The 55,767-nt window shown below is 73.4% G+C and carries 53 protein-coding genes; 30 read left to right on the plus strand and 23 right to left on the minus strand.

What is annotated here, in order from left to right; genetic code table 11:
• The first annotated feature begins 81 nt into the window (after positions 1–81).
• Entirely contained in the window at positions 82–1,044 is a 963-nt protein-coding gene (locus ABZU69_RS08675; protein ID WP_354963768.1) for a zinc-binding dehydrogenase, read from the plus strand.
• 50 nt (positions 1,045–1,094) lie between these two features.
• Here ABZU69_RS08675 and ABZU69_RS08680 read toward each other — a convergent pair whose 3' ends face one another.
• The 3 genes from ABZU69_RS08680 to ABZU69_RS08690 all read right to left on the minus strand — a co-directional run bounded on the left by ABZU69_RS08680 (position 1,095) and on the right by ABZU69_RS08690 (position 3,250).
• Complete coding sequence (locus tag ABZU69_RS08680) at positions 1,095–2,060, minus strand: chlorophyllase (protein ID WP_354963769.1); 966 nt, start codon at positions 2,058–2,060, stop codon at positions 1,095–1,097.
• Positions 2,061–2,135: 75 nt separating this feature from the next.
• Positions 2,136–2,315 carry a hypothetical protein gene (locus ABZU69_RS08685; RefSeq protein ID WP_354963770.1) on the minus strand — a complete coding sequence of 60 codons (180 nt, stop codon included), beginning with the start codon at positions 2,313–2,315 and terminating at the stop codon, positions 2,136–2,138.
• Positions 2,316–2,344: 29 nt separating this feature from the next.
• Entirely contained in the window at positions 2,345–3,250 is a 906-nt protein-coding gene (locus ABZU69_RS08690) for an alpha/beta hydrolase (protein WP_354963771.1), read from the minus strand.
• A gap of 158 nt (positions 3,251–3,408) precedes the next feature.
• Between ABZU69_RS08690 and ABZU69_RS08695 the strand changes: the two genes are divergently transcribed.
• Complete coding sequence (locus tag ABZU69_RS08695; protein WP_354963772.1) at positions 3,409–3,582, plus strand: hypothetical protein; 174 nt, start codon at positions 3,409–3,411, stop codon at positions 3,580–3,582.
• A gap of 65 nt (positions 3,583–3,647) precedes the next feature.
• On the opposite strand, the gene ABZU69_RS08700 is transcribed toward ABZU69_RS08695, so the two are convergent.
• The 4 genes from ABZU69_RS08700 to ABZU69_RS08715 all read right to left on the minus strand — a co-directional run bounded on the left by ABZU69_RS08700 (position 3,648) and on the right by ABZU69_RS08715 (position 10,958).
• Entirely contained in the window at positions 3,648–4,763 is a 1,116-nt protein-coding gene (locus tag ABZU69_RS08700) for an acetate kinase (RefSeq protein WP_354963773.1), read from the minus strand.
• A complete protein-coding gene (gene pta / locus ABZU69_RS08705; RefSeq protein WP_354963774.1) occupies positions 4,760–6,829 on the minus strand; it encodes a phosphate acetyltransferase in 2,070 nt (689 codons plus the stop codon). Before pta ends, ABZU69_RS08700 begins: the two co-directional genes overlap by 4 nt.
• 81 nt (positions 6,830–6,910) lie before the next feature.
• Positions 6,911–7,096 (minus strand): DUF6104 family protein, encoded by a 186-nt coding sequence (locus ABZU69_RS08710; RefSeq protein WP_088987811.1) that lies wholly within the window; start codon positions 7,094–7,096, stop codon positions 6,911–6,913.
• A gap of 106 nt (positions 7,097–7,202) precedes the next feature.
• Positions 7,203–10,958 carry a multifunctional oxoglutarate decarboxylase/oxoglutarate dehydrogenase thiamine pyrophosphate-binding subunit/dihydrolipoyllysine-residue succinyltransferase subunit gene (locus tag ABZU69_RS08715; RefSeq protein ID WP_354963775.1) on the minus strand — a complete coding sequence of 1,252 codons (3,756 nt, stop codon included), beginning with the start codon at positions 10,956–10,958 and terminating at the stop codon, positions 7,203–7,205.
• Positions 10,959–11,223: 265 nt separating this feature from the next.
• Here ABZU69_RS08715 and ABZU69_RS08720 point away from each other — a divergent pair, with 265 nt between their 5' ends.
• Together ABZU69_RS08720 and ABZU69_RS08725 are read left to right on the plus strand one after the other, a co-directional pair.
• Positions 11,224–11,571, plus strand: coding sequence for a hypothetical protein (locus tag ABZU69_RS08720; protein WP_354963776.1), 348 nt, complete (start codon positions 11,224–11,226; stop codon positions 11,569–11,571).
• The gene (locus tag ABZU69_RS08725) at positions 11,568–11,975 is read left to right on the plus strand and encodes a hypothetical protein (RefSeq protein ID WP_354963777.1); all 408 of its coding nucleotides are present in this window, start codon (positions 11,568–11,570) and stop codon (positions 11,973–11,975) included. The genes ABZU69_RS08720 and ABZU69_RS08725 overlap by 4 nt, the downstream gene beginning before the upstream one ends.
• 86 nt (positions 11,976–12,061) lie before the next feature.
• Here the strand turns inward: ABZU69_RS08725 and ABZU69_RS08730 are convergent, their stop codons facing one another.
• The 3 genes from ABZU69_RS08730 to ABZU69_RS08740 form a co-directional block, all read right to left on the minus strand.
• Positions 12,062–12,886 (minus strand): ABC transporter permease, encoded by an 825-nt coding sequence (locus ABZU69_RS08730; protein ID WP_354963778.1) that lies wholly within the window; start codon positions 12,884–12,886, stop codon positions 12,062–12,064.
• Complete coding sequence (locus ABZU69_RS08735; RefSeq protein WP_354963779.1) at positions 12,883–13,818, minus strand: ATP-binding cassette domain-containing protein; 936 nt, start codon at positions 13,816–13,818, stop codon at positions 12,883–12,885. The genes ABZU69_RS08730 and ABZU69_RS08735 overlap by 4 nt, the downstream gene beginning before the upstream one ends.
• Before the next feature lie 141 nt (positions 13,819–13,959).
• Positions 13,960–14,607, minus strand: a complete 648-nt coding sequence (locus ABZU69_RS08740; protein WP_354963780.1) for a hypothetical protein — start codon at positions 14,605–14,607, stop codon at positions 13,960–13,962.
• A 154-nt stretch (positions 14,608–14,761) separates the two neighbouring features.
• Here ABZU69_RS08740 and ABZU69_RS08745 point away from each other — a divergent pair, with 154 nt between their 5' ends.
• The 9 genes from ABZU69_RS08745 to ABZU69_RS08785 all read left to right on the plus strand — a co-directional run bounded on the left by ABZU69_RS08745 (position 14,762) and on the right by ABZU69_RS08785 (position 24,092).
• On the plus strand, positions 14,762–15,541 hold the full coding sequence (locus ABZU69_RS08745; protein WP_354963781.1) for a GNAT family N-acyltransferase: 780 nt from the start codon (positions 14,762–14,764) through the stop codon (positions 15,539–15,541).
• Positions 15,538–16,464 (plus strand): lysophospholipid acyltransferase family protein, encoded by a 927-nt coding sequence (locus tag ABZU69_RS08750; RefSeq protein WP_354963782.1) that lies wholly within the window; start codon positions 15,538–15,540, stop codon positions 16,462–16,464. The genes ABZU69_RS08745 and ABZU69_RS08750 overlap by 4 nt, the downstream gene beginning before the upstream one ends.
• 142 nt (positions 16,465–16,606) lie before the next feature.
• Entirely contained in the window at positions 16,607–17,431 is an 825-nt protein-coding gene (locus tag ABZU69_RS08755; RefSeq protein ID WP_354963783.1) for a DUF4097 family beta strand repeat-containing protein, read from the plus strand.
• The gene (locus ABZU69_RS08760; RefSeq protein ID WP_354963784.1) at positions 17,428–18,039 is read left to right on the plus strand and encodes a PadR family transcriptional regulator; all 612 of its coding nucleotides are present in this window, start codon (positions 17,428–17,430) and stop codon (positions 18,037–18,039) included. The genes ABZU69_RS08755 and ABZU69_RS08760 overlap by 4 nt, the downstream gene beginning before the upstream one ends.
• Positions 18,040–18,136: 97 nt before the next feature.
• Positions 18,137–18,838 (plus strand): response regulator transcription factor, encoded by a 702-nt coding sequence (locus tag ABZU69_RS08765; RefSeq protein WP_030336721.1) that lies wholly within the window; start codon positions 18,137–18,139, stop codon positions 18,836–18,838.
• On the plus strand, positions 18,835–20,394 hold the full coding sequence (locus tag ABZU69_RS08770; RefSeq protein WP_354963785.1) for a HAMP domain-containing sensor histidine kinase: 1,560 nt from the start codon (positions 18,835–18,837) through the stop codon (positions 20,392–20,394). The genes ABZU69_RS08765 and ABZU69_RS08770 overlap by 4 nt, the downstream gene beginning before the upstream one ends.
• 63 nt (positions 20,395–20,457) lie before the next feature.
• Positions 20,458–22,032 carry a trypsin-like peptidase domain-containing protein gene (locus tag ABZU69_RS08775; RefSeq protein WP_354963786.1) on the plus strand — a complete coding sequence of 525 codons (1,575 nt, stop codon included), beginning with the start codon at positions 20,458–20,460 and terminating at the stop codon, positions 22,030–22,032.
• A gap of 178 nt (positions 22,033–22,210) precedes the next feature.
• On the plus strand, positions 22,211–22,882 hold the full coding sequence (locus ABZU69_RS08780) for a BON domain-containing protein (protein WP_354963787.1): 672 nt from the start codon (positions 22,211–22,213) through the stop codon (positions 22,880–22,882).
• Between the two features lie 154 nt (positions 22,883–23,036).
• Positions 23,037–24,092, plus strand: a complete 1,056-nt coding sequence (locus tag ABZU69_RS08785) for a glycosyltransferase family 4 protein (RefSeq protein ID WP_354964007.1) — start codon at positions 23,037–23,039, stop codon at positions 24,090–24,092.
• 31 nt (positions 24,093–24,123) lie between these two features.
• On the opposite strand, the gene ABZU69_RS08790 is transcribed toward ABZU69_RS08785, so the two are convergent.
• Entirely contained in the window at positions 24,124–24,492 is a 369-nt protein-coding gene (locus ABZU69_RS08790) for a hypothetical protein (RefSeq protein ID WP_354963788.1), read from the minus strand.
• 62 nt (positions 24,493–24,554) lie between these two features.
• A complete protein-coding gene (locus tag ABZU69_RS08795; protein WP_354963789.1) occupies positions 24,555–25,457 on the minus strand; it encodes a serine/threonine-protein kinase in 903 nt (300 codons plus the stop codon).
• A 165-nt stretch (positions 25,458–25,622) separates the two neighbouring features.
• On the opposite strand from ABZU69_RS08795, the gene ABZU69_RS08800 reads away from it, so the two are divergent.
• The 6 genes from ABZU69_RS08800 (at position 25,623) to ABZU69_RS08825 (ending at position 33,817) form a co-directional block, all read left to right on the plus strand.
• Positions 25,623–26,456, plus strand: a complete 834-nt coding sequence (locus ABZU69_RS08800) for a patatin-like phospholipase family protein (protein WP_354963790.1) — start codon at positions 25,623–25,625, stop codon at positions 26,454–26,456.
• Entirely contained in the window at positions 26,456–27,472 is a 1,017-nt protein-coding gene (locus ABZU69_RS08805; RefSeq protein WP_354963791.1) for a 1-acyl-sn-glycerol-3-phosphate acyltransferase, read from the plus strand. The genes ABZU69_RS08800 and ABZU69_RS08805 overlap by 1 nt, the downstream gene beginning before the upstream one ends.
• 9 nt (positions 27,473–27,481) lie before the next feature.
• A complete protein-coding gene (gene cutA, locus ABZU69_RS08810) occupies positions 27,482–27,802 on the plus strand; it encodes a divalent-cation tolerance protein CutA (protein WP_354963792.1) in 321 nt (106 codons plus the stop codon).
• A gap of 48 nt (positions 27,803–27,850) precedes the next feature.
• On the plus strand, positions 27,851–31,297 hold the full coding sequence (locus ABZU69_RS08815) for a hypothetical protein (protein ID WP_354963793.1): 3,447 nt from the start codon (positions 27,851–27,853) through the stop codon (positions 31,295–31,297).
• 131 nt (positions 31,298–31,428) lie between these two features.
• On the plus strand, positions 31,429–32,481 hold the full coding sequence (locus ABZU69_RS08820; protein WP_354963794.1) for an acyl-CoA desaturase: 1,053 nt from the start codon (positions 31,429–31,431) through the stop codon (positions 32,479–32,481).
• Between the two features lie 184 nt (positions 32,482–32,665).
• A complete protein-coding gene (locus ABZU69_RS08825) occupies positions 32,666–33,817 on the plus strand; it encodes an FHA domain-containing protein (protein WP_354963795.1) in 1,152 nt (383 codons plus the stop codon).
• A gap of 50 nt (positions 33,818–33,867) precedes the next feature.
• Here the strand turns inward: ABZU69_RS08825 and rocD are convergent, their stop codons facing one another.
• From rocD to ABZU69_RS08840, 3 genes are all read right to left on the minus strand, one after another.
• Complete coding sequence (gene rocD / locus ABZU69_RS08830; RefSeq protein ID WP_354964008.1) at positions 33,868–35,082, minus strand: ornithine--oxo-acid transaminase; 1,215 nt, start codon at positions 35,080–35,082, stop codon at positions 33,868–33,870.
• Positions 35,082–35,897: a dimethylargininase gene (gene ddaH / locus ABZU69_RS08835; RefSeq protein ID WP_354964009.1), complete on the minus strand. Its 816-nt coding sequence runs from the start codon at positions 35,895–35,897 to the stop codon at positions 35,082–35,084. Before ddaH ends, rocD begins: the two co-directional genes overlap by 1 nt.
• A 549-nt stretch (positions 35,898–36,446) precedes the next feature.
• Positions 36,447–37,274 (minus strand): thrombospondin, encoded by an 828-nt coding sequence (locus tag ABZU69_RS08840; RefSeq protein WP_354963796.1) that lies wholly within the window; start codon positions 37,272–37,274, stop codon positions 36,447–36,449.
• A gap of 131 nt (positions 37,275–37,405) precedes the next feature.
• On the opposite strand from ABZU69_RS08840, the gene ABZU69_RS08845 reads away from it, so the two are divergent.
• A complete protein-coding gene (locus ABZU69_RS08845) occupies positions 37,406–38,215 on the plus strand; it encodes a DNA-formamidopyrimidine glycosylase family protein (protein WP_354963797.1) in 810 nt (269 codons plus the stop codon).
• 12 nt (positions 38,216–38,227) lie between these two features.
• On the opposite strand, the gene ABZU69_RS08850 is transcribed toward ABZU69_RS08845, so the two are convergent.
• Positions 38,228–39,094 carry an aminoglycoside phosphotransferase family protein gene (locus ABZU69_RS08850; RefSeq protein WP_354963798.1) on the minus strand — a complete coding sequence of 289 codons (867 nt, stop codon included), beginning with the start codon at positions 39,092–39,094 and terminating at the stop codon, positions 38,228–38,230.
• 81 nt (positions 39,095–39,175) lie between these two features.
• On the opposite strand from ABZU69_RS08850, the gene ABZU69_RS08855 reads away from it, so the two are divergent.
• From ABZU69_RS08855 to ABZU69_RS08870, 4 genes are all read left to right on the plus strand, one after another.
• A complete protein-coding gene (locus ABZU69_RS08855; RefSeq protein WP_354963799.1) occupies positions 39,176–40,027 on the plus strand; it encodes an LLM class flavin-dependent oxidoreductase in 852 nt (283 codons plus the stop codon).
• On the plus strand, positions 40,024–40,449 hold the full coding sequence (locus ABZU69_RS08860) for a nucleoside deaminase (protein ID WP_354963800.1): 426 nt from the start codon (positions 40,024–40,026) through the stop codon (positions 40,447–40,449). Before ABZU69_RS08855 ends, ABZU69_RS08860 begins: the two co-directional genes overlap by 4 nt.
• Before the next feature lie 253 nt (positions 40,450–40,702).
• Positions 40,703–41,968 (plus strand): AGE family epimerase/isomerase, encoded by a 1,266-nt coding sequence (locus tag ABZU69_RS08865; protein WP_354963801.1) that lies wholly within the window; start codon positions 40,703–40,705, stop codon positions 41,966–41,968.
• Positions 41,965–42,918 carry a carbohydrate kinase gene (locus tag ABZU69_RS08870; protein ID WP_354963802.1) on the plus strand — a complete coding sequence of 318 codons (954 nt, stop codon included), beginning with the start codon at positions 41,965–41,967 and terminating at the stop codon, positions 42,916–42,918. The genes ABZU69_RS08865 and ABZU69_RS08870 overlap by 4 nt, the downstream gene beginning before the upstream one ends.
• A gap of 52 nt (positions 42,919–42,970) precedes the next feature.
• On the opposite strand, the gene ABZU69_RS08875 is transcribed toward ABZU69_RS08870, so the two are convergent.
• The 3 genes from ABZU69_RS08875 to ABZU69_RS08885 all read right to left on the minus strand — a co-directional run bounded on the left by ABZU69_RS08875 (position 42,971) and on the right by ABZU69_RS08885 (position 46,563).
• Entirely contained in the window at positions 42,971–43,951 is a 981-nt protein-coding gene (locus tag ABZU69_RS08875; protein WP_354964010.1) for a LacI family DNA-binding transcriptional regulator, read from the minus strand.
• Between the two features lie 72 nt (positions 43,952–44,023).
• Positions 44,024–45,403, minus strand: a complete 1,380-nt coding sequence (locus ABZU69_RS08880; protein ID WP_354963803.1) for an FAD-dependent oxidoreductase — start codon at positions 45,401–45,403, stop codon at positions 44,024–44,026.
• Positions 45,404–45,426: 23 nt separating this feature from the next.
• On the minus strand, positions 45,427–46,563 hold the full coding sequence (locus ABZU69_RS08885; protein ID WP_354963804.1) for a glutamate--cysteine ligase: 1,137 nt from the start codon (positions 46,561–46,563) through the stop codon (positions 45,427–45,429).
• Between the two features lie 229 nt (positions 46,564–46,792).
• Here ABZU69_RS08885 and ABZU69_RS08890 point away from each other — a divergent pair, with 229 nt between their 5' ends.
• The 3 genes from ABZU69_RS08890 (at position 46,793) to ABZU69_RS08900 (ending at position 49,419) form a co-directional block, all read left to right on the plus strand.
• Positions 46,793–47,086: a DUF6412 domain-containing protein gene (locus ABZU69_RS08890; protein ID WP_354963805.1), complete on the plus strand. Its 294-nt coding sequence runs from the start codon at positions 46,793–46,795 to the stop codon at positions 47,084–47,086.
• Positions 47,087–47,185: 99 nt separating this feature from the next.
• A complete protein-coding gene (gene yidC, locus ABZU69_RS08895; protein ID WP_354963806.1) occupies positions 47,186–47,941 on the plus strand; it encodes a membrane protein insertase YidC in 756 nt (251 codons plus the stop codon).
• A 71-nt stretch (positions 47,942–48,012) separates the two neighbouring features.
• A complete protein-coding gene (locus tag ABZU69_RS08900) occupies positions 48,013–49,419 on the plus strand; it encodes a carbohydrate-binding protein (protein WP_354963807.1) in 1,407 nt (468 codons plus the stop codon).
• A gap of 30 nt (positions 49,420–49,449) precedes the next feature.
• Here ABZU69_RS08900 and ABZU69_RS08905 read toward each other — a convergent pair whose 3' ends face one another.
• On the minus strand, positions 49,450–50,121 hold the full coding sequence (locus ABZU69_RS08905; RefSeq protein WP_354963808.1) for a DedA family protein: 672 nt from the start codon (positions 50,119–50,121) through the stop codon (positions 49,450–49,452).
• Positions 50,122–50,221: 100 nt separating this feature from the next.
• Positions 50,222–50,836 carry a DUF1349 domain-containing protein gene (locus tag ABZU69_RS08910; protein WP_354963809.1) on the minus strand — a complete coding sequence of 205 codons (615 nt, stop codon included), beginning with the start codon at positions 50,834–50,836 and terminating at the stop codon, positions 50,222–50,224.
• A 93-nt stretch (positions 50,837–50,929) separates the two neighbouring features.
• Here ABZU69_RS08910 and ABZU69_RS08915 point away from each other — a divergent pair, with 93 nt between their 5' ends.
• Entirely contained in the window at positions 50,930–52,588 is a 1,659-nt protein-coding gene (locus ABZU69_RS08915) for an alpha-amylase family protein (protein ID WP_354963810.1), read from the plus strand.
• 36 nt (positions 52,589–52,624) lie between these two features.
• The gene (gene fabG / locus ABZU69_RS08920) at positions 52,625–53,383 is read left to right on the plus strand and encodes a 3-oxoacyl-ACP reductase FabG (protein ID WP_354963811.1); all 759 of its coding nucleotides are present in this window, start codon (positions 52,625–52,627) and stop codon (positions 53,381–53,383) included.
• 61 nt (positions 53,384–53,444) lie between these two features.
• On the opposite strand, the gene ABZU69_RS08925 is transcribed toward fabG, so the two are convergent.
• A complete protein-coding gene (locus ABZU69_RS08925; protein ID WP_121657381.1) occupies positions 53,445–53,861 on the minus strand; it encodes a hypothetical protein in 417 nt (138 codons plus the stop codon).
• The gene (locus ABZU69_RS08930) at positions 53,854–54,249 is read right to left on the minus strand and encodes a hypothetical protein (protein WP_354963812.1); all 396 of its coding nucleotides are present in this window, start codon (positions 54,247–54,249) and stop codon (positions 53,854–53,856) included. Before ABZU69_RS08930 ends, ABZU69_RS08925 begins: the two co-directional genes overlap by 8 nt.
• A gap of 242 nt (positions 54,250–54,491) precedes the next feature.
• Here ABZU69_RS08930 and ABZU69_RS08935 point away from each other — a divergent pair, with 242 nt between their 5' ends.
• Entirely contained in the window at positions 54,492–55,394 is a 903-nt protein-coding gene (locus ABZU69_RS08935; RefSeq protein WP_354963813.1) for a Gfo/Idh/MocA family oxidoreductase, read from the plus strand.
• Positions 55,395–55,767 lie beyond the last annotated feature (373 nt).

The following is a 55,767-nucleotide window of genomic DNA, read 5'->3' on the forward strand; positions in this document are numbered from 1 at the left end:
CGCCTGGTGCGTAGGAAGGGTCCCTTCCTAACGCCGGGTGTGTGGAAGGGCCCCTTCTTAACCGGCGCTCGGCTTGTTACCGTGCCGATCATGCGTGCTGCCTTCGCCTCCCGCTTCGACGACGCCGACCCGCTCGCCGCGCTCACTGTCGGTGAGCGGCCCGAGCCGACCCACCCGGCGGACGACTGGGTGACCGTGCAGCTGCGCGCCACCTCGCTCAACCACCACGACCTCTGGTCACTGCGGGGGGTGGGGCTCACCGAGGCCCAGCTGCCGATGATCCTCGGCTGCGACGCGGTCGGCGTGGACCCGGAGGGCAACCAGGTGGTCGTCTACCCGGTGGTGGTCACCCGGGGTGACCCGCGCGGGGTGTCCATCCTCTCCGAGTACTTTCCCGGCACCCTCGCCGAGCGGGTCGCCGTACCCCGGTCGAACCTGGTTCCGCTGCCCGACGGGATGGCGGCGACCGACGCGGCCTGCCTGCCCACGGCCTGGCTGACCGCGTGGCGGATGTTGACCACCAAGGGCCGCGTCGAGGACGCCGACAGCGTGCTGGTGCAGGGTGCGGGCGGCGGCGTGGCCACCGCGGCCGTCGCGCTCGCCGTCGCGATGGGCAAGCGGGTGTACGCGACCAGCCGCGACGCCATCAAGCGGGAGCGGATCACCGCGCTCGGCGCCACCGCCGTGGAACCGGGTGCCCGGCTGCCGGAACGGGTCGACGTGGTGATCGAGACGGTCGGCGCGGCCACCTTCGACCACTCGATGAAGTCGGCAGCGCCGATGGCCCGGATCGTGGTCTCCGGCGCCACCGCCGGTCACGAGCCGGCGGTCAACCTCCGCCGGGTCTTCGCCATGCAGCTGGAGATCCTGGGCACCTCGATGGGCACGCCCGGCGAGCTGTACGAGCTGCTGGCGTTCTGCGCGGACAGCGACGTGCGCCCGGTGGTGGACAGCGTCGTCCCGTTCAGCCGGGTCGAGGACGCCTTCGCCCGGCTGCACTCCGGTGACGCCTTCGGCAAGGTCGTCGTCGACCACACCGCCTGACGCGTCCGCGGCGTTGCTTTCATGATCCGCGCCTTCGCCCGGCCGGCTACCTACAGGTGGTCGTCGAAGGTGGCGATGTCGCCGCGCTTCGCGTCGGTGGAGATGCGCTTCTTGGCCGCCGGGTCGCCGTACAGCGTCCAGCGGAGGAACTCGACGGAGGTGTCCGAGACCACCCGCAGCGCCGCGCCGTCGCTGAGCAGCGCCCGCCCGTGGTCGCCCTTCGGCAGGCTCAGCATCGCCTTCGGCCAGGGCACCTTGTCGTACGCGGCCCGGCCCGCCGCGTAGTCGACCACCTCGTCCAGCTCGCCGTGCACGAACAGCTGGGGCGCGGCCGCGCCGGCGAACGCCGTACCCACGCCGAGCGCCGTGCCGGCGAACACCACGCCGGCGTCCAGCCGTTCGTCCCGGCTGGCGGTGAACAGGCCGATGGTGGTCACCCCGCCGGCCGAGTGCCCGGCCGCGGCCACCCGCTCGGCGTCCAGCCGGCCGCGAAGCGGGTCGCCCGCCTTGCCGTCGAGCGCCAGCACCTCGGTCAGCGTGTAGGACACGTCGGCCGGCTGGTTGAGCACGTCGAGGACGTTGCCGTCGCCGCCCCGGGAGGTGTGCGGGAAGGCCGGCGCGGCCACCACGAAACCCGCCGCCGCCCACCGGGTCAGCAGCGTGGCGTAGTCGTCCGGCCGCCCGCCCAGGCCGTGACTGAACATCACCACGGGAAACCGGCCGGCCGCTGCCGCCGCCGACCGCTTGACCGCCCCACCGGCCTCCCCGGCCGCCGGGTACCAGAGCGTCACCGGCAGCGCCCGGCCGTCCCGGTTCAGCTTGAGCTGGCGTACGCCGACGGCGAAGGCTCGCTGTGGCGCGGTCCCGGCGGGTACCCGCGGCGTCGCCGAGGCGACGGAGGAGGGCTCGACCGGTGCCGGCGCGCTCTCGGCCTGCCGGGCATCCGCGGAGCAGCCGACCAGGCCGGCCGTGAGCAGAGCGCTGGCCAGCAGCGCGGGGGTGACGCGACGGGACATGAACTCAATTGTGCCCTGCCCGGCTGACCCGCTCGGTCGCGTTCGGCGTGGCGTGGCCAGCCGCTCACCCAGCGCTCAGTCTTCTCCGGCCGGCGGGACGGCGGCGCGCAGCCGGGCCAGGTCGTCGGCGTCCTTTGGTCGGCGCGGGCGCTCCGGCATCCAGATCGGGTACATCTGCTTGAACTCGATCTGGGCTGCCACCGAGATCGTCGGCACGGTGAACGCGCCGATCCGGCCCGGTGGCGCGTCCAGCATCCCGGCCGGCAGCGGGGCGGCCGGGGTCGTCAGCGGGCCGGGCGGGACTCGTAGCGGGTCAGGGTGGGGGTGCGGGCGTCGGCGGGGAGGCGGGCGCCGGCCGCGCTGTCGTCGTAGAGGGTCCAGCGGAGAAAGTCGGTGGTGGTGGCGAGGACGGGGGCGAACCCCGGACTGTCCGGGGTGAGGTACGCGCCGTGGTCCTGGCCGAGCAGGCTGAGAAAGGCGGCCGGGCCGGGGGTACGCCCGTACGCGGCCCGGCCGACCGCGACCGGCACCACCGGGTCGGCCGTGCCGTGCACGAAGAGCAGGGGCGCGGCCGGCCCGGCGAAACTGCCGGGCAGTCCGCCCCCGGCGATCACGATCCCGGCGCGCAGCCGGGCCTGGTGCCCCTCGGCGAACATGCCGGCCGTGGTGAAGCCGCCGGCCGAGTGGCCGGCGGCGGCGATCGATGCCAGGGCCAGGTGACCGGCGAGCGGATCATCCGGGTCGGTGTCGAGACGGCTCAGGTGCCGGATGAGCCGCCAGCAGTCGGCCGGCTGGTTGCGGACGTCGGCCCGGGTGAACCGGGCGGCACCGCGCCGGGTGTGCGGGAACGCGGGAGCGGCCACCACGAAGCCGGCCGCCGCCCAGCGCGTGGTCAGCCCTGCGTGCAGCCCGGGCCGGCTGTCCAGGCCGTGGCTGTAGATGACCACCGGGAACCGCCCGGCGGCCACCCCGTCGGGTGACGCCGGGTACCAGATGGTCACCGGCAGGGGGCGCGCCGAGCGGGGATCGAGGGTGAGCGTACGCACGCCGACGACGTACGACCCCTCGGGCGCCCGGCGCGCCGACGGCACGACCGGGGCGGCGGTGGACCCGTCCGCCACGGCGGTGGCCGGCGCGCAACCGGCCAGCAGCGCTGTCACCAGTACGGCGATCAGCCGCCCCGCCCCCATCGTTCCACGGTAGGTGCCCGGGTGTGGGTAGCGACCCCGCCGTCCGGTCCGGCCGCACCCGCCGGCCGGGTCGGGTCAGCTCCGCCGGCCGGGTCGACAGCACCGGGTGCCGTGGGCGGGGGCGGTGCGCCGCGACCGGCTTCGCTAGGGTCACCGGCATGCCTGAGAACTACACCGACCCCAGCGGCAACACCGAGGCGTTCCGCGCGTTCACCCAGACGCCGGAGGCCACCGCGCCGGCGGAGTCCCCGTCCCGCCTGCCGCTGATCATCGGTGCGGCGGTGGTCGTCGTGCTGCTGGTTGCCCTCGTCGCCTGGCTGGCGCTGCGCTGAGCCTGCCGGCCCGGCCGGGTTTGACCGGCGGCGAGATGCCCGCGTGCTGAGCCCACAGAATGGCGTCAGCCGGCCTCGACCACGGCCCGGGCCTGCCGGGCGATCTCCCGTTCCTCGTCGGTGCGAATGACGCAGACGGTCACCTCGGTGCCCTCGGGCGAGATCACCCGGTCACCGTTCCCGGCGTTGCGGGTCGGGTCCACGACGATGCCGAGCCGGTCCAGCCCGGCCAGCGCGGCGGCCCGCACCGGCGCCGCGTGCTCGCCCACCCCGGCGGTGAAGGTGATCGCGTCGACCCGACCGAGCAGCGCGTAGTACGCGCCCACATAGCCGGTGATCCGCCGGCAGTACACGTCGAAGGCCAGCTCCGCCGCCTGGTCTCCGGCCGCCCTGCGCTGGAGCACCTCGCGCATGTCGTTGACGCCGGTCAGCCCGAGCAGGCCGCTGTGGTGGTTGAGCAGGTCGTCGATCTCGTCCACCGACAGCCCAGCCTCCCGGCGCAGGTGGAAGATCACGGCCGGGTCCAGGTCGCCGCTGCGGGTGCCCATCACCAGCCCCTGAAGCGGGGACATGCCCATCGAGGTGGCGACGCTGCGGCCGTCCGCCACCGCGCAGGCGCTGGCACCGTTGCCGAGGTGCAGGGTGATCGTGTTGAGCTGCCCGTACGGGCGCCCCAGCAGTTCCGCGGTGCGCCGGGAGACGTACGCGTGTGAGGTGCCGTGGAAGCCGTACCGGCGGATGGCGTACCGCTCGGCGGTGTCCCGGTCGATCGCGTAGGTGGCCGCGGCCTCCGGCAGGGTGTGGTGGAACGCGGTGTCGAAGACGGCGACCTGCGGAACGTCCGGCAGCGTCTCGCGGGCCATCTCGATGCCGGCCAGGTTGGCCGGGTTGTGCAGCGGGGCGAGCGGTACCAGGTCCCGGATCGCGGCCAGCACCGCGTCGTCGACCAGGACCGGCGCGCTGAACGTCCGGCCGCCGTGCACCACCCGGTGCCCGACCGCCGCCAGTCCGCTCAGGTCCTGCCCGGCCAGGATCTGCCGGACGGCGCTGGTGTGGTCCGCCGGGCCGCCACCGGGTTCACCGACCCGCTCGACGGTGCCCTGGTCGAGCACCCGGTCACCGTCGTAGCGGCGCCACTTGACCGATGACGACCCGCAGTTGAGCACCAGCACCCGACTCACGAGGCCTCCTCGGTGGCCGCCTGGATGGCGGTGATCGCCACCGTGTTGACGATGTCCGGCACGGTCGCGCCCCGGGACAGGTCGTTCACCGGCCGGCGCAGGCCCTGCATCACCGGGCCGACGGCGACCGCCCCGGCGGAGCGCTGCACCGCCTTGTACGTGTTGTTGCCCGTGTTCAGGTCCGGGAAGATGAAGACCGTGGCCCGGCCGGCGACCGCGCTGCCCGGCAGCTTGGTCGCCGCCACCGCCGGGTCGATCGCCGCGTCGTACTGGATCGGCCCCTCGACCAGCAGGTCGGGCCGGCGCTTCCGGACCAGCGCCGTGGCCGTTGCGACCTTCTCCACGTCCGCGCCGGCCCCCGAGCTGCCGGTGGAGTACGACAGCATCGCCACCCGGGGCTCGATGCCGAACCGGGCGGCGGTGTCCGCGGACGAGATCGCGATGTCGGCGAGCTGGGCGGCGTCCGGGTCGCGGTTGACCGCGCAGTCGCCGTAGACCAGCACCCGGTCGGCGAGCAGCATGAAGAAGACGCTGGAGGCCACCGAGACCTCCGGCACGGTACGGATGATCTCGAACGCCGGCCGGATGGTGGCGGCGGTGGTGTGCGTCGCGCCGGAGACCATGCCGTCGGCCCGTCCGGTGGCCACCATCAGGGTGCCGAAGTAGTTCGGCTGGGCGACGATGTCGTGCGCCAACTCGGCGGTGACCCCCCGGTGGGCGCGGAGCTGGGCGTACTCGACCGCGAAATCGTCCCGCCACCCGCTGGTCACCGGGTCGACCACGTGCGCGTCGCCGAGGTCGACGCCCAGCTCACGCGTACGCCGGGAGATGTCGTCCGGCCGGCCGAGCAGGGTCAGCTCGACCACCCCGCGGCGGAGCAGGATCTCCGCCGCGCGCAGGATCCGCTCGTCGGCGGCCTCCGGCAGCACGAGGTGCCGGCGCTGTGACCGGGCCCGGTCGATCAGCTCGTTCTCGAACATCAGGGGGGTGACCCGGGTCGACCGGCTGACGCGCAGCCGGCGGGCCAGGTCGTCGGTGTCCACGCAGCGCTCGAACGCGCCGAGCGCGGCCTCCACCTTGCGCGGGTTCGCCGCGCTGGGTCGGCCCTCGATCCGGCTGGACGCGGCCACCGTGTGGTAGCTGTCGCTGCGCACGGAGAGTACCGCCAAGCCGGTGTTCAGCCCCTCCACCAACCGCATCGCCCGCGGGTCGGGCTGCTCGCCGAGGGTCAGCACCAGCCCGGCCACCGACACCTGCCCGGCCACGTGCGCGGCGCTGGCGGCGACGAGCAGGTCGGCGCGGTCCCCGGGGGTGATCACCAGGGCGCCCTCGGTGAGGTGGTCCAGCAGCGTGGGCACGTGTGCGGCACCGACCACGAAGTCCAGCACGTCCCGCCCGAGCGCGGCGTCGTCCCCGGCGAGCAGGGTGGCGTCGAGCGCCGCGGCCACCTCGGCCACCGTCGGCGCCGACACGCTCGGCACCTCCGGGATGGCGTACGCCGGCACCGGCAGCTCGGGCAGGGTCATCGGCCCGGGCACCCGGTTGGCGATCACCGCGAGCACGGTCGCGCCCAGGTCGGCCAGATCGTGGTACGCCCCCCGCACGGCTGCCGCGATGGCCGCCGGCTCCTGCCCGAAGCCGTCCACCACCGGCACCACCACACTGCCGAACTCGGTGGCCAGCCGGGCGTTGAAGGCCAGTTCCCGGGGACGGGCCGGGTCGCCCGGGTCGTCGAAGTCGCTGCCCACCACAACCACCGCCGGGCACTGCCGCTCCACGGCCCGGTAGCGCTCGACGACGGCGGAGATCAGCTCCTCCCGCCGGCCGTCGGCGACCAGTGCGGTGGCCTCGGCGTAGCTCATCCCACTTAGTTCGGTCAGCGGTTGCTCGATCCGGTAGCGCTCGCTGAGCAGGGCGAGGATCGGGTCCGGGCCGGAGCCGGCGACCAGCGGCCGGAACGCGCCGATCCGCCCGACCTGGCGGGACAGCAACTCGGCCAGCCCGAGGGCGACGGTCGACTTACCTCCGCCCGATCCCACACTCGTCAGATACACGCTCCGGGCCACGCCCCAACCCTAGAAGATCGCAAGACCTCCCGCCCGGGTCCTCCGGCCCCTCCAAGCTCGATCACCGGCAGCCGCCGGGGTCTAGGCGTCGTCGTCGTCGGGGTCGTCCAGTCGGGCCAGGTAGGTGGCCAGGCGCTCGATGGGGGTCTCGAAGTCGGGGTTGAGGTCCACGAAGTCGCGCAGGCGTTCGCCGAGCCACTCCAGGGTGACCTGCTCGTCGCCCCGGCGCTCGACCAGCTCCTCAATGCCGCGGTCGGTGAAGTACATGGGTACGTCCTCTTGCTCGTCCCGGCTCGGCCGGGCGGGTGGACCGACGGAGCCGGGGCAGGGCCGTTGTGAACGGTCCTGCCCCGGCTCGCGCGGTGCGGTCAGATCACGGGCGGGGGAGGGCTGCCTCGATCAGGGCGTTCTGCTCGACCTCGTGGGTCTTGGCGGAGCCGACTGCCGGGGCGGCTGCGGCCGGGCGGGAGATCCGCCGCAGCCGGACGTCCGTGAGGTGCTCCAGCAGGTTGAGCGCGACGAACGACCAGGCCCCCTGGTTGGCCGGCTCCTCCTGCACCCAGGCGAAGTCCTCCGCGTTCGGGTACTGCGCCAGGGCGGCCCGGATCTCCTCCACCGGCAGTGGGTACAGCTGCTCGATCCGGAGGATCGCGGTGTCGGTGACCTCGCGCTGCTGCCGGGCCTGGAACAGGTCGTAGTAGATCTTGCCGGAGCAGAGCAGCACCCGCTTCACCGCCTCCGGTGCCGGGGCGGCCGTGTCGCGCAGCACCGGCTGGAAGGTGCCGGTGGTGAAGTCCTCCACCGACGAGACGCAGAGCTTGTGCCGCAGCAGCGACTTCGGCGTGAAGACCACCAGCGGCTTGCGCTTCGGCGACAGAGCCTGACGGCGCAGCAGGTGGAAGTAGTTCGCCGGGGTGGTCGGGATGGAGACCCGCATGTTGTCCTCGGCGCACATCTGCAGGAACCGCTCGGGGCGGCCGGAGGTGTGGTCCGGCCCCTGACCCTCGTGGCCGTGCGGCAGCAGCAGGGTGACCGCGGAGCGCTGACCCCACTTCACCTCACCGGAGGAGATGAACTCGTCGATCACCGACTGGGCACCGTTGACGAAGTCGCCGAACTGGGCCTCCCAGGCGACCAGCGCGTTGATGTTCTCCACCGAGTAGCCGTACTCGAAGCCCATCGCGGCGTACTCGCTGAGCAGCGAGTCGTGCACGAAGAACCGGGAGCGCTCGCCGTCACCGGTGAGCGACTTCAGCGGCAGGTAGTCGTCGCCGGTGCGGGCGTCCACCACCGAGGCGTGCCGCTGGACGAAGGTGCCGCGGCGTGAATCCTGACCGGCGAGCCGGACGGTGATCCCGTCGTGCAGCAGCGCCCCGAGCGCGATGATCTCGCCGAAGCCCCAGTCGATGTTGCCCTCCACGGACATCTTCGCCCGCCGGTCGAGCAACTGCTGGATCCGCTTGTGCGGGGTGAAGCCCTCCGGCAGGTTGATGTGCGCCTCGCCGATCGCCTTCACCACGGCGGCGTCGGTGGCGGTGTCGACCTGCGGCTCCGGCTCCTCCTCACGGCGCGGCCGGTTGAGCTGGCGCGGCGCCGAGGCGGCGTCCCGGGTGGCCTTGAAGACCCGCTCCAGTTGCGCCTGGTAGTCGCGCAGCAGCTCCTCCGCGTCCTCCACGGTGATGTCGCCGCGACCGATCAGCTCCTCGGTGTAGAGCTTGCGGACCGAGCGCTTCGAATCAATGATCTTGTACATCTGCGGGTTGGACATCGACGGGTCGTCGCCCTCGTTGTGCCCGCGCCGGCGGTAGCAGACCATGTCGATCACGACGTCCTTGTTGAACGCCTGCCGGTACTCGAAGGCCAGCCGGGCCACCCGGACCACGGCCTCCGGGTCGTCGCCGTTGACGTGGAAGATCGGCGCCTGGATCATCCGGGCCACGTCGGTGCTGTAGAGGCTGGACCGGCTGTACTCCGGGGCGGTGGTGAAACCGACCTGGTTGTTGACCACCACGTGCACGGTGCCGCCGGTGCGGTAGCCGCGCAGCTGCGAGAGGTTGAGGGTCTCGGCGACCACACCCTGCCCGGCGAACGCGGCGTCACCGTGCACCGCCAGCGGCAGCACGGTGTAGCCCTCCAGCTTGAGGTCGATCCGGTCCTGCTTGGCCCGGACGATGCCCTCCAGCACCGGGTCGACGGCCTCCAGGTGCGACGGGTTGGCCACCACCGACACCTTGACCGCGTGCTCGCCGTCGGGGGTGGTGAACTTGCCGTTCTGGCCCAGGTGGTACTTCACGTCGCCGGAGCCCTGCGTCGAGCGCGGGTCCAGGTGTCCCTCGAACTCGGAGAAGATCTTCTCGTACGGCTTGCCGACGATGTTGGCCAGCACGTTGAGCCGACCCCGGTGGGCCATGCCGATGACGACCTCGTCCAGCCCGCTCTCGGCGGAGGACTCCAGCACCTCGCCGAGCAGCGGGATCAGCGACTCGCCGCCCTCCAGCGAGAAGCGCTTCTGGCCGACGTACTTGGTCTGCAGGAAGGTCTCGAACGCCTCGGCGGCGTTGAGCCGGTTGAGCACGTGCTTCTGCTCGTCCGGGGAGGGCTTCTCGTACTTGCGCTCGATCCGCTCCTGGATCCAGCGCCGCTCCTCCGGGTCCTGGATGTGCATGTACTCGATGCCGACCCGGCGGCAGTACGAGTCGCGCAGCACGCCGAGGATCTCGCGCAGCTTCATCCGCTGCCGACCGGCGAAACCGTTCACCGGGAACTCGCGGTCGAGGTCCCACAGGGTCAGCCCGTGTTGGAGTACGTCGAGATCCGGGTGCTTGCGGATCTTGAACTCGAGCGGGTCGGTGTCGGCCATCAGGTGCCCGCGCACCCGGTAGGCGTGGATCAGCTCGTGCACCCGCGCGGTCTTGTTGATCTGGCCCTCGGAGTTGACCGCGACGTCGCGTACCCAGCGGACCGGCTCGTACGGGATCCGCAGCGAGGTGAAGATCTCGTCGTAGAAACCGTGCTCGCCCAGGATCAGCTCGTGCATCACCTTGAGGAACTCGCCGGACTGCGCGCCCTGGATGATCCGGTGGTCGTACGTGCTGGTCAGCGTGATGATCTTGCTGACCGCCAGCTCGGCCAGGGTGGCCTCGGACATGCCCTGGTAGGGGGCCGGGTACTCCATCGCGCCGACGCCGATGATCGCGCTCTGCCCCTGCATCAGCCGCGGCATCGAGTGCACGGTGCCGATACCGCCGGGGTTGGTCAGCGAGATCGTGGTGCCGGAGTAGTCCTCCATGGTCAGCTCATTGCGCCGCGCCCGCCGGACCACGTCCTCGTACGCCTGCCAGAACTGCCGGAAGTCCATCTGCTCGCAGCCCTTGATGGAGGGGACCACCAGGTTGCGGGTGCCGTCCGGCTTGGCCAGGTCGATGGCGATGCCGAGGTTGACGTGTGCCGGGCGGACCACCGCCGGCTTGCCGTTGGCCTCGGCGAAGGAGTTGTTCATCTCCGGGTGCTGGACCAGCGTCCGGACCATCGCGTAGCCGACCAGGTGGGTGAAGCTGACCTTGCCACCGCGCCCGCGGGCGAGGTGGTTGTTGATCACGATGCGGTTGTCCACCAGCAGCTTGGCCGGGACGGCGCGCACGCTGGTCGCGGTGGGCACGCTCAGCGAGGCGTCCATGTTCTGGACGATCTTCGCGGCGACCCCGCGCAGCGGCGTGGTCTGGGGGCCGTCGGCGCTCGGCGCGGCGGCCTTCTCGGCCGGCTTGGCCGGGGCGGCCTTCGCCGGGGCGGCGGCCTTCGCCGGAGCGGGTGCGGCCTTGGCCGGTGCCGGCTGCGCGGCGGCCGGCTTGCTGGCGGCCGCCGGCTTCGCCGCGGCGCTGGGCTGGCTGACCGAGGCGGCCGCCTCGGGCTGGCCGTCCGGCTCCGGCGCCGCGGCCGGCGTGCCCGTCGACTCACCGCCGCGCGGGGTGGCGGCACCCGGCGCGGGTCGGTAGTCGGCGAAGAAGTCGTGCCAGGCCGAATCGACGCTCGTTGGGTCGGCGAGGTAGCGCTGGTACATGTCCTCGACGATCCACTCGTTCGGGCCGAAACCCGCCAGTGGGTTATCCTGCGAAGTCTGCTGGGTCGACACGGCCGGTAATCGCCTCTTTCACGCGGGTTTATGTGTCACGCGGTGTCCGTCGCGCCCGGTTCGGAGCACGGACAGGACGGCTCCCAGGCTACGCCGTACGGATCCCGCAGGCATTTCCGCCTCGGCCGCGTGGTCCGATTCACAGAAGATGCCAGAAGTTCAGCAAGTGCTGCGGGTCGGCCCGAGGGCTGATAGGTCGGCCGGCGCCGGCGCCTGAGTACCGGTACGGATGTCCGCACGGGCGCTCCTCGGCAGGATCGGCCGCATGGATGACACGGGGGAACGGAAGCGGTACGGCCCGAGCATGGCGGTCGCGTTCGGTTGGTACGCCACCGCGATCGCGGCGGTGGTGGTGGGTGTGAACAGCGTGCCGAGCGCCCCGCGGCGGGACTGTTCGGCGATGTTCAGTTGCCTCTCCCCGATGGAGTCACTGGCGCTGGCCGGGCTGGTCTGGGGCGGGCCGGTGCTCGTCGGGTTGCTGATCGTCACGGCGGTGATCAACGCGCTGTTGGTCCGCCGGATCACCTCGCCGGTGCTGGCCGGCACTCTGTCCGTGGCGGTCAGCCTCGCGGTCTGCGCCGTCGTGGCCGCCGCGTACCTGGGCCGGTCGTGAAGCGGCTCGGGCTCGGCGGGCTCTTCTTCGCCTGGCTCTACGGGGTGCCGTTCCTGCTCGTGGTGGCCCTGATCCGGCGGACGTCCACGCCGTACACGCCGACCCAGGACGTGGCGCGGGCGTTCGGCGCGACGACCGACGCCCTGCTGACCGCCGGGCTCCTGCTGAACGCGGCGCTGCCGCTGGCCGGCCTGCTGCTCGCCGGGTGGGCGGGGGAGCAGGGCTGGCGGCGGCACTTCGGCTGGGCGTTCGGTGGGATGGCGCTGCTCTACGTGGCGGTCGCGCTCGCCGGCAGCATGGCCACCAGCACCCTGGTCGGCCACACCCCGGCCGACCAGGAGCCGGACCCGCCGGTCGGCCACTGCGTCCCGATCAGCGGTGGCCGGGGCTGCCCGGGCGGGTGAGTCGACGGAGCCGGGGCCGGCGGGGTCGGGGGTCCGGGACGCCCCGGGGTGGCGACCGAGCCGCCGCCACCCCGGGACGATCCGGGTCAGGAGATGTCGCGCCGGCGCATCAGCAGGGTGCCGACCAGGCCGGTGATCACCGCGTACCCGATCAGCACGAGGGCGCCGGCCCAGCGCGGCGGGTTGCCGGGGATGTCCGCCCCGGTGACCATCAGCGACGAGGCGAGCGACGGCACCAGCAGTTGCAGGTTGTTGATCCAATCGCCCCAGCGGGCGGCCAGGATGCTGATCACCACGATCGCGCCGATCGAGCCACCCAGGTAGAGCAGGATGCCGGTCACGGTCGCGCCGATCTGGCTGCGGATCAGCACCCCGATGCCGACGCCGAACACCGCCCAGAGCAGGTACGCGAGCAGGTTCAACCCGATCGCGCGCCAGGCCGCGTCGTTGCCCAGTTGCGAGCCCACCCCCACGGCGTTCAGCACCGCCGCACCGGCGAGCAGGTTGAGCGCCGTGGTGACCAGCCAGAACAGCAGCGCCAGCACACCCGCCGCGGCGAGCTTGGCGCTCATCACGGCGGTGCGGTGCGGCGTGGTGAGGAACGTGGTGGTCACCGTCTGGTGGAAGAACTCACTGGTCACCACGATGATGCCGAGCAGCATCACGATCAGCAGACCGAAGAACTGCCCGGTGGTGAACAGGTTCGACGAGAGGGCGTCCGGGCTGGCCGCGGCCGCCAGGGTGTCGACCTGGTCGGGTGGCACGTCGCCGAGGTTCCCGCTCGTCAGGGCATCGGCCTGCAACCAGTTGATGAGCAGGGTGAGCGCCCAGAGCGGCAGGCTGATGAGCGCGAAGATCCACCAGGTGTTGGTGGTACGGATCTTGAGCAGTTCGGCTCGGATCAGGTTCATCGGATGCCCGCCTTTCCGGCCGTCAGCTCCAGGAAGACCCGTTCCAGGTCGGGCCGTTCGGTGGTCAGTTCGTGCAGCTCGACCCCGGCGGCCAGGGCGGCGCGGCCGATCGTCGGGGCGTCCACCCCGCCGACCAGCAGGACACCCTGCTCGTCGGTGTCGACGGTGGCCGACTGCGCCTTCAGCGCGGTGATCAGCGCCTCGGTGTGCGGGGTGCGGACGCGGACCCGAGCGCCCTGCGCCATCGACCCGAGGACCTGGTCGACCGGGCCCTGGCGGACCAGCTGCCCGGCCGCGATGATCACCACGTCGTCGGCGAGCAACTGCATCTCCGACAGCAGGTGGCTGGAGACCAGCACGGTGCGACCCTCGTGGGCGAGGTTCTTGAGGAACCCGCGCATCCACCGGATGCCCTCCGGGTCGAGCCCGTTCGCCGGCTCGTCCAGGATCAGCACCCGGGGGTCACCGAGCATGGCGGCGGCGATGCCGAGCCGCTGCTTCATGCCGAGCGAGTAGCCCTTGAACTTGCGCTTCGCCGCCGGGGTCAACCCGACCAGGGCCAGCGCCTCGTCGGCCCGCTGCCTGGGCAGCCCGGCCGCCGCGCAGATCACCCGCAGGTGGTTGATGCCGGTGCGGCCCTTGTGCGCGCTGGACGCCTCCAGGATCGCGCCGACGTGCCGCAGCGGGTCGGAGAGGTCGGCGTACCGGTGGCCGCTGATGGTGGCCGTACCGGCGGTCGGCGTGACCAGGTTCAGCAACATGCGCAGCGTGGTGGTCTTGCCGGCGCCGTTCGGGCCGAGGAAGCCGGTCACCCGTCCCGGCGCGACGGTGAAGGACAGGTTGTTCACCGCCCGGACGTTCTTGTACTGCTTCGACAGACCGGACACCACGATCTGACCGTCGCTGGTGGGGCTTCGCTGCCCGTCAGTCATCGTTCTCCTCCCGTGTGTGGCGTCGAGGTACGCCGTGGCACAGCGTGACGGCCCCGGGCAACAAGGTCAATCAGGCGCGGTCCGTACGGCGTGGTCCGCCTCGGGGTGGAGGCGGGTCCTCCCTGCGGACGACGGAGCGGTTCAGCGGGAGATCCAGGTGGCACGGGCCAGGCCGAGCAGCGCGCCGTCCGGTCCGTACAGGCTGGTGTGCACGAGGGCCTTGCGCCCATCGGCGCGGATCAGCGCACCGGTCACCACGCACTCGTCGCCCGGCTCCGGCAGCGCGGTGACCACGGCGGCGATCCGGCCCAGCAGGTACGGACGGCCCGGCGCGAGCACCGTCCACCCACCCGGACAGTCCAGCGCCGCCCAGACCGTGGCGTCGCTGACCCTCTCGGGCGCCCGGAACGGCGCGGCGGTCCGACCGTCCGGCAGGCGGCCAGGGAAGATCCGCAGCCCGTCGGCCCGGTGCGGACCGCAGACGTAGCAGTCGGGGAACGGGTGCTCGACCAGCCCGGGGTAGCGGCTCGCGGCGTCGATCGCGGTGTCCCGGTCGACCGGCGGTACGACGGCGTCCACCGCCCCGTCCGGGCGTACCTCGGCCACCAGCTCGCCGGCCGGGTCACGGACCTCGCCGTCGACCATCCTCAGCGCCGTCTCCAACGGTGGTGGCCGGCGCAGCGTCACCTCGACGGGGCCGGGGCCGCCGGCCTCGGCGGCGAAGACTCCGGCGCTCCAGCCGCCGTTGCCGGAGCCGGACGGCCCGTTGTAGCGGGACTCGATGCGCATCGTCGACCTCCGGTGTCGGGGCGTGCCGGCGCCGTCGCCGGGTCCGTCCGGCAGCCTCGCACGGCCGCCGTCGGGCGCATCCGCCGGCCGGCGTTCACCCGAGCGACACCGGTGGTCACCTTGGATGGCAACCCGGGGCACCTACACAGATCCCATGGCTGTTCTGCATGCCGCTGGCGCACCCCTGACGACCAGCGGATACACCCTGCTGATCGCCGACGACCCAACCCAGGTCGCGGCCGCGCAACGCCTGCGTCACGAGGTGTTCGCCACCGAGCTCGGCGCCACCCTCCGCCCGGGTGAGGCCGGGATGGACGTGGACCCCTTCGACGCCCACTGCGACCACCTGATCGTCCGCCAGGAGAGCACCGGCGAGGTGGTCGGTACGTACCGGCTGCTGCCGCCCGGTCGCACCAACCGTCGGTACGCCGAGGGCGAGTTCGACCTCGCCGCGCTCGACCCGCTGCGCGACGACCTGGTCGAGGCTGGGCGGTCCTGCGTGCACCCGGACCACCGCTCGGGCGCGGTGATCAACCTGATGTGGGCCGGCATCACCCGGTACCTGCACCTGCGCGGCTCACGCTGGCTCGGCGGCTGCGCCTCGGTGCCGGTGGCCGACGGCGGTCGGGCGGTGGCCGAGGTGTGGGCGCAGGCCCAGGCCCGGCACCTGGCGCCGCCTCCGCTGCGGGTCCGCCCGCTGCGGCCCTGGTTCGCCGAGCCGGCCGCCGGCGCTGGCCCGGTGGCCGCCGCCGATCCGGTCGGCCGCGCGGCGGTGCCGCCGCTGCTGCGTGGCTACCTGCGGCTCGGCGCGTGGATCTGCGGCGAGCCGTCGTACGACCCCGACTTCGGGGTCGCGGACTTCTACGTGTTGTTCTCGCTGGACCGGATGAACCCGCGCTACCTGCGGCACTTCCTGGGCGGGGAGGAGCGGTGACCGCCGCGCCGCACGACCTCTGGCGGCCCTCGTCCGGCTGTGACGAGGGGTGCCTGCCGGCGGCCGGCGAGGTGCCCACGGTGCCGGTGGCCCGCCGGGTGCTCCGGTTGGTCGCGGCGGCCGGCATGCTGCTGGCCGGGGTGGGCCTGGTGGTGCTGCTGCCCCTGCTGCCGGCACCGGAGCGGCAGGCGGCGGTCCGTGGCTGGGCCCGGGGCACCGCGCGCGCCTTCGGCGTCCGACTGGTGATCCGGGGCCGACCGCCCCGGCGGCGTGCGCTGCTGGTCGCCAACCACGTCTCGTGGCTGGACATCCTCGCGGTGCTGGCGGTCGCGCCGACCCGGATGGTGGCGAAGCGGGAGATCCGCTCCTGGCCGGTGGTGGGCCTGCTCGCGGCGGCGGCGGGCACGGTCTTCGTGGACCGGTCCCGGCCGCGGGCGCTGCCGGCCACCGTGCGCCGGGTCGGCGACGCGCTACGCGCCGGCCGCTCGGTAGCGGTCTTTCCGGAGGGTACGACCTGGTGCGCCGGGGACCGCGCGGTCGACTGCCGTCCCGGCGGCGGGTTCCGGCCCGCGACGTTCCAGGCGGCCATCGACACCGGCAGCCCGGTGGTGCCGCTGCGGCTCGTGCACCGGTGCGAGGCCACCGGGACGGCCACCACGGCCGGCGCCTTCCTCGGCGCGGACACCCTGCTGCGCTCGGTGGCCCGGGTGGTCGCGGCGCGGGAACTGGTGGTGACGGTGACGGTCGGTGCCGCGCTGCATCCGGCCCGCGACGCGGATCGGCGGTTGCTGGCCCGGGCCGCCGAGTCGGCCGTACACCTGCGGCCCCCGCCGGGTGCCGGGGCGCGGGCCCGGAGAACCACGAGCCCGGCGGCTCCCGTGCTGTCGCCAGCCGCCGGCCGGGAGCTGGACCTGGCGGCCTGAGGGGAGCGGCCGCCCGGTCGGCGCATGCCCGGGCCGGACGGCCCGGCAACATCGCGACAGTCTTGTGCTGTCGCGATGTATCGCGTTACTGTTTCTCTCGGCGGACGCGCATCGGCGCGTCGTCGAGGGGGAGGAGGACGCCATGACCGGATGGACGGTCGACAGCCCACAGCGGCTCACCGTGGACGGCCCGGTCAGCCGGCTGGACGTCCGCCTGGTGAGCGGGCGGCTCAACGTGGTCGCCACCGACGGCCCGGCCCGGGTCGACGTCACCCGGGTCGGCCGCCGACCCGTCCTGGTCACCCACTCCGACGGTCGGCTCACCATCCGCCAGGAGCGCGGCCGGGGCTGGGCGGACGCCCTGCGGTGGATCCGGTCGATCACGCGGTACCCGCGAGTGGACGTCTCCGTGGCGGTGCCCGCCGACGTCGTCGCCGACCTGGGGCTGGTCGCAGGCTCGCTGGTCGCCTCCGGGCTGCGCCGGGAAACCACGGTCGACGTGACCGCCGGGCAGATCACCCTGATGGGGTTGCGGGGCAGCACCTTCGCGAAGATCACCTCCGGGCCGGTGGAGGCGCTCGGCGTGGGCGGCGACCTCAGTCTGGAGACGGTCTCCGGTGAGGTGATCCTCGCCGACAGCGCCGCTGACCGGGTGCGGGCGCAGACCGTTTCGGGAGCCATCACCTGCGACCTGGACAACCCCCGCCGCAGCGAGATCCGACTCACCACCATCTCGGGCAGCATCACCGTCCGGATCCGGGAGGACAGCGACCTCGACGTACGCCTGCACACCACCTCGGGCCGGATCACCAGCGGGTTCCCCCAGGTCCGCACATCGACGTTCCCGCTGGCCAACAGTGTGGGGGTGCTCGGCGCCGGCGAGGGTAAGCTCTGGGCGTCCGCGACCTCGGGGAGCATCGCCCTACTTGCCCGGCCGGTGGACGACGACCAGGAGGAGTTGCCGTGACCGCCGTGTTCAGCCACGGCCGGCTCCGGCTCTACCTGCTCAAACTCCTCGACGACGGTCCGAAGCACGGCTACGAGCTGATCCGCCTGCTGGAGGACCGGTTCCTCGGGCTCTACGCGCCCAGCGCCGGCACCATCTACCCCCGCCTGCAACGGCTGGAGGCCGAAGGGCTGGTCACGCACACCGCCGCCGGAGGCCGCAAGACGTACGGCATCACCGACGCCGGCCGCGACGAGCTGCGCCAACGGGCCGGCGAGCTGAGCACCCTGGAGGCGGACATCGCCGCCTCGGTGGCGGACCTCTCCACCCTGGCCGGCGAGATCCGCAGCGAGGTGAGCGGCTCGGTGCGCGACCTCAAGCGGGAGCTGAGCGCGGCAGCCCGGCAGACCCGCCGTACCCGTTGGGAGCCTCCGGCCCCGCCGCCCGGTCCGGCGGCGGCGAACGGCCCCCGCGCGGGACTGCTCGACGAGCTCGACCAGCGGCTGGCCGCGTTCACCGTCGAGGTCGGCCGGCTGGCGCGGGCCCGGCAGTTCAGCGACACCCAGCTGCGTACCGCGATCCGGCTGCTCGACGGCGCGCTGGACGGGCTGCGTCGGCTGCTGCGCTGACCGGCGGTGCCGGCCAGGTCGGGAGCGGCCGACGACTCACAGGATTTTTGCAGGAAGCATCCAGCGCCGGTGCAGTGAGGTCACCGATGATGGGCACATGCCCGCTACCCAGACCGAGGCGCGACTGCTCGTCGTCGAGGACGACCCGAACATCCTCGAACTGCTCTCCGCGAGCCTGCGCTTCGCGGGCTTCGACGTGGCCACCGCGACCAGCGGCAGCGCGGCCCTGAACGCCGCCAAGGACCACCGACCCGACCTGGTCGTGCTCGACGTGATGCTGCCGGACCTCGACGGCTTCGAGGTCATCCGGATGCTCCGCGAGGGCGGTACGCGTACCCCGGTGGTCTTCCTGACCGCCCGGGACGCCACCGACGACAAGATCCGCGGGCTGACCCTGGGCGGCGACGACTACGTCACCAAGCCGTTCAGCCTGGAGGAGCTGACCGCCCGGATCCGCGCCGTGCTGCGCCGCACCACCACCGGCGAGCAGGCCCCGTCCCGGCTCACCTTCGCCGATCTGGAGCTGGACGAGGAGACCCACGAGGTGCACCGGGCCGGGCAGCGGGTGCAGCTGTCGCCGACCGAGTTCAAACTGCTGCGCTACCTGATGCTCAACGCCAACCGGGTGCTGTCCAAGGCGCAGATCCTCGACCACGTCTGGAACTACGACTTCCGCGGCGACGACAACATCGTCGAGTCCTACATCTCCTACCTGCGGCGCAAGGTCGACACCACCCAGCCCCGGCTCATCCACACCCTGCGCGGCGTCGGGTACGTGCTGCGCAAGCCGGCGGCGTGAACGGGGTCCAGCAGGCGAAGGGGCGGCTGCGGGCCGTACCACTGCGGATCAAACTGGTCGCCTCGGTGCTGGCGTTGGTCGCCGGCGCCCTGGTGGTGATCAGCGTCTCGACCGCGTACTTCCTGCACAACTACCTGGTCGACCAGATCGACCTCGAACTGCGCAACTCGGCGGACCGGATCCAGTTGCCGTCGTCGAAGGAGGTCTACCTGCCCAGCGACTACGTTGTCGTGGTGACCAGCCCGACCACTGGCAAGGTGCAGGACTACGCGTACGACACGTCCCGCTTCACGCTGGCGGATCTACCGCCGTGGCCGAGCGACGCGGCCGGGTTCGAAGCGCAGGAGGCGGCACAGAAGGACAGCCCGCGCACCGTCCGCGCCCGGGACAGCTCGGTGCGCTGGCGGATGCTCTACACCGAGCTGCCCAACGGCCAGAGGGCGGCGATCGGCGAGCACCTGACCGACGTCGACCTCGCCGTCAAGCGGTTGGCCTGGATCGACCTGCTGGTCGGCGGGTCGGTGCTGATCATGCTGGCCTCGGTGGGCGCGGCGATCGTGCGGACCAGCCTCAAGCCGCTGGTGGAGATCGAACGGACCGCCGCCGCCATCGCCGGCGGTGACCTGACCCGCCGGGTGCCCGACCCGGAGCAGGGACAGGAGCATCCCACCTCCGAGCTGGGCCGGCTCTCCCGGGCGCTGAACGCGATGCTCACCCAGATCGAGGCGGCGTTCACCGCCCGGGCCGCTTCGGAGACCGCCGCGCGCTCGGCCGAGAGCGCCGCCCGGGACGCGGCGGTCGCCGCGCAGGCGTCCGAGGCGCGGGCCCGGCGGTCCGAGGAGCGGATGCGGCAGTTCGTCGCGGACGCCTCACACGAGTTGCGGACCCCGCTGACCACCATCCGGGGCTTCGCCGAGCTGTACCGGCAGGGCGCGGCCCGGGCACCCGAGCAGACCGCCGGCCTGCTGCGCCGGATCGAGGACGAGGCGGCCCGGATGGGGCTGCTGGTGGAGGACCTGCTGCTGCTCGCACGGCTGGACCGGGAACGGCCGCTCTCGCTCGCCCCGGTGGAGCTGCCGGTGCTGGCGTCCGACGCGGTGCAGGCCGCCCGCGCGATGGCCCCGGACCGGCGGATCGAGCTGGAGATCGAGCCCGGCTCGGGCCCCCTGGTCGTCTTCGCCGACGACGCGCGGCTGCGTCAGGTGATCGGCAACTTGGTCACCAACGCGCTGACCCACACCCCAGCGGACGCCAAGGTCAGCCTGCGGCTGCGCGCCGAGCCGGGGAACCTCGCCGTCGTGGAGGTGGCCGACACCGGCCCCGGGCTCTCCCCGGAGCAGGCGGAACGGGTCTTCGAGCGGTTCTACCGGGCCGACGCGGCGCGGACCCGGCGGGCCGACGGCAACACCGGCACCGGCCTGGGCCTGGCCATCGTGGCGGCGTTGGTCGCCGCCCACCACGGCGCGGTCGAGGTGGTGGAGACCCCGGGCGGCGGCGCCACCTTCCGGGTCCGGCTGCCGCAGGTGCCACAGGACGACGGCGGTGCCGGCGAATGACTTTTCAGGCAACTTTCAGGACGGTTCCAGGTTGGTCGCAGTGGCCGGGGAGAAGGTAGTTCCATGACCGAGTTCGAGTCCGACCCGCAGCGCCGGCCGGCCCCCACCGACGCCGACCCCACCGCCGAGCTGCCGCGCGACGAGCGCGCGCAGTCCGACTCCCCGACCACCCCTGTTCCGGTCGTCCCGACCACCGGCGACACGGTGACCGCCGCGAACCCGCCCGTGCCGGCCGAGCCCGCAGCGCCCGCGGGATACGCCGGCCAGCAGGCCAGCGCACCGCCGGCCGCCGGGCAGCCGACCGGGTACGAGCCTCCCGCCGGCACCCACTCCGCGCCGCCGTACCCGGTCTCCGGCCAGCCGGGCTACCCGCAGCCGACCGCCGCCCGGTACCCCGGCGCCCCGTGGTACCCCGGCCAGCAGTCCGGCTGGGCCGGCGGGGGCCAGCCGGGCATGGCGTACCAGCAGCAGCACCAGCAGCACCAGCAGCACCCGGGGCAGCACCAGCAGTACCAGCAGCACCCGGGGCAGCCTGTGCCGCCCTGGGGCCCGCAGGCCACGCCGCCCGGCACCGGGCCCCGGCCCGGCCGGATCGCCAAGTTCGCCGGCGCGGGCGTCGCCGTGTTCGCCCTCATGCTCGGCTCCGGCGTGGCCGGTGGCGCGCTCGCGCTCGCCCTCGACGGCGACGGTGGTGGCGTCACCCGCACCTACTCCGCGGCCCCGGTGCTCAACAGCGCCGACCTGCCGAAGATCGCCGCCGCCGTGCAGGACAGCGTCGTCTCCATCGCCACCACCAGCGGCGAGGGCTCCGGCGTGGTGCTCAGCGCCGACGGCTACGTGCTCACCAACAACCACGTGGTCGCCTCCGCCGCCGGTGACACCGTGCAGGTGGTCTTCGCCGACGGCAAGAACGCGCAAGCGAAGATCGTCGGTACCGACCCGAAGACCGACCTGGCCGTGGTGAAGGCCGACGGGGTGAGCAACCTCAAGCCGGCCACCTTCGGCGACAGCGACGGCATGCAGGTTGGCGACCAGGTGCTCGCCCTGGGCAGCCCGCTCGGCCTGCAGGGGTCGGTGACCGCGGGCATCCTCAGCGCCCGGGACCGCACCATCCGGGCCGGTGAGGGCCAGCCCCAGGACCCGAACCAGCAGGGCCAGGCGGTCAGCTCGATCTCCGGCCTGCTCCAGACCGATGCCCCGATCAACCCCGGCAACTCCGGTGGCGCCCTGGTCAACACCCGTGGCGAGGTGATCGGCGTCAACACCGCCATCGCCACCTCCGGGCAGAGCACCGGCAACATCGGCGTCGGGTTCGCGATCCCCAGCAACAAGGCCAAGGACGTCGCGGGCAAGCTCCAGCGCGGCGAGAAGGTCAGCCACCCGTCGCTCGGGGTCGGCGTCAACCAGGCCGAGGGCGGCGGTGCCCTGGTCGCGTCGGTCACCCCGGGCAGCGCTGCCGACAAGGCCGGCTTCCAGCGGGGCGACGTGATCTCCCGGTTCGGCGACAAGGCCGTCAACGACTCCGACGACCTGGTCGGCGCGGTGCAGGCCGGCAAGGTCGGCGACCGCGTCCAGGTGCAGTTCAAGCGCAACGGCACCGAGAAGACCGTGACCGTGACGCTCGCCGAGACGTCCTGACCGATATCTGAACCTGCCTCCTCCCTCCGGCGGCGGGTGGCGGGGCCAAGGGGGTTGGCTCCGTCACCCGCCGCTCTTTTCCGCCCTGACGGCGGTTCACCCGATCCGGGTGAACCGCCGTCACCCGTACGCCGGGCACGGTCGGCAGGCGATCCGGCGACGTACGGGGGTGGATGCCATGAGCACGGCGACGGATGTCCGCGACGACCAGCGGATCCAGCGCGACGTCCTGGCCGAGCTGGCCTGGGACGCGCGGCTGCAACCGAACGAGATCGGCGTGACCGTCGACCAGGGTGTGGTCACCCTGACCGGATTCGTGGACGGGGCCGCCCGCGGCTGGGCGGCGATCCGCTGCGCGCAGCGGGTCCGCGGGGTGCGGGTGGTCGCCGACGAGATCGAGGTGCGGCTGCCGGGCACACCGGGGCGTACCGACGCCGAGATCGCCATCGCCGCCAGCCGGGCGCTGGAGTGGGACAGCTTCGTGCCGGCCGAACGGCTGGACGTGACCGTGGCCAACGGCTGGCTGATGCTCCGCGGCGAGGTCGAGTTCGGCTGGCAGCGCCGCACCGCGGAGGGGGAGCTGCGCCGGTTGGACGGCGTACGGGGGATCACCAACCTGGTCGAGGTGCGTCCGCCGGCGCCACCGGCCGGTGACCGGCTGCGCCGGGACGTCCAGCGCGCGCTGCTGCGGACGCTCGGCGGCGACCGGGTGACGGTCGAGGTGGACGGCGACACGCTGGTCCTCGCCGGGGTGGTCCGCTCGTGGTGGGAACGCGACCAGGTCGAGCGGGTGGCCTGGTCCGCGCCCGGGGTGCGGGTCGTGCACGACCAGCTCCTGGTCGGCGGGTGATCGTCCGTCTTGTCCGGTTTACCGGCGACGACATGGGGAAACCGCCGCGGACCATTCCGACCGGCGGCGACACCGGGCCGGGGAGCGACGGGGAGGACTCGTGGCCGTGAACCACCCGCCCGCCCGTGCCTCGGAGCGGCCGTTGCGCATCGCGATGGTGGTGCCGCCGTGGCTGTCCGTGCCGCCGCCCGGCTACGGCGGCCTCGAGCAGGTGGTCGCCGGGCTGGTGGACGCGCTGACCGGGCACGGGCACGCGGTGACGCTGTTCGGTGCCGGTGTACACCACGGCACCGCCGCCGGTGACTTCGTCTCCACCGTTCCGGAGGTCCAGTACCCGCGACTCGGCGAGTCGTTGCCCGAACTGGCCCACCTGGCCCGGGTGAATCGGATGATCACGGCCGGCGATTTCGACGTGATCCACGACCACACCACCATCGGCCCGCTCGTGGCCGGTCGCCGGGCGGTGCCGACGGTGGCGACGGTGCACGGCAACCCGGTGGGGGAGTACGGCGACGTGCTCGGTGAGGTGGACCGGGGCGTCGCCCTGGTGGCCATCTCGCACGCCCAGCGCCGGCTCAACCCGGTCCTGCCCTGGGCCGGCACGGTGCACAACGCGCTGGACCTGCGCGGGTTTCCGCGCAAGTTCGCGCCCGGTCCCGGGCCGGTGCTGTGGCTGGCCCGGTTCAGCCCGGACAAGGGCCCGGACGTCGCCATCCGGGCGTGCCGGGCGGCCGGGCTGCCGCTGCTGCTGGCCGGCAAGTGCAACGAGCCGGCCGAACGCCGGTACTACGAGCAGGTCGTCGCGCCGCTGGTCGGCGACGACGTGACCGTCGTGTTGAACGCCGACCGCGCGGAGACCCTGCGGATGTTGGTCGACGCCCGCTGTCTGATCATGCCGATCCAGTGGGAGGAACCGTTCGGCATGGTGATGTTGGAGGCGATGGCCACCGGGACTCCGGTGGTCGCCTTCGACCGGGGTGCGGTGCCGGAGCTGGTCCTGCCCGGAGTGACCGGTCTGGTCTGCGAGCAACCGGAGGAGCTACCCGCGGCGTTGCTCGCGGCGAAGGGGCTCGACCCGGCGGCGTGCGTGGCGCACGTCGCGGAGAACTTCTCGGTCGAGCGGTTGGCGTACGGCTACGAGGAGGTCTTCCGACGCGTACTCGCCGGCCGGCACGACGTCCGCGAGTCGGTCCGGGTGGCGGCCCGCTGACCGGCCCGCCCCGCTGCCGTCGGAGCCCGGATCAGACCCGGGCGGCACCCAGCTCGGCGATGGCGGCGTCCAGCCGCTCCGCGTACGCCGGACTGATGCCGCCCTCGCCCAGCCGGACCGTGACCTTCTCGCGCAGCCGGGCCACCGGCGGGGCCAGGTCGTTGCGACCGGAGCCGACCGCGGCGGTCAGGTTACGCAGCTCGTTGCGCAGGTCGAGGCCGACGTCGGCGCGGATCTCCCCGGCGGTCAACCCGGCGCCGATCAACCCGTCGACCCGGTTGACGGCCTCCACCAGGCTGCCCGGCCCGGCGGAGGGCGAGCCGGTGCTCCGTGGTGCCGGCGGCGCCGCGGCCGGGGCGGACGACTCGGTGACCGGCGGGCCGCTCGACGCGGTCGGCACCGGACCGGTGGTGGGCTGCGTCCGCGGTGTCGCCCGCTGCTCGGGCAGCAGGGCCGCGACGGTCAGCCGCCGGCCGCAGGGGCGGGGGTTGCCGGCGGCCGGGGCGGCGTGGGTGCCGGGGTGGTGTCGGTCGGCAGCAGGTGCTCACGCAGCACCGTGGCGACCTGCCGGGCGGTCGACCGCTCGGCCGGATCCCGGGCAAGGCTGCGCAGGCAGACCCGGGCCACCTCAGGGGGCAGCTCCGGCAGCCCGGCCAGCGTCGGCGGCGGGCCGCTGGCCAGCGCGTCGCTGAGCTGCTCCCAGGTGTCCGCCAGGTAGGGGACGCGGCCGGTCAGCGCCTCGTGCAGCAGTACGCCGAGTGAGTACACGTCGGTCGCCGGCTGGGCGGGCGCGCCGTCGAGCCGTTCCGGGGCCACGTACGCCGGGGTGCCGAAGGTGCCGCCGTCCTCGTCCTCGTCGGGAGCGCCGATCCGGGTGGCGATGCCGAAGTCGAGCACCTTGACGCCCACCTCGGTCATCATCACGTTGGCCGGGGTGATGTCCCGGTGCACGATGCCGAGCCGGTGCGCGGCGGCCAGCGCGTCCGCGACCTGCGCGCCCACCCGGACCGCCTCGGCCCACGGCAGCGGGCCCTCGGTGAGCCGCAGCTTCAACTCCTCACCGCTGAGCAGCTCCATCACCACGAAGGAGGTGATGGCGCCGTCCGGGGCGACGGTCTCGCCGTAGTCGTGCACCGAGGTCACGTGCGGGTGCACCAGCTGGGCGGCGGCCCGGGCCTCCTCGCGCACCATGTCCCGGAACCGGGCGTCGGCGGCCAGCGACGGCGCGAGCACCTTGAGCGCGACGACCCGGTCCAGCACCTCGTCCCGTGCGCGCCAGATGACCGACATGCCGCCGGCGCCGATCTGGTCGACAAGCCGGTACCTGCGGGCCAGCAACCGGCCCGCGTGCAGTGCTGCCTTCACGGATCGCACCTGCCTCGGGGTGGGAGCGGTATCAGGTTGCGCGAATGCGTCCGGGCTGTCAACGGTCGTCACTGTCCGCCCCTCGATCCGCGCCGGTCGGGTGCGCCCGCCACCGCGCGGCGGTGGCCGACCGGTCGGCGGCACGCCCGTGCCAGGATGGGTGGCATGGCGGGGGGACCGGTGGCGTTCGTACTCGGGGGCGGGGGAGTGCTCGGCGCGGTCGAGGTGGGCATGTTGCGTGCCCTGTTCCGCGCCGGGATCCAACCCGACATGGTGCTCGGCACCTCGATCGGCGCGGTCAACGGCGCGCTGGTCGCGGCCGACCCGTCGGAGGCGGTGACCGACCGGCTGGTCCGGCTCTGGGCCTCGCCGGAGGCCAGCGAGGTGTACGGCGACTCGGTCGCCCGGCAGCTGCGCCGCTTCGCCGCCCGGACCCACCTGCACTCGCCCCGGCCACTGCGCCGCGTGCTCGAAGCCGAGCTGGGTGTGGACACCACCTTCGCCGACCTGCGGGTGCCGTTCCGCTGCTGTGCCGCGCACATCGAGCGGGCCGCCGAGCACTGGTTCGACAGTGGCCCCGTGGTGCCGGCCGTGCTCGCGTCGGCCTCGGTGCCGGGGCTGCTCCCACCCACCGAGATCGACGGTGCGCACTACGTGGACGGTGGCATCGTCAACTCCATACCGATCGGCGAGGCGGTGGCCGTCGGCGCGAAGCAGATCTTCGTCCTTCAGGTGGGCCGGATCGAACGGGAGCTGACGCCGCCCCGGCGGCCGTGGGAGATCGCGCAGGTGGCGTTCGAGATCTCCCGCCGGCACCGGTTCTTCCGTGAGTTGGCGGCGCTGCCCGAGGGGGTGGAGGTGCACGTCCTGCCGACCGGTGGGCTGAACCCGCGCGACGACACCCCGTGGGCGTACCGCGACATGGCGGCGGTGGGGCGGCGGATCAGCCGCGCGTACACCGCCTCCCGACGCTACCTCGCGACCCACGTGGTGCGGTGATGCCGCTGCCGCCCAGGTGGCTGCGCCGGTTGCTGTTCGCCCCCGTTGTGGTGCTGCTCGCGGTCACCGTGGTGACCACCCTGCCGGTCTGGGCGCTGCTCGCCGCGGCCGCCTCCCCGCTGGTCCCGGGCCGGTTGCGCCCACTGCGGCTGTTCTGGATCGGTTGCGTCTATCTGGTCTGGGACGCCGCCGCGCTGCTCGCGCTCTTCGCGCTCTGGGTCGCCTCCGGCTTCGGCTGGCGGAGCCGGTCGCCGGCCTTCCAGCGCGCGCACTACCTGCTGGCCGGCTGGTTCCTGCGGGCCCTGTTCTGGCAGGCCCGTTGGACACTGCGGCTGCGTATCGACGTGGTGGGCACCGACCCGGACACCGCGCTGCCGGGCCGGCCCGAGTTGGTGCTCTGCCGGCACGCCGGGCCGGGCGACTCGTTCATCCTGATCCACGGGCTGGTCAACTGGTTCAACCGGGAGCCCCGGATCGTGCTCAAGGACAGCCTCCAGTGGGACCCGGCGATCGACGTGCTGCTCAACCGGCTGCCCAACCGGTTCATCGCGCCGACACCGGAGCGCGGCGAGGAGACGGTGCGCCAGGTCGGGCACCTGGCCACCGGCCTGGACGACAACGACGCGTTCGTGATCTTCCCGGAGGGCGGCAACTTCACCCCCAAACGGAGGCTGCGTGCCATCGCCCGGCTGCGCTCCCTCGGGCTGGAGCGGATGGCGTTGCGCGCGGAGCGGATGCGGCACGTGCTCGCCCCGCAGCCCGGCGGGATGCTCGCCGCGCTGGACGCCGCCCCGGACGCCGGGGTCATCTTCGTCGCCCACACCGGGCTGGACCGGATGCTCACCGTCGCCGACGTGTGGCGGGAACTGCCGATGGACAAGCGGATCGTGATGCGGTTCTGGTCGGTGCCGCCGGAGGACGTACCGACCGGACGGCAGGAACGCATCGACTGGCTCTACGACTGGTGGGCGAAGATCGACACCTGGATCGCGGCCAACCGGGACGGCGCCGCGTAGGGTGCGGTCGTGGACCAGATCTGCGTGGTGACGACGGTGGTGGATGCCCGTTCGGTCGCCGACCTGCTGGCGGCCGCAGCCGTCGCAGGACGGCTCGCCGCCTGCGCCCAGGTCAGCGGCCAGGTGGACAGCACCTACTGGTGGCGGTCCGGGGTGGAGACCAGTACCGAGTGGTCGGTGCAGTTCAAGACCGCGCCCGACCGGCTCTCCGCGCTCGTGGACCAGATCCGGACCAGCCACCCATACGAGGTTCCGGAGATCCTGGTGTCCAGGGTGGAGAGTGGCGACCCCGGTTACGCCACCTGGGTGCACGAGCACACCCGCCCCTGAGTACGCGCACTCTGGGCTCGCCCCCGGTGGCGCTTCGAGAATGACCGCGTGGATGACACCGGCTACCCCTGCCCCGCCTGCGGCGCCCCGGCCGACCTGAGCGCCGGCTGCGGCGGCTGTCGCCGCCCGCCTGACCCGACCGCCGCCGAGGTGGTCCGGCTGGGCCGGGAGGTCGCGCGGCTCGGGCCCGAGGTGGAGCGGGCCCGCCGGACGTACGCCGAGCTGGCCGGGCGGCTGGCGGCCAGTTCCCGGCGCCGGGACGAGCTGGCCGCGATCGTTCGTGCCGGGGTGGCCGCGTCCGTCCCGGCGCGTCCGGTGTCCTCCACGGGGGCGGAGACGCCCAACGGGCCGGGGGTGGCGGCCTCGGCCGCCGCGGGGGCCCCGGCGCCGGGAGCGGCGGAGACGTCGACCCGGACGGTCCAGGGCCTGCTCTTCGTCCTCGGTGGACTCCTGCTGGGCACGGCGGCGGTGGTCTTCACCGCGGTGGCCTGGGCGGCGGTGGGGGTCGGTGGACGGGCGCTGATCCTGGCGGCGGTCACGGCGCTCGCCCTGGCCGTCCCGCTGGTGGCGGTCCGTCGGGGGCTGCGCGGCACGGCGGAGACGTTCGCCGCGGTGGGGCTGCTGCTGGTGGTGCTGGACGGCTACGCGGCCTGGTCGGTGGACCTGGCAGGGGTGGCCGGCTGGCCGGGCAGCAGGTACGCCGCGCTGGTCGGGGGGGCCAGCGCGGCGGTCGCCGCGGCGTACGCCCGGTGGAGCCGGTTGACCGGGCCCTGGTTCGCCGCCCTGCTGGCCGCCCAGCCGGTGCTGCCGTTGCTCGCCGTGGAGGCGCGGCCGGGCCCGGCCGGTTGGGCGCTGGTCCTGCTCGGGGTGGCGCTGCTGAACCTGGCCGTGCTGGCCGGGTTGCGCGACGGGGGAGGGCGGGCGCGGCTGGCCGGCCGGGTGCTGTCCGGGGTCGGGCACGTCGCCGCGTTGGTCGGTGCCGCCGGGTGTGCCCTGGTGCCGCTGCTGCTCGGCCGGGCGGCCGGTGCGCCGCTGCTGGCCGGTGCGCCGCTGCTGGCCGGGGGGCCGCTGCTGCTGGTGGCGCTGACCGGGCTCGGCTCGGCCGGGCTGGTCGGGGGACGGGTGCTGCGCGCGGTGGCCGCCGGGCTGCTGGTGCCGGTGCTCGCTGCCGCGCTCCTGCGCCCGGTGGCCGAACTACGGCCGTCGTCGCTGCTGATCGCGGCGGCCACGGTGGCTCTCGGGCTGGCCGGCGCGGTACGGCTGCTGCCGCCCGGCTGGCGGACCGGCCCGCGGGCCGGGGCGCTTCTGGTCGCGGCGGGCACGGTGCAGATCGCGGCGCTGATCACCGGCGGGCTGGCGGTCGCCGCCGTCGGGCGGTCGCTGCCGCCGTGGCACGGTGCCGGGACGGGGCCGGAGCTGGACTGGGGCTGGCAGGTGGCACCCGCCCTGGCGCTGGCGCTCGGCGCGTCGACGCTGCTGCTGCCCCGCGGCGCGCGGGTGGTGGTCGCCACGGCCGGCGCGGTGGTCGTGCTGCTCGCCCTGCCCGTCGGCTGGGCGGTCGCCTGGCCGGCCGTGGTGGCCGTGGACCTGGTCGGTGGGGCCGTGCTGCTGCTCGCCGTGCTGGCCCGACCGGCGCTCCGGCCGACCACACTGCTCACCGGGGCGCTCGGCGGCGCCGTCCTGCTCGGGCACGGCCTGCTGGTGGCCCTGGCCGCTCCGGCCGGTGCCCTGGTGGCACTCGGGACGATCACCGTGCTCGGCCTGGCGCTGGCCGTGCGACGGGCCGCCGGCCCGTACCGGCGGGTGGCCGGCACCGGCCTGCTGGTCGCGCAGGTCGCGCTGCCCGGGGTCGCCGCGCTGGCGCTGTTCGCCGCGGACGCGCCGCCCTGGTGGCAGGCACGGGTCGCGCTGGTCGCCGCCGGGCTTCCGCTGGTCGCGGTGCTCGCGACGCATCGGCACCGGGTGGAGCTGACGGGGTACGCGGTGAGCGGTGCCGTGGTCGCGGTGAGCCTGCCCGGGCTGGCGCCGCTCGTCGTGGCGGGAAACGAGCCGTTCGCGCCGTACGCCGCGCTGGCGGCGTTGGGCGTCGCGCTCGTCGCCCGCTGGGACCGGCCGGCGAACGGCCGGTCGGGCCTGCTGGCGGTGGCCGGCGTCGTTCTGGTGGCGGTCGCGGTGCTGGCCGCGCTGCCGGCGCTGCTGACCGCGCTCACGGCACCGTACGGCAACCGGGGTCCGGTCTGGTCGGGAGTCCCTGCGGTCGTCGCCGACCCGACGGCGCTACCGGCCGCGCTGGCGCTGGTCGTGCTGGCGGTGGCCGCCGTGCTGACGGTTCGGGCGGTCGACCCGCCGCTGCTGCGCGCGCTGCCGTTTGGCGCGGCCGCGCTGCCGGTACTGCTCGTCGCGGTCGGCGCGCCCTGGCCGCTGCTGCCGGCCGCAGTCCTGCTCGCCGGGTTGGCCGCGCTGCTGCTCGCCGCGCTGGCCGTGCCCCGCCCGGCGCTCGTGCCGATCGCCGTGCCGGCGGGGATGGTGCTGGCCGCCTCCGGCGTGGTGGGGCTGCTGGTCACCCGGGCCGGCACCCTCGCCGCCGAGGGTGCGCTGCTGGTGGCTGCGGTGGTGGTCGCCGTCGGAGCGCGAAACGTCGAGGTACGCCTCGTTGGTTGCCTCGCCGCGGTGGGGGCGGCGTCGGCGCTGGCAGTGACCGCCCCGCTCGCCGGTGGGCTGCCGCTCCGGGCAGCGGCGTACCCGTTGCTGGCGGTGGCCGCGCTGGTCCTGGCGGTCGCCGCCGCGTCGAGCCCGCCGGGGGCGGCCCGTGGAGATTCGTCGGCGCGGGCCCGGGCCGGGCGGGTGCTGGATGCCGCCGCGCAGGCCGTGGCGCTGGTGGCGGTGCTGTTCGCCGTCGAGGTGGCGCGGCACCTCGCCACCATCTGCGTGCTCTGGGGTGTCGCCGTCGCGCTGCGGCTGCTGCGCCCGGGCGAGCCGGCGGCACGGCGGTGGTCGTTCGCCGCCATCGCCGCCGGCAGCGAGCTGCTCGGGGCGTGGGTGCTGATGGCAGCCGGCGGGGTGACCGTGCTGGAGGCGTACACCCTGCCGGCTGCGGCGCTCGCCCTCGGCGCGGGCCTGCTGGCACTGCGCACCCGGCCCGATCTGACCAGCTGGCCGGCGCTCGGCCCGGGGCTGGTCGCGGCGTTGCTGCCGAGCCTGGTGTCGGTGTTGGCCGGGCCGGACCCGCAGCCGTGGAGGCGGCTGCTGCTCGGCGCGGCAGCGCTGGGCGCGGTGCTGGCCGGCGCCACCCGCCGGTGGCAGGCTCCGGTGCTGCTCGGCGGCGGGGTGCTGGCGGTGCTGGCGCTGCACGAGCTCGCCCGCGGCTGGGACCTGCTGCCCCGGTGGATCTACCTGGGTGCCGGCGGGCTGGCGTTGATCGGGCTCGCCGCGAGCTACGAGCGGCGGCGGCGCGACCTGGCCCGGCTGCGCGACGCGGTGGCGCGGCTCGGCTGAGCGAATGGGGGGTAGGGCTCGCCCTACCCCCCATTCGGGGGTTGTCCGGGTTACTCAGAGCAACTGATCCCGGGAGACTTGAGTCGGCCCGGTCCACCCCGGTACGGGCGTGAGCGGGAACGGGAGCAGCAATGGCGCTCGGAGCGGTGGCGGAACCGCCGGTACGACGGCGAGGCAGTGACTACGCACAGTTGTCCCGACGGATCAGCCAGGCGGGCCTGCTGGAGCGGCGGCCCGGCTGGTACGTCGCCCGCATCCTGCTCACCCTCGGCGCCTTCGTGGCCGGCTGGGTCGCCGTGTTCCTCGTCGGCGACTCCTGGTGGCAGCTGCCGCTCGCGGCCGTGATGGCGGTGGCCACGACCCAGGTCGCGTTCCTCGGTCACGACGCCGGGCACCGCCAGATGTTCCGTCGACGGGGTCCCAGCGAGCTGGTGGGGTTGTTCGCCGGCAACGCGGCGGTGGGACTGAGCTACGGCTGGTGGGTCGACAAGCACAACCGGCACCACGCGAACCCGAACCACGAGGACGAGGACCCGGACGTCGGCGCGGGCGCCCTGGTCTGGACGCCGGAGCAGGCGCTGGAGACCCGAGGTTTCGGTCGCTGGATGGCCAAGCGGCAGGCGTACTTCTTCTTCCCGATGCTGTTCCTCGAGGGCCTGAACCTGCACGTGGCGAGCATCCGGGCGATCGTCGGCCGGGGCCCGGACGGCCGGTACGCCACGCCGATGCGGCACCGGGCGGTCGAGGCCGGCCTGCTCCTCGCGCACACCGCCGGTTACGTGGCGCTGCTGCTGGCTGTCATGTCGCCCGGGAAGGCACTGGTCTTCGCCGCCGTGCACCAGGGGCTGTGGGGCCTCTACATGGGCTGCGCGTTCGCGCCGAACCACAAGGGCATGCCGATGCCGACCGCTGAGGACGAGCTGGACTTCCTGCGCAAGCAGGTGCTGACCTCCCGCAACGTGCGGGGCAGCCGGTTCGTGGACACCGCGCTCGGTGGGCTCAACTACCAGATCGAGCACCACCTGTTCCCGAACATGCCCCGGGCCAACCTGCGCCGGGCCCAGCCGATCGTCCGCGCCTACTGCGCCGAGCAGGGCATCTCGTACGCCGAGACCGGGCTGGTCGAGTCGTACCGGCAGGCGCTCGGCCACCTGCACGAGGTGGGCCAGCCGCTGCGCGGCTGAGCACGGAGGCCGCTGAGCCGCCCGACACCCCGCCACCGCTGGTCGATGCCGCTCGCCGACCCCGGTAGGGTCGGCGCATGGCAGACCTGCTCACCGCGGAAGCGGTCCGAGACGACCTCGGCGGGGTCACCCACCGCGACATCGACCTCGCCCGCCGGATCGACGAGTTCATCCGGAGCGCCCGATGAGGTTCGAGATCAGCAAGGTGCTGGACGCCATCGAGGGTCGCGTCTGCACCGACCCGTCGCTGGTCCGGGCGGTGCTCGACCTGGCCGAGGTGATTCGCTACCAGGACATCGACGGCGGCCGGCCGGCCAGCCTGCTGCGGCTCGGCATGGTCATCGACGCGCTCTCCCGTGAGCTGGAGGAGGACAGCGTCCAGGTCTACGCGGTGGTGCACCGGGCACTGCTCTCCGACGCCGATCTCACCTCCAACGAGCGGATGGTGGTCCGGCGCTGGGCCGACGACGGGCTCGTCGAGGTGCTCGACAACCCGGGCGACCGGATGCTGGAAGTCGCCGACCTGCTTGGGCTGCCGGTGCTCAGCCGGGTCCGCTTCGACGGGCTGCGCGGGCGGTTCCCGTGGCTGGTCGAGCAGCCCGGTCGGTTGCTCGCCCCGGTGCCCGGTGCCGGCGGACCGGCGTTCATCGCGCACGTCGGGGGCGGGCACTCGCCGGTTGCCGGCACCCGCTCGCCAACCGGGGCGAAGCTGCTGGCCCGCCAGTGGCGCTGCCCCGAGCCGGGCTGCGCGCTGTTCGGTGGCGGTGGTGGAGGCGGCGCGTTCGCCGACCTCGCCCGGGTGGAGCGCAGCCCGGCCGGGCAGCCGCCGCCCGCGCTGCGCGGTGGCGTACCGACCTGCCCCCGGCACGGCGCACGGCTCGGCGACGGCGGGCCCCGGCCGCGTACGGAGGTGCTCGCGGTACGCGTCGGCGGCCTGGTCCGGCGGCGGTTCGTGCTCAGCGAGGAGCAGCCGGTGCTGGCCGGCCGGGCCCCGGAGCAGGACGGCGGGATCATGCTCGGGCAGTGGCTCAACGACGAGGCCCGACGGTGGATCAGTCGTGGCCACGTCCGCTTCGAGCTGCGGGTCGGCGAGGTCGTGGTGACCGACGTCAGCACCAACGGCTCGGGCATCCGGCCGGCCGGCTCGATGGCCGAGGCGGACCGCATCGCCCTGGCGCCACAGCAGTCCCGGGTGCTGGGTGAGGGCGACATGGTGGAGCTCTACCCCGGGGTGCAGATCGGCCGGGCCGAGGAACTGCCCGCCGGCGCCCCGTTCACCCCCACCTCGGTGATGGCCGAGGCCCCCACCATGGCGATGCGCCTACCCCGCCCCTGACGCGAAAGGCGGGCGTCGGTCCCGACGCCCGCCTTTCATCACGTTCCGGGTCAGCCGGCCAGCACGGCCGCGAGCTGAGCGACCGCGAGGTCGATCTCCTCCTCGGTGATCACCAGCGGCGGGGCGAGCCGGATGGTGGAGCCGTGCGTGTCCTTGGCGAGCACGCCGCGCTCGGCGAGCCGCTCACACGCCTCGCGCCCGCTCATCAGCGCGGGGTCGATGTCCAGACCGGCCCAGAGACCGCGGACGCGTACCCCGACCAGGCCCTTGCCGACCAGCCCCTCCAGACCAGCCCGCAGCCGCTCGCCCAGCTCGGCCGAGCGGCGCTGGAACTCGCCGGTGGCCAGCAGCCGGACCACCTCGATCGCCACCGCGCAGGCCAGCGGGTTGCCACCGAAGGTGGAGCCGTGCTGGCCGGGCTTGAGCACGCCGAGCACGTCGGCGTTCGCGGCCACCGCGGAGACCGGCACGATGCCGCCGCCGAGCGCCTTGCCCAGCAGGTACATGTCGGGCACGACGCCCTCGTGGTCACAGGCGAAGGTCGCACCGGTACGCCCCAGCCCGGACTGGATCTCGTCGGCGATGAAGAGCACGTTGCGCTCGGTGCACACCTCGCGTACGCCCGGCAGGTAGCCGTCCGGCGGCACCACCACGCCCTGCTCGCCCTGGATCGGCTCCAGCAGAACGGCCACGGTGTTCTCGTCGATGGCGGCGGCCAGCGCGTCCAGGTCGCCGTACGGGACCACGGTGAAGCCCGGGGTGTACGGCCCGAAGTCGGCGCGGGCGTCCTCGTCGGTCGAGAAGCTCACGATGGTGGTGGTCCGGCCGTGGAAGTTGCCCTCGGCCACCACGATGTTGGCCTGACCGGCGGGCACGCCCTTGACCTGGTAGCCCCACTTGCGGGCCACCTTGATCCCGGTCTCCACCGCCTCGGCGCCGGTGTTCATCGGCAGCACCAGGTCCTTGCCGCACAGCTCGGCCAGCTCCCGGCAGAAGTCGGCGAACTGGTCGTGGATGAAGGCCCGGCTGGTCAGCGTCAGCCGGTCGAGCTGCGCGTGCGCGGCGGCGATCAGCTGCGGGTGCCGGTGGCCGAAGTTGAGCGCCGAGTAGCCGGCCAGGCAGTCCAGGTAGCGCCGGCCGTCCACGTCGGTGAGCCAGGCGCCCTCGGCGGAGGAGATCACCACCGGCAGGGGGTGGTAGTTGTGCGCCGTCCAGCGCTCGGCGTCCCGGACCGCTCCCGGCGTCCGCAGGATGTCATCCACGATCACTTGCTTGCCTTTCCCTGACGGAGTCGCAGCGTGCAACACTTCGGTCCGCCGCCGGCCTTACGCAGCTCGGACAGGTCGACACCGATGGTCTCGTAGCCCCGGTCGCGCAGCTTGGCGGCCAGGTCGGTGGCCTGCGCGGGCAGCACCACGTGCCGCCCGTCGCTGACCGCGTTCAGCCCCAGCACCTCGGCGTCGGCCATGGTGGCGTGCACGGCGTCGGGGAAGAGCCGGCGCAGCACGGCCTGGCTGCCGGGGGAGAACGCCTCGGGCAGGTACGCCACGGTCCGCTCGTCGAGCACGGTCAGCGCGGTGTCCAGGTGGTAGAAACGCGGGTCGACCAGCTGCATGGTGATCACCGGGTAGCCGAAGACCTCCTGCAACTGGGCGTGCGAGGCGTGCGCGGTGCGGAAGCCGGTGCCGGCCAGCAGGTGGTCGCCGGCCAGCAGGACGTCGCCCTCGCCCTCGTTGACGTGCTTCGGGTCGTACATCTCGAAGCCGGCGGCCTCGAACCAGGCCCGGTAGGCCGGGGCTTCGTCGGCGCGCTGCGGGTCGCGGAACTGCACGGCCATCGCCTTGCCGTCGATCACGGTGCCGCCGTTGGCGGCGAAGACCATGTCGGGCAGGCCGGGCACCGGAGTGATCTCCTCGACGGTGTGGCCCAGGTCGCGGTACGTCTGGCGCAGCTGCTCCCACTGCCGGACGGCCAGGTCGGCGTCGACCGGCGCGCTCGGGTCCATCCAGGGGTTGATCGCATAGTCGACGGCGAAGTACGTCGGCCGGCACATCAACAGGCGCTGGCTGGTGGCGTCCATCGTCATTGTGGTGCTCCCAGGTGTCGGGCGCGCCCGGCCACCGTGGCCAACGGGCTGGCGCCGTTGCTCAACGTTATGCGGCGTCAGCGGCAGGATCCACCACTGAGAGTTGCGCGGACCGAACATTCGTTGCGTATGGATGGTCCGCGACTGCGATTCGTTGCGTCAGAGCTTGGCGAGGCGGGATTCGTGTTTCCGGCCACTGGTTGTCGCCGTGCTCGAGGTCGTCTGGCGCGTCGACCAGCGGGTCGGGTGAGCCTTCGTGCGGCCTTTGCTCTGCTTCAACGGGCGCAACACGCGACGTCCGTTTACCGGACGTGCGGTGTTGCGTGGGGTGAAGCAGAGCAAAGGACACCGTGCACGTGGTCCTCCGCGCTGCGGGACTCCTCGTGACGGGCCTGGCGAGCTGGGCCGGAAAACACTTCAGGGGCGGCGAACCCGCCGCCCCTGAAAGGGTGTCGCCCGGCCGGTGAACCACCGGGGTGTTCGGGCTGCCGGCGAACCACCGGCTTTTCGCCGGTGCATCACCGGCGAGCGGAACAGTGCCCGCTAGAAACGGTCGACAAACTGTGAGTCGAGCCACTCGCGGAAGCGCTGCACCCAGTCGCCGTCGGTGGTCGGCCAGTCGAACTGGCCGGTCATCGCCAGCACGCCGATCACCACCGCGGCCAGCCCGATCAGTACGCCGAACAGCGCGTCGGTCTTGCCGGCGACGTGCCGGCGGCGGGTGGCCATCAGGCCGAGCACCGAGAGCACCGCGCCGAGGGCGCCGAGCCCGATGCCGTACCCGGCCAGGGTGCCGGTCAGCACGAAGAGCGCACCGGCGACGGAGACGATCAGGCCGAGGGTGGCGAGCAGGCTGGCCCGTGGCCTCGGGCCGCGCGTCACCGTCGGCTCGGGCGCGGTCCGGTCGGGGGTCGGGTCGAATGGGCGGTCGGTCGAGACCCGGTCCGTCGTGTCGGGTCGCCGGGTCGTGCTGGCGAGGTCGGCGTCCCGGTCGGCGGTGCGCTCGGTGGTCGGGTCGGTGCCGGGCCGGGGCTCGGTCTCCACGGGCCGGGCGGTGGCGGGCCGTGGATCGGTCTCCGCCGGTCGGCCGGTGGCGGCTCGTGCAACCGCCGCCCGCTCGCTCGCCCGCCGCTCGGCCTCACCGGCCTGGTCACCGGTCGCCGTGGGGCTGCGGTACGTCGTCTGGTCGGCGTCCCGCTCGGTGACCACGGGGCGGCCCGCAGTCTCGTCGTCGGGTCGGCTCACGCGGGCCGCCGATTCGTCCCGGCCCTCGACGACCGGGGTGTCGCGGCCGTCAATGCGGCCGTCGAGGTTCTCGTCCCGCGTCGGTGCCGGCTCGGACCGGCGGGACAGCGAAGGAATCCTGACCACAACACACCTCCTGATGAATGCGTGGTGGCCGACGGAACGGGTGGCACCCACGCGGTACCGCCCTGAAATACCCACCTGGGCGTTTCCTGACACCAATCCCGGGTACGGCCGACTCGCTATCCTTGGCACCCGTGCCAGAGGGACACACCATCCACCGCCTGGCGGCCCGGCACGCCGAGTTGTTCGCCGGGGACAAGCTGCACGCCGCCAGCCCGCAGGGCCGCTTCGCCGAGGGCGCCGCCCGGCTCTCCGGCACCGTCCTGGAGAGCACCGAGGCGTACGGCAAGCACCTGCTGCACCACTACGCCGGTGAGCTGACGCTGCACGTGCACCTCGGGCTGTACGGGAAGTTCACCGACGGGTCGGGGGAGCCGCCGGAGCCGGTCGGCCAGGTGCGGCTGCGGCTGGCCAGCGACCGGCACTGGCTGGACCTGCGCGGGCCCACCGCCTGTGAGCTGCTCACCCCGCCCGAGGTGGTCGCACTGCGAGACCGCCTCGGGCCGGATCCGCTGCGCGCCGATGCCGATCCCGAGCGGGCGTACGCCCGGATCTCCCGCAGCCCGACGCCGCTGGCCGCGCTGCTGCTGGACCAGTCGGTGGTGGCCGGTACCGGGCTGATCTTCGTGACCGAGGCGCTGTTCCGGGCCGGGCTGCCGCCGACGATGCCCGGTCGAGGGCTGACCCGTGCCGGTTGGGACGCGCTCTGGGTCGACCTGGTCGGGTTGATGCGGCTCGCGGTCGAGCACGGCCGGATCGACACCGTGCGCGACGCGCACCTGCCGGAGGCGATGGGGCGGCCGGACCGGGTGGACCGGCACGGTGGCGAGGTCTACGTCTACCGCCGCCCCGGCGCGCCCTGCCACGTCTGCGGCACCGAGGTCAGCCGCGGCGAGCTGGCCGGGCGCAACCTCTACTGGTGCCGTACCTGCCAGCCCGCCTGATCGGCCGGTCGGTCACTGCTCGTCGAGCAGCCACCGGACCACCTCGACGTTGTGCGCGAGAAGCGCGTCGCCGTCGAGACTCCAGGCCAGCGTGTGCCCGATCGTCCAACCCCGGACCCGCTCCCGGTCCAGCCCGAGCTCGGTGCTGAGCCGGTCCAGCCGGTGCTGGACGGCGGCCGGCGAGTGGCCGAGCTCCCGACCGCGCACCATCGGCACCACCGAGAAATCCCGCTCGCCGGTCAGCGGCTTCGGGTCGATCACCAGCCACGGCTCCCGGTCGGCGGCAAGCACGTTGCCGGCGTGCAGGTCCTGGTTGACCAGCACCTGCTCGCCCTGGCTCGACGCCAGATCGGTGAGCAGGGCGAGCGCCGCGTCGAGCAGCCGCCGCTCGTACGGCCGGCCGGCCCGTTCCCACTTGCGGGGCATCCGGTCGATCCAGCCGGCGGCCTCCTCGGCCAACGGGGTGAACGGCGCGCCGGCCGGCCGCCAGAGCCGGGGCAGCAGCCCGGTCACCGCGTCCAGCGCCCGGTCCACGGGCAGCTCGTGCAGCGGAGTGCCGGGTTGGCAGCGCTCCACCAGAAGGGCGCGTCGTTCCGGGTCGTGTGCGAGCGGCCGGATCGCCCCGTCGCCGTCCCAGTGGGCCAGCGCGTCGGCCTCGTGCCGGCTGTCCTCGTCGGGGTACTGGAGCTTCAGAACCGCCGGAGTGCCGTCGGGCAGGTCGGCGGGGAGCGCCAGGGAGGCGTAGGCGTACCGAAAGGGCGAGCCGAGTCGTAGCGACCATCGCTCGGTGCACTCCGTCAGCCATGTCGGGAGTGTGGCGAGCCAGGCCCGGCCCGCCGGTGACGCACGTACCCAGTCAAGTCCCTCGGGTAGATCCATCCGGCCATCCTGGGGCATCCACCGCGCTGTTGTGGGATCACGATGTTCACACGCCGGTCCACACTGGCTAGCGTGGGACCCGTGCACATTGGCGTGAACGTACCGAACTTCGCCCCGGGCACCGACCCTGACATGTTGCGACAGTGGGCGCAGACGGTCGAGGGTCTCGGCTTCGACCTGCTGATGGTCTCCGATCACATCGCGGTGACCCCGGACGTGGCCGAGCAGTATCCGGCGCCGTTCTACGAGCCGTTCACCACGCTGTCCTGGCTGGCCGGGGTGACCCGCCGGATTCGGCTGGGCACCACGGTGCTCATCGTCCCGTACCGGCACCCGCTGCTCACCGCCCGGATGGCGGCGAACCTCAACCGGCTCAGCGGCGGCCGGCTCGTCCTCGGTGTCGGCGTCGGCTGGGCCCGGCAGGAGTTCGAGGCGCTCGGCGTGCCGTTCCGGCGGCGCGGCGCGCTGACCGACGATTACCTGCGTGCCATGCGCGACGCCTGGCAGAACACCGACGACTACGACACGGGTGCGATCCCGATCTGGGTCGGCGGCAACAGCGAAGCCGGCATGCGTCGCGCGGCACTGCTCGGTGATGCCTGGCACCCGCTGCGGGTCACGCCCGGATGGCTGGCCGAGGCAGCCGGACAGCTGAAGGCCGTCGCCGACGAACTGGGTCGCCCGGTGCCCGCGTTGATGCCGCGTATCGCGCTGCGGGAGACCCCTGATCCGGTCACCGACCCGGGCCGGCTCGCCGGGGTCGGCGCCATCGACCAGATCATCGCCGACATCGACCAGGTCCGTCTGCTCGGCGCGGAGACGGTGGTGCTCGACCCGTTCAACGGCGACCTGACCGAGATCCGCCAGCCCGAACGCGCCTGGCGGACCCTTGCGGCCGTGGCCGCCCACCACAGATCCCAGGAGGGTCGATGACACCCGACGACGAGACGTTTCTCCGCCGCGCCGTGGAACTCGCCAGGCAGGCAGGGGCTTCCGGCGAACGACCGTTCGGCTCGTTGCTGGTCGGTGCGGACGGCGTCGTCCTGATCGAGGACCACAACACCGTGGTCTCCGACTCGGACATCACCGCTCATCCGGAACTGAAGCTGGCCCGCTGGGCCGCTCGGGAACTCTCCCCCGACGTGGCCGCCGGCGCCACCATGTTCACCAGTTGCCAGCCCTGCCCGATGTGCGCGACCGCGATCAACCGGTCCGGCCTCGGACGGGTGGTGTACGCCCTGTCCAGCGAGCAGTTCGAGACGGTCAAGCCGGCCACCCCGCCGCTGCCCCCGGTCCGGTACGAGGGGCCGGCGCTGTTCGATGAGGCGCGCCAGCCGATCGACAACTATTACTGACCACAGCTGTGGCTGGTCCGGTGCGGTGTGACGAACCGGAATTGACAGTCGGCCGGCTGCCGGAGCAGGGTTGAGCGGTGACAACGATGTCAACGGGCAAAAGGGAGGAATCGTGCGTCATGATCCTCCCCGCTGTGCATCCGGCGCGGCCAGCCGGTTCGCGGCGTCCCGTTGGCGGTTTCCCGGCGCGGACCCGGTCCGCCCGCCGATCCTGGCCGTATGTTCCTTCCCTACCCGACGGTGACCAGCTGAGATGACCGACGTGCCCCGATCCGACGCCGAAAAGACCCCTGCTCCGGCAGGATCACCCGACCTGCCCGACCTCGATCTGTTCCTCGCCGGCCAGACCCACACGCTGCTCGACACGGCGCGGCGGGCGGTCCGGCCCGAGGGCGGCTTCTGGTGGCTGACCGACGACCGCACCCCGGACCGCGGCGAGCCGCTGCACACCTGGATCACCTGCCGGATGACCCACGTGTCCGCCCTCGCCCACCGCAACGGCGACCCGGACGCGGCCGCTCTGGTCGACCACGGAATCGCCGCGCTCAGCACGCTGCTGCGCGACGACCGGTACGGCGGCTGGTTCGCTGCCGTCGACCAGCAGGGCGCGCCCACCAACGAGCGCAAGGCCGGGTACGACCACGCGTTCGTGCTGCTCGCCGCGTCCGGCGCGGCGCGCGCCGGGCGGCCCGGCGCGGACCGGCTCCTCGACGACGCCCTGGCCGTGGTGCGGGACCGGTTCTGGGACGCCGAGGTTGGCGCGGTCCGCGAGTCCTGGAACCGCGACTGGACGGTCACCGAGGACTACCGGGGCGCGAACAGCAGCATGCACATGGTCGAGGCGTTCCTCGCCGCCGCGGCCGCCACCGGCGACGCGAGCTGGACCGACCGGGCGCTGCGGATCGGCACCCATCTGGTGCACGGCGAGGGCGCCCGGCACGACTGGCGGCTGCCCGAGCACTTCACCGCCGACTGGGCACCGCTGCCCGACTACAACCGGGACCGGCCCGCCGACCCGTTCCGGCCGTACGGCTCGACGATCGGGCACTGGCTGGAGTGGGCCCGCCTGCTGCTGGAGCTGGAGGCGGTTCTGCCGCAGCCGCCGAGCTGGCTGCTCGCCGACGCCCGCGCCCTGTTCGCCGCCGCCGTACGACGGGGCTGGGCGGTCGATGGCGCCGACGGCTTCGTCTACACCATCGACTGGGACGACCGGCCCGTCGTCCGCTCCCGGATGCACTGGGTGCTGGCCGAGGCGATCGGGGCGGCGATCACCCTGCACCGGCGCACCGGGGACGCGGTCTACGCCGACTGGTACCGGGTGTTCTGGACCTACGCGCGCCACCACCTGATCGACGACGCCGGGTGGCGGCACGAACTGGACCCGCGGAACCAGCCCGCCGGCACGGTCTGGCACGGCCGGCCGGACGTTTATCACGCGTACCAGGCCGTGCTGCTGTCCCGCTCGGCCGACGCGCTCGGCGGCCCCGGCCCGCTCGCCCCGGGCGAGGTGCCCGCGTGATCGTGGTGGCGGGTGAGGCGCTCATCGACCTGGTGGTCACCGCCGAGGGGCAGCGGGCGGTGCCGGGCGGATCGCCGGCGAACGTGGCGGTCACGCTGGCCCGGCTCGACCAGCCGGTGCGGCTGCTGGCCCGGCTCGGCGCCGACGAGTACGGCCGTCAGCTCGCCGAGCACCTGAGCGCCAATCAGGTGGACCTGGACTGGGCGATCCGCGCCGAGCAGCCGACTTCGGTGGCGGTGGCCACCCTGAACGCCACCGGGCAGGCCAGCTACGAGTTCCGGCTGGCCGGCACGGCGGACTGGCAGTGGACGCCGCAGGAGTTGCCCGAACTTGCGGGTTCGCCGGCGACCGCCCTGCACACCGGGTCACTCGCGCTGGCGCTGGCACCGGGCGCGCAGGTACTGGAGGACCTGCTTGCCCGCGAACGCCGCCGGGACGGGCTCACCGTGTCGATCGACCTCAACCTGCGTCCGAGCATCGTCACCGACCGGGCGGCGGAGCAGGCGAGGGTGCGGCGTCAGGTGAGCCTCGCCCACCTGGTCAAGGCCAGCGACGAGGACCTGGCCTGGCTCTACCCGGATCGGACGGTGTCCGACGTGATGGCCGAGTGGCGCGAGGCCGGGGTGTGCTGCGCGGTGGTGACCCGGGGTGCCGACGGCGCCTGGCTGCTCGCCCCGGACGGCTCGCTGCACGAGGAGCCGGCGGTGCCCACGACCGTGGTCGACACCGTCGGGGCCGGTGACGCGTTCACCGGCGGCCTGCTGGCCGCGCTGGCCGACCTCGACGCCCTCGGTGACCGGCCGGCCGACCGGCTCGCCGCGCTGACCCCGGCGCAGTGGGCCCGGGTGCTCCGGCAGGCCGCGCTGGTGGCCGCGCTGACCTGCGCCCGTCGCGGCGCGGACCCGCCCCGCCGGGCCGAGGTGGAGGCCCTGCTCGGTGCCGTGAGCTGAGCACCGCGCCGGCCCGACCCTCGCTCGGGTCTCGGGTCGGCGCGATCGGCCGTCAGGCGGCCGGCGGGGTCAGGCCCCGACGCAGCAGCCGGGTGGGGAGCACGGTGGTCGACGGTGGGGAGTCGTCACCGGCGATCCGCTGGAACAGCCGTTCGCTGGCGATCCGGGCCAGCTCCCGGGTGTCGTACCCGACGACGGTGAGCGGCCTGGGCATCAGGTGGGCCAACTCGAAGTCGTCGAAGCCGACCAACGCGGCGTCGCTGCCCCGCCGGTGCAGCTCCTGCAGGGCGCCGACGGTGATCCGGTTGTTGCCGCAGAAGAACGCGGTGGGCGGGTCCGGCAGGTCGAGCAGCGCGGCGACGGCCCGTCCGGCCTCCTCCGGCGCGATGAGCCGGTCGCGGACCAGCGACTCGTCGGGCTCGATCCCCGCGGCGGCCAGCGCCGCCCGGGCGCCGGCCAGCCGCTCACGAATGGTGGGCACGCTCGGCGCGCCGAGCAGGACACCCACCCGGCGGTGCCCCTCGTCGAGCAGGGCGCCGACCCCGGCACGGCTGCCGCCCTGGTTGTCCAGCAGCACGGCGTCCGCGAGCAGACCCTGCGGCGGCCGGTCCAGGAAGACCACCGGCATGCCCAGCTCGACCTCGCGGCGCAGGAACGAGTGGTCCGGGCCGGCCGGCACCACCAGCAGCCCGTCGACCCTGCGCTGGGTGAAATCCTGGAGCAGGGCGCGTTCCCGCTCCGGGTCCTCCTCGGAGGAGGCGGTGATCAGCATCGTCCCGTGCGCGGCGGCGATCTCGGCGGCCACACTGGCGATGGTGGCGTAGAACGGGTTGGCGATCTCCTCGATGAGCAGCCCGACGGTGGCGTTGAGCTGTCGGGAACGCAGGTTGCGGGCGATGTCGTTGCGCCGGAAGCCCAGCTCGGCGATGGCGGCCAGCACCCGACCGACCAGTTCCTGCCCCACCGGCTCGTCGTTCACCACCCGGGAGACGGTCTTCAGGCTGACCCCGGCGTGCCGGGCCACGTCGACCATGGTCGGGCGTCGGCGCGCGGTCGGCCGGGTCGGGGTCTGCGTCACGGGGGGGTCCTCCACGGGCGGCGCGGGTCAGCGGTCGACGGCGGCGAGCACGTCGACGGCTTTTCGGGCGGCGATCAGCACCGGGTCCCACACCGGCGCGTACGGCGGAGCGTAGCCCAGGTCGAGCGCCGTCATATCGTCCACCGTCATGCCGTTCCACAGCGCCACGGCCAGCGTGTCGATCCGTTTGGCCGCCTCGGACCAGCCGACGATCTGCGCGCCGAGCAGTCGACCGCTGGGTCGCTCGGCGATCAGTTTGACGGTCATCCGCCGGGCGCCGGGGTAGTAGCCGGCCCGGTTGGTCGAGTCGGCGACCACGGAGATGAAGTCGAAGCCGGCCGCGGTGGCGTCCCGCTCGCGCAGGCCGGTCCGGCCCACCTCCAGGTCGCAGACCTTCGTGACGGCCGTGCCGATCACGCCCATGAAGGTGGCGTACCCGCCGCCGATGTTGATCCCGGCCACCCGGCCCTGCTTGTTGGCGTGCGTGCCCAGCGGTATGTGCACCGGCATCCCGCTGACCCGGTGCAGCGTCTCCACGCAGTCGCCGGCCGCCCAGATACCGGGCATGCCGGGGACCCGCATCCGGCGGTCCACCCGGATCGCGCCGGTCGGCCCGATGGGCAGCCCGGCCGCCTCGGCGAGGGCGGCGTTGGGGCGTACGCCCAGGCCCAGGACCACGACGTCGGTCGGGATCGGCCCCTCCGCGGTGACCACCGCGGAGACCCGGCCGTCGCGCTGCTCCAGGCCGGTCACCCGCAGGCCGGTGCGGATCGTGAGGCCCAGGCCGCGCATCGCGTCGGCGACCAGCTCGGCCATGTCGCCGTCCACGGTCGCCATGGGCTGGTCGGCCGCCTCGACCAGGGTGACGGAGAGGCCGCGCTGGATCAGGGCCTCGGCCATCTCGACGCCGATGTACCCGCCACCGACCACCACCGCCCGGCGCGGCTGCGGCTCGCTGTCCAGCCAGTCGCGCAGCGCGGCCCCGTCGTCGAGGGTCTGCATGCCGAACACGCCGCCCGCGTCGGTGTCCGCCCACGGCGGCTTCACCGGCATCGCGCCGGCGGCGTACATCAGCTCGTCGAAGCGCTCGCGGACCTCGCCGCCCTGTTCCAGGTCCCGGGCGACAACCTCGCGGCGCTCCAGGTCGATGGCGGTCACCTCGTGGCGTATCCGCACGTCGATGGCGTACTCGGTGCGGAACGTCTCCGGGGACCGGGCGATCAGATGCTCCGGGCCGGGCACCAGGCCACTGATCCAGTACGGGATGCCGCACGCCGAGTAGGAGGTGAAGTGGCCGCGTTCGAAGACCACGATCTCCAGGTCGTCACGGACGCGGCGGCGTCGGGCCTGGGACGCCGCCGACATGCCGGCGGCGTCCCCGCCGATGACGATCAGTCGTTGCGCCACGGGACCATCCTGTCACGCGGTGATCAGCCGCGGGTCTGTCGCGCCACGTCCTGCACCACGTCAATCAGCCGTCCGGTGCGGGCGAACACCGCCCGCTGCCGCCCCGCGCCGCTGCCGTGCCGGCGCAGCACGCTCAGCAGGTCGGTCACCTCGGCCCAGTCGCCGTGCTGCTCCAACGCCGGTCGCATGCGTTCCACGAACCGGTCCAGCAGCTCCCACGCCGGGCGCAGCTCGCCGGTGGTGACGTCGACGGCGTCGCCCTCCAGGCCGTCGTGGGCGGCCCGCCAGTGTGCGCCGACCAGCAGGTGGTGGTCGGTGGGCAGCGCGGGTCGGTCGGCCTCGACGTCCGACATGGCGGTGGCCACCAGGGCCCGGACCAGCGCGGCGACCAGCACGGCGTCGTCCACCGACGGGCAGACGTCGCCGATCCGCAGCTCCACGGTCGGGTACTTCGCCGACAGCCGGGCGTACCAGTAGAGCATCCCCTCGTCGAGCATCACCCCGCTGGCGATCAACTGGCGGATCAGCCGCTCGTAGTGCTCGTGCGACTCCAGCCAGGGCGTCGGCGCCACCGACGGCCAGCGTTCCCACTCCACCGAGCGCCAGCTGGCGTAGCCGGTGTCCTCGCCGCGGGCGAACGGGGAGTTGGTGGTCACGGCGTGCAGCATCGGCAGCCAGGGCCGGACGTGATTGAGCACCTGCACGCCGGTCTCCGGGTCGGGGACACCCACGTGCACGTGCATGCCGTTGTTGCCGGGGCCCGGGACGAGCAGCCGGAACCGTTCGATCATCCGGTCGAAGCGGGGCTTGTCGACCACCGGCGGCACCGGACCGTCGACCGGCCCGGTGCCGATGGCCAGCAGCCGTACGCCGGCCCGCTCGGCGGCGTCGGCGAGCGCCCCGCGCAGCACGGTCAGGGAGTGCCGGATCGAGGAGAGCTCAAGGCCGGGCGGGCTGCCAATCTCGATCTGGCTGGTTTGGAACTCCCGCTCCACCTGCCCGCGCAGCTCCGCCGGCACCTGTTCGAGGACCAGGTCGACGGCGGGTACCGCGGCCCCGGTGTGCGGGTCGACGAGCAGGAACTCCTCCTCGACACCCACGGTGAGCAATTCGGTCCCCGCGGTCGTCCCGCTGGGCACCTCCGCCACCTGGCCGGTCATCGCCACCACCGTCCGTTCCTGCCGGTCGCGGTCCGTCCGCGTCGGTCGGTCGTTTGGTTACCCACCGTGGCGATGGCGGGAAACGTGGTGACGGCGCGTCGGACCGCGTGTCGGGCGGACACCGCGCGTCGCGGACCGCGTGTCGGCCGCCGCCGGGTTCGCCCCCCACGTGCCGACGGGTGGCCGCGATTCGATCGGCTGGCGTGACACCGGGCCCTAGGCTGAACCCGTGCCGGTACCGGTGGGGCTTCTCGGGGTTGCGTGGATTTCCACGTTCGCGCAGCTCACCCTGCTCGCGCTGCGCCCGGCTGACCTGCTCGCCGGCGTCGCGTTGACCGCCCTGGTGCTGCTCGCCGTGCTGCTCGCGGCGCGCGTGCCCGGTCGCTCGGGAGTGCCGGGCGTCGCCCGGCGCTGGACCGGGCTGCGGGCCCGCTCCCGTGGTCGCCGGGTGCCCCGGCAGGTCGACCCCGACGCGGCCGGCCGGCCCCGCCCCCGCGCACCCGGGCACCCCTCGGCCGCGTAGCGCGACGCCGCCGCGCGGCCGATCCCGCCGTCATCGGTTCTCCCGTCGGGCGGACGCCGCCGGGGGAGGACCCACCGGAATCGGACCGAGGGGTTTCCCATGCTCGCCTTCGCACCTCTGACCGGCGTGGTCGGCGCCGCCGGCACCGCGCTGTCCTGGCTCACCGATCTGCTCGAACCGTTGGCCGGCGGCATGGCGACCGCCGCCGCCATCGTGCTGCTCACCATCGCCGTGCGGTTGCTGATCTCGCCGCTCACCGTCGCCCAGGTCCGCGGGGAGCGGCGCCGCGCGGCGCTCGCCCCGCAGGTCCGTGATCTTCAGCGGCGGTACGCCGACGACCCGACGAAGCTCCAGAGCGAACTGTTCGGGCTGTACCGCTCGGCCGGCGCCAACCCGATCGCCGGCTGCCTGCCGTTGCTGCTCCAGGCACCGTTCCTGCTGGTGCTGTACCGGCTGTTCACCACGAGTGAGGGCGGCACCGGGCTGCTCCAGGAGCGGCTGGCCGGGGTGCCGCTGGGCCACCACCTCGGCGACGGGCTGGCCGGGGCGGCCGGTCCGCTCTTCGCCGTACTGCTGGCGGCGCTGCTGGTGTTGGCCTGGTGGTCGTCGCGGCGGGCCCGCCGGGCGTCGGCGGCGGTCGGCACGGTGGCCGGTACGCCCACCGAGGGCCCGGGTGCGGCGACGCTCGGTCGGCTGCTGCCCCTGCTGCCGTTCACGACGGTGCTGGTGGCGCTGGTGCTGCCACTCGCGGCGGTCATCTACCTGGTGACCACGACCGCCTGGTCGGCACTGGAGCAGGTGGTGCTCCGCCGGCCGCAGGCCACTCCGGCGCGCGCCGATATAGATCGACGTTGACAACTGTTTCGTTGGGACGTACAACTCTGAGAGAGCGCTCTCTCGACCCGTCCCCGCAGAGAGGCACATCCATGTCACCTCCTCCGGCGGCCATCGCCGCCCCGCCCGTCCGACGCCGGATGCTGGCGTCCGTCCTGCTCGTCGCCACCACCACCGCCCTGGCCGGGATCACCGTGACCGCGCAGGCCGCCGTGCCGCCCCCCGCCGCCGGTTGGAGCACCGTCTGGAGCGACGACTTCACCGGCGCCGTCGGCACCCTGCCGTCGCCGGCCAACTGGATCATCGACACCGGCCACAACTACCCCGGCGGCCCGGCCAACTGGGGCACCGGAGAGATCCAGAACTACACCGCCAGCACCGCCAACGTCAGCCACGACGGTGGTGGCAACCTGCGGATCACGCCGCTGCGCGATGGTGGGGGCGGCTGGACCTCCGCCCGGATCGAGACCGTGCGCAGCGACTTCAAGGCCGTGGCCGGCGGTGTGCTGGCCATCGAGGGCCGGATCCAGATGCCGAACGTCACCGGCGCCGCGGCGGCCGGCTACTGGCCGGCGTTCTGGGCGCTCGGCGCACCCTACCGGGGCAACTATCAGAATTGGCCGGGCATCGGCGAGTTCGACGTGATGGAGAACGTCAACGGCATCAACTCGGTCTGGGGAGTGCTGCACTGCGGCGTCGCGCCGGGCGGACCGTGCGACGAGTTCAACGGCATCGGCGCTTCCCGGGCCTGCCCGGGCGCGAGCTGCCAGTCCGCGTTCCACACCTACCGGTTCGAGTGGGACGCCTCCATCAGCCCGCAGCAACTGCGCTGGTACGTCGACGGGCAGCTCTACCACACCGTCACGCAGAGCCGGGTCGGCGAGCCGGCCTGGTCGCAGATGACCTCGCACGCCGGCTACTTCCTGCTGCTCAACGTGGCGATGGGCGGGGCGTTCCCGAACGGGGTGGCGGGCAGCGGCACGCCGACCGCGGCGACCGTCCCCGGTCGGCCGATGCTGGTCGACTACGTGGCGGTGTACCGCCGCGGCGGCGGGACCACCCCGCCGCCCACCACCCCGCCGCCCGGCGGCAGCAGCGACGCGTACGGGCAGATCCAGGCCGAGGCGTTCAACGGGCAGAACGGGGTGCTCGTCGAGGCGTGCGCCGAGGGCGGGCAGAACATCGCCGCGCTCCGCAACGGGGACTGGGCGCGCTACGACGGCGTCGAGTTCGGCTCCGCAGTGCCCCGGGACTTCGTGGCCCGGGTGGCCTCCGGGGCCGGCGGTGGGGTGAGCGGTCTGGTCGAGGTGCGGTTGGACAGCCCGACCGCCGCGCTGATCGGCAGCTTCGCGATCGGCAACACCGGCGGCTGGCAGAGCTGGCGCTCGGTGCCCGGCAACGTCAGCGGCGTGACCGGCCGGCACACCGTCTACCTCACCTTCACCAGTGGGCAGCCCAACGACTTCGTCAACGTCAACTGGTTCACTTTCCGCCGCTGAACGCCCAGTTCGGCTGAGCGGGCACGCGGATCAGCGACCGGCGGTCACCGACCGCCGGTCGTCGCGCGTCCGGCGACGGCGGACCTTGCGGATCACCCAGCCGACCACCATGACGACGAAGACCGCGACGATCGCGTAGTTGAACCAGTCGCTGTACCGCTCGACGTCCTGCCAGCGGCTGCCGAGCGCGTAACCGGCGCCGACGATGAGGGCGTTCCACACCCCGCTGCCGATCGTGGTGAGCAGGATGAACTCGCCCAGCGGCATCCGGTTCGCCCCGGCCGGGACGGAGACCAGGCTGCGGACCACCGGCACGACGCGGCCGATCAGCACCGCCCACCGGCCGTGCCGCTCGAACCAGCGGTCGGCCCTCTCCAGGTCGTCGGCGTCCACCAGCGGGATGCGGTCCAGCCAGCGCTTGAGCCGCTCCTCACCCAGCGCCGCGCCGAGCCAGTAGAGCACCAGCGCGCCGGCCAGCGAGCCGACCGTCGCGGCCACCACCACGAGCACCACGTTGAACCGGCCCTCGCTGGCCAGGTAGCCGGCGAGCGCCAGCACGATCTCGCTGGGAATGGGCGGGACGATGCTCTCCAGCGCCACCAGCAGCGCGACACCGACCGGCCCCATCCCCTCGATCACGGTGGCCACCCAGCCGGTCAACCCGGTGAACCTGGTCGGGTCGACATTCTGGGCGAGCGCCATGGTCGGTCCTTCCGGGTCGGCGGCCGGGGGGATCGGATGGTCATACCCGATCGGTGCCCGGCCACACCTGCCGGTGAGCCGGGCCACCTCGCCGTGCCGGTCAGTGCTCCGGGTGCAGCGCGGTGTCGGCCGGCCCCTGCCGCCAGCCGGTGAACACCACGGTGAGGCCGGCGCGGACCGGCGCGCAGCAGAACGGCCCGGCCGTGGCCTCGGCCGTCGGGTCCAGCGGGGCGAGCCGGACCAGCCGCCACGGTTCGTCGTCGATCCGCGCCCGGACGGTCAGCGCGTCGCCGGCCCGGCTGACCCGGACCGTCACCTCCCGGCCCGCCCACTCCGGCACCGGTGCCACCGACCAGTCGGAGAACTCCCGGGTCACCACCGCGCCGAGCTGGAGTTCGACGTCGCTCACCTCGACACCGGCCTTGATCCAGTTGCGCTCGTCCACCCGGACCAGCGCACCGGCCTGGTCGAACTGCCCGGTGAGGTCGAGCCGGAAGCTCACCTCCATGGCGCTGCCGACCGGCAGCGGGGCGAGCAGGGCGGGGCCGTTGTCGTGCACGAACCCGTAGCTGGTCCGCCGCCAGAGGTCGCTCTCCGCCGCCGGTTCGACGACCAACTCGCCGGCCGGGCTCTCCTCGGCGCGGACCGGCGGATACAGCCAGCCGCCCCGGGCCCAGTCCAACGGTTCGCTCGGCGGTACGAGGTCGATCTCCATGACCGGCACGGTACCGGCCGGAAGCGACCGTCCCGGCTCCGCCGCCCGTCGGCCGGGTTTGCCGCGCCGATCCACGGGAGAAGTTCCTCCGGCATGGGTGACCGTTGGTATTCCGAAGCCGTCGTCTACTGCCTCGACATCGACACGTACGCCGATTCCGACGGCGACGGGGTTGGTGACATCCGTGGGCTGATCGGCCGGCTGGACTACCTGGCCCGGCTGGGCGTGACCTGCCTGTGGCTGCACCCGATCCACCCGTCACCCAACCGCGACGACGGCTACGACGCCACGGACTTCTACAACGTGGACCCGCGCTTCGGCACCCTCGGCGACTTCGCGGAGCTGCTGCACCAGGCGCAGAACCGTGGCATCCGCGTGATCATCGACCTGGTCGTCAACCACACCTCCGACGAGCACCCGTGGTTCCAGTCCGCCCGCTCGTCGCCGGACTCGCCGTACCGCGACTGGTTCGTCTGGTCCGACACCGAGCCGGCCGACCGGCACCAGGGCATGGTCTTCCCCGGTGAGCAGAACGAGACCTGGAGCTACGACCGCACCGCCAAGGCGTGGTTCTACCACCGGTTCTACAAGTTCCAGCCGGACCTCAACTTCGCCAACCCGGAGGTCCGGGCGGAGATCAAGAAGGTCATGTCGTTCTGGCTCCAGCTCGGCGTCTCCGGCTTCCGGATGGACGCGGTGCCGTTCATCATCGAGCTGACCGAGCCGGGCAACCCGAACTCGCCGAAGGACTTCGAGTTCCTCACCGAGATGCGCCAGCACGTGCAGTGGCGGCGCGGCGACGCGGTCCTGCTGGCCGAGGCGAACGTCGAGCCGGACCAGCTGCCGACGTTCTTCGGTGACGCCGGCGGCTCCGGCAACCGGATCCACATGCTCTTCGACTTCATGCTCAACGGTCGACTCATGCTGGCCCTCGCCCGACAGGATCCGGAGTCGCTGATCGAGGCGCTGCGGGACACCCCGACGCTGCCCGTCGGTGGGCAGTGGGCCACCTTCCTGCGTAACCACGACGAGATCGACCTGTCCCGGCTCACCACCGAACAGCGCAACCAGGTGTACGCGCAGTTCGGCCCGGACGAGAACATGCGCATCTACGACCGGGGCATCCGCCGCCGACTTGCCCCGATGCTCGGCAACGACCGGCGTCGCATCGAGCTGGCGTACGCCCTCCAGTTCTCGCTGCGCGGCACGCCGGTGCTGCGCTACGGCGAGGAAATCGGGATGGGGGAGGACCTGTCGCTGCCCGGCCGGGAGGCGATCCGTACCCCGATGCAGTGGTCGTACCAGCCGAACGCCGGCTTCTCCACAGCGGACCCGGAGAAGCTGGTCCGCCCGGTGATCGACAAGGGTGAGTTCGGCTACCAGAGGGTCAACGTCACGGCCCAGCGCGGTGACTCGAAGTCGCTGCTCGCCTGGTTCGAACGCATGATGCGGACGCTGCGTGAGGCACCGGAGGTCGGCTCCGGCTCGACCACCCACATCGACGTGCCCGCGCCGGCCGGGGTGCTGGCGCACCGGGCGGACGGGCCGACCGGGACGATGGTCTTCCTGCACAACCTGGGCGCCGACGACGTCGAGGTGGACCTGAGCACCCTGGAGGCGGAGGCCGACCTGCCGAACGACGTGCTCGCCGACCGCGGCTACGGAGAGCTGGGCAAGCTCGGCGCGGTCAAGCTCTCCGGCTACGGCTACCGCTGGATCCGGCTCTGTCGGGGCTCGGTGGGGACGGGTTAAGCTCCACCGACCGAGCCAAGTTACCCGGAGGTAATCATGTCGGAGGAGCCCCGCGTCGCCATCGTCACCGGAGCCGCACGCGGTATCGGTGCGGCCACCGCCCGCCGGCTGGCCGCCGACGGCATGGCCGTCGCCGTGGTCGACATCGAGGAGGCGGCCACCAAGGAGACCGTGGACGCCGTCGCCGGTGCCGGCGGCCGGGCCCTCGGCGTCGGCGCCGACGTCTCCGACCGGGCCCAGGTCGAAGCCGCCGTGGAGCGGATCGCCGCCGAGCTGGGCGCGCCCACCGTGCTGGTCAACAACGCCGGGGTGCTCCGCGACAACCTGCTGTTCAAGATGACCAACGCCGACTGGGACACGGTCATGGGGGTGCACCTGCGTGGCGCGTTTCTGTTCAGCCAGGCCGCCCAGAAGCACATGGTGGACCGCAGGTGGGGGCGGATCGTCAACCTGTCCAGCACCTCCGCGCTGGGCAACCGGGGCCAGGCGAACTACGCCGCCGCCAAGGCCGGTCTCCAGGGCTTCACCAAGACCCTCGCCATCGAGCTGGGACCGTTCGGGGTGACCGTGAACGCGGTGGCGCCCGGCTTCATCGTCACCGACATGACCGCCGCCACCGCCGCCCGGATGAAGGTGGACTTCGAGGACCTCCAGAAGCACGCCGCCGCCGAGATCCCGGTACGTCGCCCGGGCCGGCCGGAGGACGTCGCGCACACCATCTCGTTCCTGGCCAGCGAGGGGGCGGGATTCGTCTCCGGCCAGGTCATCTACGTGGCCGGCGGCCCGCGGAACTGACCCGTACCCGTCGAGGGCGCTCCATGCACGAGGGAGCGCCCTCGACGTGTGCGCGGGTCGTTCAGGCGGGGTCGCGGCGGGTGCGCCAGAGCCAGAACAGGCCGAGCACCGGCAGCACCAGCGGGATGTAGCCGTACCCGCTGCCGAACTGCGACCAGACCGTCTCGTCGGGGAAGAGTTCCTTGTCGGCCAGGCTCAGGATGCCGACCGCGACCACCCCGACCAGCTCCAGTGAACAGCAGGCCAGCGCGACCCGTCGGCCGGTGTGCCCGGCACGGGCCAACCCCACCGCGGCGACGATGTAGATGAGCGCGGCCAGCGCGGAGAGCAGGTACGCCACCGGCGCCTCGTCGAACCTCGTGGCGATCTGCAGGCCTGCCCGGCTGGTCGCCGCGATGGCGAAGAGCAGGTAGACCGCGATCAGCAGCCGGCCCGGACCGGTGTTCGTCGCGCGCCGGGCCGGTCGTGTCTCAACCACCGATGACCTCCCAGGTCTGCTGCAATCGGACGACCACCACCGGGGCCACCAGGCAGACCGCGCAGACGATCGCCGAACCCCAGCGGGTCGGCTCCATCCGGGCCAGCACCCAGGCCAGCGGCGGCAGGCAGACCAGCGTGACGAGGTAGCCGAAGAAGGCGCCGGGCTCGCCGGGCCGATCCCCGCCGCCGACCGCGACCAGCGCCAGCACGCTCAACGCGAGCAGTGCCAGTTCCAGGACGGCCAGGCCGGCGAACTGCACCCGGTCCGGTGGCCGGTGGCGTACCGCCGCCACCAGTGCCCACACCGCGACGAGCAACGACAGCACGATCGACGCCGTCGCGAGAATCCCGTCCACCGGCGAGTTGGCCGCTGCCGCACTGGTCATCGGCCCCACCCGGTCGTTGCCTCGGTCACCGGCACAGCCTACTAACCGTCGTAGTACGTCGGCGACCCTGCCTCGCTGTCCTCCGCCACCGCTGTCGAGCGGCCGGGCCATGGCCGGCCGGGCGGAGACCGGAACCTGCGGGCTCGGGGTTGGTCGACCCGCCGCCGTCACGGCTGGTGGGGCGACTAGCGTGGATCACGCCCGTGGCGTCGTCGCGGTGCGGGGAAACGGCGGAGGTACACGTGCTGCGGTTCGGCTTGTTCGGCACCGGTCACTGGGCGATCGAGACGCACGGGAAGGCGCTGCACGCACACCCGGACGCGGAGTTGGTCGGCGTCTGGGGGCGCAACCCGGAGCGGGCCGCCGCGCTGGCCGAGCGGTACGGGGTGCCGGCGTACGCCGACGTCGACGCGTTGCTCGAGGTGTGCGACGCGGTCGCGGTCGCGCTGCCGCCGAACATCCAGGCCGACATCGCGACCCGGGCGGCCGCCGCCGGCCGGCACCTGCTGCTGGACAAGCCGCTGGCGCTGACCGTCGAGGACGCCGACCGGGTGGTCGCGGCGGCGGAGGCGTCGGGGGTCGCCTCGGTCGTCTTCTTCACCCAGCGGTTCCAGCCGAACGTGACCGCGTTCCTCGCCGCCACCGCAGCCGCCGGGGGCTGGCAGCACGGGCGGACCGTCGCGTTCGCCTCGATCTTCCAGGAGGGCAGCCCGTACGGCGGTTCGCTGTGGCGCCGGGAGCACGGCGCGCTCTGGGACATCGCCCCGCACGCGCTCTCCATCATCCTGCCGGTGCTGGGTCGGGTGACCCGGGTGGCCGCGATGGACGGACCGAGCGGGATGGTGCACCTGCTGCTCACCCACGACGGTGGCGCCACCAGCAGCGCCTCGCTCTCCCTGGACGCCCCGAGCGAGTCGATGACCCGCGAGTTCGTGTTCTACGGCGAGAACGGCATCGAGACCGTCCCGGTCGGCGACAACGACCCGGCCACGGCGTTCGGTGTGGCGATCGACCAGCTCGTGGAGCAGGTGCGGGCGGGCACCCGCGACCACCGCTGCGACGTCCGGTTCGGCCGTGAGGTCGTCGCCATTCTCGCCGCCGCCGAAACCGCCCGCGCCGAATCCCGCACCATCCCCCTCCCGTAACCCCCCATCCGCACCCCGCCCCCGCCGCCTGTTGATCAAGAGGTTTGCGTCAACCGGCGCGGCGTGTCGTGACGCAAACCTCTTGATCACCGGGCGGCGGGGGCGGGTGGGCGTTAATCGGTGGGGTTGACGTGGGGGGTTGGTTAGGGTGGCGGGATGTTTACGCATGCCCTGATCGAGGGGGTCGGTACGCCGGCCGCCTGGGGCCCGATGCTGGTGTCCCGCCCGCGAGTCCGGCGTCCGGCCCTGGCCGGCCGGGACGCGACCCGCCGCTGATCGGTCCATCTCCGCGGTGCGCCGGGGTTGAGCCCCGCCGCTGCTGATCGGCTCATTCCTGCCGCCGCACGGGGCTGCCGCCCCGTCGCCGCCGCAC

Source organism: Micromonospora sp. NPDC005206, assembly GCF_040608175.1.
In the GTDB taxonomy this organism is placed as follows: domain Bacteria; phylum Actinomycetota; class Actinomycetes; order Mycobacteriales; family Micromonosporaceae; genus Micromonospora.

Excerpts from the sequence above, each read along its gene's own strand:
- ABZU69_RS08735 (WP_354963779.1), bottom strand. The coding sequence starts at position 13,818 with ATGACTGACGGGCAGCGAAGCCCCACCAGCGACGGTCAGATCGTGGTG.
- ABZU69_RS08910 (WP_354963809.1), bottom strand. The coding sequence starts at position 50,836 with ATGGAGATCGACCTCGTACCGCCGAGCGAACCGTTGGACTGGGCCCGG.
- yidC (WP_354963806.1), top strand. The coding sequence starts at position 47,186 with ATGCTCGCCTTCGCACCTCTGACCGGCGTGGTCGGCGCCGCCGGCACC.
- ABZU69_RS08860 (WP_354963800.1), top strand. The coding sequence starts at position 40,024 with ATGACACCCGACGACGAGACGTTTCTCCGCCGCGCCGTGGAACTCGCC.
- ABZU69_RS08820 (WP_354963794.1), top strand. The coding sequence starts at position 31,429 with ATGGCGCTCGGAGCGGTGGCGGAACCGCCGGTACGACGGCGAGGCAGT.
- fabG (WP_354963811.1), top strand. The coding sequence starts at position 52,625 with ATGTCGGAGGAGCCCCGCGTCGCCATCGTCACCGGAGCCGCACGCGGT.
- ABZU69_RS08755 (WP_354963783.1), top strand. The coding sequence starts at position 16,607 with ATGACCGGATGGACGGTCGACAGCCCACAGCGGCTCACCGTGGACGGC.
- ABZU69_RS08905 (WP_354963808.1), bottom strand. The coding sequence starts at position 50,121 with ATGGCGCTCGCCCAGAATGTCGACCCGACCAGGTTCACCGGGTTGACC.
- ABZU69_RS08780 (WP_354963787.1), top strand. The coding sequence starts at position 22,211 with ATGAGCACGGCGACGGATGTCCGCGACGACCAGCGGATCCAGCGCGAC.
- ABZU69_RS08710 (WP_088987811.1), bottom strand. The coding sequence starts at position 7,096 with ATGTACTTCACCGACCGCGGCATTGAGGAGCTGGTCGAGCGCCGGGGC.
- ABZU69_RS08785 (WP_354964007.1), top strand. The coding sequence starts at position 23,037 with ATGGTGGTGCCGCCGTGGCTGTCCGTGCCGCCGCCCGGCTACGGCGGC.
- ABZU69_RS08865 (WP_354963801.1), top strand. The coding sequence starts at position 40,703 with ATGACCGACGTGCCCCGATCCGACGCCGAAAAGACCCCTGCTCCGGCA.
- ABZU69_RS08875 (WP_354964010.1), bottom strand. The coding sequence starts at position 43,951 with ATGGTCGACGTGGCCCGGCACGCCGGGGTCAGCCTGAAGACCGTCTCC.
- ABZU69_RS08680 (WP_354963769.1), bottom strand. The coding sequence starts at position 2,060 with ATGTCCCGTCGCGTCACCCCCGCGCTGCTGGCCAGCGCTCTGCTCACG.
- ABZU69_RS08765 (WP_030336721.1), top strand. The coding sequence starts at position 18,137 with ATGCCCGCTACCCAGACCGAGGCGCGACTGCTCGTCGTCGAGGACGAC.
- ABZU69_RS08685 (WP_354963770.1), bottom strand. The coding sequence starts at position 2,315 with ATGCTGGACGCGCCACCGGGCCGGATCGGCGCGTTCACCGTGCCGACG.
- ddaH (WP_354964009.1), bottom strand. The coding sequence starts at position 35,897 with ATGGACGCCACCAGCCAGCGCCTGTTGATGTGCCGGCCGACGTACTTC.
- ABZU69_RS08690 (WP_354963771.1), bottom strand. The coding sequence starts at position 3,250 with ATGGGGGCGGGGCGGCTGATCGCCGTACTGGTGACAGCGCTGCTGGCC.
- ABZU69_RS08885 (WP_354963804.1), bottom strand. The coding sequence starts at position 46,563 with ATGACCGGCCAGGTGGCGGAGGTGCCCAGCGGGACGACCGCGGGGACC.
- ABZU69_RS08825 (WP_354963795.1), top strand. The coding sequence starts at position 32,666 with ATGAGGTTCGAGATCAGCAAGGTGCTGGACGCCATCGAGGGTCGCGTC.
- ABZU69_RS08695 (WP_354963772.1), top strand. The coding sequence starts at position 3,409 with ATGCCTGAGAACTACACCGACCCCAGCGGCAACACCGAGGCGTTCCGC.
- ABZU69_RS08900 (WP_354963807.1), top strand. The coding sequence starts at position 48,013 with ATGTCACCTCCTCCGGCGGCCATCGCCGCCCCGCCCGTCCGACGCCGG.
- ABZU69_RS08720 (WP_354963776.1), top strand. The coding sequence starts at position 11,224 with ATGGATGACACGGGGGAACGGAAGCGGTACGGCCCGAGCATGGCGGTC.
- ABZU69_RS08740 (WP_354963780.1), bottom strand. The coding sequence starts at position 14,607 with ATGCGCATCGAGTCCCGCTACAACGGGCCGTCCGGCTCCGGCAACGGC.
- ABZU69_RS08930 (WP_354963812.1), bottom strand. The coding sequence starts at position 54,249 with ATGACCAGTGCGGCAGCGGCCAACTCGCCGGTGGACGGGATTCTCGCG.
- ABZU69_RS08775 (WP_354963786.1), top strand. The coding sequence starts at position 20,458 with ATGACCGAGTTCGAGTCCGACCCGCAGCGCCGGCCGGCCCCCACCGAC.
- ABZU69_RS08850 (WP_354963798.1), bottom strand. The coding sequence starts at position 39,094 with ATGGATCTACCCGAGGGACTTGACTGGGTACGTGCGTCACCGGCGGGC.
- ABZU69_RS08805 (WP_354963791.1), top strand. The coding sequence starts at position 26,456 with ATGCCGCTGCCGCCCAGGTGGCTGCGCCGGTTGCTGTTCGCCCCCGTT.
- ABZU69_RS08915 (WP_354963810.1), top strand. The coding sequence starts at position 50,930 with ATGGGTGACCGTTGGTATTCCGAAGCCGTCGTCTACTGCCTCGACATC.
- ABZU69_RS08800 (WP_354963790.1), top strand. The coding sequence starts at position 25,623 with ATGGCGGGGGGACCGGTGGCGTTCGTACTCGGGGGCGGGGGAGTGCTC.
- ABZU69_RS08730 (WP_354963778.1), bottom strand. The coding sequence starts at position 12,886 with ATGAACCTGATCCGAGCCGAACTGCTCAAGATCCGTACCACCAACACC.
- ABZU69_RS08745 (WP_354963781.1), top strand. The coding sequence starts at position 14,762 with ATGGCTGTTCTGCATGCCGCTGGCGCACCCCTGACGACCAGCGGATAC.